Source organism: Sphingomonas floccifaciens (genome assembly GCF_042681125.1).
Classification (GTDB): domain Bacteria; phylum Pseudomonadota; class Alphaproteobacteria; order Sphingomonadales; family Sphingomonadaceae; genus Sphingomonas; species Sphingomonas floccifaciens.
Genome location: NZ_JBHUFC010000019.1, coordinates 1 through 54,134, shown reverse-complemented (window position 1 = coordinate 54,134; position 54,134 = coordinate 1). Strand labels below are relative to the sequence as shown.

Below are 54,134 nucleotides of genomic sequence, written 5' to 3'. Positions count from 1 at the left end.
CCGCGCGCGCCCGGGATCGATGACCGCCTTCATCCGCGACGAGCACCTCCTGCCGGCTGACGAGATCGACCGGATCATCCGCGATGCGCCGCTCGACCTCATCCGGTTCCAGGATGTCGCGGCCGTCATCCCGCTCGGCGAGCGCCCGACGATGGGCGACTGGCTCGACCGCTTCCATGCGGCCTTTCCCGAACGAGGCCGGGGACGAAGCGACGCGCTCGCCGCCTGAAGTCCCCGCCACCATCGCTATCGACCAAACGGAGGATCATCACATGATTTCGACCGCCACCGAAACGCGCCTCGAAGCCGTGGCCAGGCTCAACGACCGTTGCCGCCAGGGGTTCGACCGCACCGCGAAGATCGTCATGACGCGCGCGTGCCTCGGCGCGCTGTCGAACGGCACGCTCGCCTCGGAAGCCGTCGCCCAGGCGCATGTCCTGCAGGCGCTGCGCCGCTACACTTTCCCCGCCGACTGTCCCGAGCGCGATCGCGGCCAGTTCGAGCTGTCAGGCGAGACGATACACTTCCGTATCGATTATTATGACGTGGCGCTGGAATGGGGATCGGAAGACCCCGCCGACGCCAGCATCACGCGCCGTGTTCTCACGCTCATGCTGCGCGAGGATCTGTGATGCGTATTGTCGGAATGGCCGACAGCTATCAGCTAGCTGGCCGCTAGACGATGACGATCGAGATCATCCTCGGCCTGCCGCATCTCGCAAACGGGCCTATCCTTCAGCGCGCGGTCGCGCTGCAAGCACCGGTGCTGATCTCGGCCAATTGTCTGTCGCGCTGGCGCAAGGCCGATGGCTGGCGCGAGTGGTCGGGATGGCGCACCGGAACGCTCGCCAACGCGCGACCGCTCGCCAGCGTCGACCTCGATTCCGCCGGTTACACCATGATGGTCCGCTATGGCGGGCTTCCCTGGAGCATCGCCGATTACATGGCGCTCGCCGCGTCATGGCCGTTCCGACGCATCTCGTCGGTCGATTACTGCTGCGAAGAGGGCGTTGCCCACGACCGCGAGGAAGTGCTCGACCGCATCGCGCGCACCACCGCCACCAACCGAGAATGCTTTGCCCGCGCCGACGACTTGGCCATCCGCGACCGGCTGATGCCCGTGCTGCAGGGCCGCGTGCCCGACGACTACGTCCGTTCACACGACGCGATCGGCGGTCTGATCCTGCCCGGCACCGTCGTCGGCATCGGCAGCATGTGCCGGCGACCGATCCACGGTCCCGAAGGGCTGATCGCCGTCGTCGAGCGGCTGACCCGCATCCTGCCGATCGGCGTCAAGGCGCACCTCTTCGGGGTGAAAGGCGATGCCCTGCCGTACCTCACGCCGTTCGCACGCTGGATCGCCTCGATAGACAGCCAGGGATGGGGCGTAGGCGTGCGACAGCACGCGCTCAGGCATCGCATCGCCAAGACCGACGCGCTCGGCGCCGACTTCATGGAACGCTGGTATCGCACGCAATGCGCGCGAACGCTCGAAACACCGCGACACCTGCCCGAGGCCGCGGCGTCTGCTCCACCGCCACCAACCGCCGACCCCTGGGAACGCGCGATCGCGCAGGCTCGCGCCGAGATCCGCGCCCTGATCGAGAGCGGCGATCTCGATCACGATGAGATCACCACCGGATGGATCGAGACCTGGGCGGCCGAGATCTACGCCGACGCGGCCTGACGGAGGTAACCATGCTCACCGACCGCTCCCAGCGCTGGCGCGACCGGCGCAGCTTGTTCGTTGCCGGCGACAGCGTGATCGACCCGCGCCGCTACGCCGTCGATGTCGTCGCCCATGATACTGCCCGCGCATTCCTCGCCGACCATCATTACCTCCCGCGCTATCCCGCCGCCCAGCTCGCCTGCGGGCTGTTCGGTCCGGGCGACCCGGGCAGATCCACGTTGGTCGGTCTCATCGTGTTCGGCGTGCCGGCGACCGGCGCGGTCATCACCCGGCACACCGGCTATGCCGATCCCGCTCGGGGCTGCGTACTGCAACGGCTCATCTGCCTGCCCTCGGTCGCCGCGAACGGCGAAAGCTTCTTCACGTCGCGCGCCTTCCGCCTCCTGCGCCTCGCCAAGCCCCGGATCGACGCTGTCGTCAGCTTCTCCGATCCCGCCTTCGGCCATTGCGGCGTCGTCTATGCCGCGCTGTCGGGCGCCTATCGCGGCCGCACGAGGCCGCGGACGGTGCTGCGCATCGCCGGCGAGACGATCTCGGAGAGAACGCTGTCGAAGATCCGCAACCTCGAATCCGGCCATGCCGGGGCGATCGACCAGCTGGTGCGGCTCGGTGCGCCGAGGCCGGAGGCGCACGAACACCCCGCCGACTGGCTCGCGCGGCTCCGTGCCGACAATCTGCTCCGCCCGCACCGGCAAAGCCCGCTATTCACCTATTGCTTCGAGCTGACGCGCGACGCCCGGCGCACCGCGCGCGATCTGCCCCGGCTTGCCTATCCGCGCCGGAGCGACGCGATCCGCGAAATCCTCGCGGCATGATCCCCGCGCCAGCGGCGCGAGGGAAGGGGAGCGGGAGCGGGCGGCATGTCACCGACATGCCGGAAGGAGCACCGCCCGTGGATATCCATCTCGCCATCGCCAGCGTCCAGGCCGACGCTGCCCGCATCGCGCGCTACACCGATCGACGCGACCGTTTCCTCGATGCGCTGGACTGGTCCGCGCTCGACGAACAGACCGCGCGCGAGGCCGCGATGCTCGACGATCTGCTCGCCGGCGATCTCGCCGACGCCGCGCTCTACATCCTCTGGCTGGAAGAACGCCTCGCCAGCGGCGAAACCGATGTTCCAGGCGTTCTTCGCTTCTACCCGCACCCGCGCCCCTGGCACGGCGAGTGGATCTCGCTGCACTGACCCTGAAAGGATCGCCATGAGCCGCCACCAGTTTCCCGGTATCGAACCCGGCACCAGCGTCAGCATCGGGTGGGACCGCCCGCTTGGCACCTTCTTCGTCCAGGTGCTGCGCCCGCACCCGCATCTCACGGGTGAGGACGAAACCGTCGCATGGCATGGCGCGCACCCCGGCGAGCTGACCACAGCGGCCGCCGCGGTCACCATCGCCTCACGCTGGGCCGATCTTCCCGCCGATCTCGCGATCACGCTCGAGACCGACCGGCTGATGACCCTCGGCCAGTCCGATGGCGAGGCGCAGATCGCCATCAAGCGCCGCTTCTTCGGCGACTGAGTACCCGACAAGAAAGGGGAGGGGGATGGGGCGCGTCGATCAATGACGATCGACGGAGAGCCCCATGCCATATTTTATCGATCTCGGTGCCGGTCCCGCCGAGGAGGATTGCGCGCAACTCGGCCAGTCGCCCAACTTCGACAGCCTCAACCGCCTCGAAATCGCGGTCTACAAGTCCGCGCTGATCGCACGCTACGGCCCGCCGCCCCCGGGATGCCGCCTCGCCGGCCTGTCCAACCGACACGATTTCGGTCGCTATGTCGAACTCGTCCTCCATATCGAGAACGAGCTCGACGAGGCCGTCGCCGACTATGCGACACGCGTCGAGGAGGGACTCGCCACCTGGCGCGAGGCGGGCTTCACCGCGCCGGTCGAGTATAACGGCGAGACGCCCACCATCGTCCATGCCGATCCGGCCGATGCCGTCATCAGCGCGCTGCTGATTACCCGGCCCGGGCCGAACGGTCTTTTCCCGATCCCGGATTTCGCGGTCCTGCACGGCAATCTCACGCAGGCTTACCCCGCCGAGGCCGCGGCCGCCAACGCGCGTCTCGCCGAGGCCGCGGACGCCTGAGCGCGACCGCACAGAGCGATTTCCCATCATTTCGGAGCATTCCCATGGCGAACACCTACACCAAGGCCGCGTTCACGCTGACCATGAGCCACGCCGACGCGGCGTTGCTAACCATTGCCGAACAGGCAGTCGATATCCTCGACACCAACGGCGACGATGCCGACCTCGCCCACGAATATGACGCGCTCGATCCCGCGTTTCACGCCGTGTTCCCGGCGAAGGGGCCGATGAAGTTCGAAAGCTTCCTCGAGATATTCGACGATTGGCATTTCCCTTATCTCGACTGCGCGATCGACATCGACTGGAAAGGCGAAGACGGGAACGCGCGCGTATTCTTCAGCGGCGATCAATTCGGCGTCGAACAGGTCGCCCAGCTCATCTTCCGCGCTTGCAAGTCCGCGCTCCCCTGCGGGTTCGCATGGATCTCCGACTGCGACCGGCTGCGCCCCGGCGAGTTCGGAAGCGGCTGCGTCATCATTACCGACGCGGGGCTGACGTTCCACAGCACCCAGGACATCCTCGATCGCGCCGCGCGCAGCGCCGCAGCCGATCCCGACACCCATGGTCACGAGGGTCGCTTCGGTTTCGTGCTCGCCTCGCGCGACCAGGACGGCCACGCCGTCTTCTGGAACAACGACGACGGCTTCGGGGCACTCGCCAGCGCGACCGTGTTCTCGAAAGCCGAGGCCCGCGCACACGATCCGGTCATCGCCAACGACGAACCCGAGTGGCTGGCGCTGCCAGCGCCGCTCGCGGCCTGAACGGCCATGTTCATCGACATCGGACGCGGCCTGGTCGCCGGCCTTCCGGCCCTCGCCCTGCCGCCCGCCATCCTCGACGCGGTCGAACGCGGCGCATGGATCGTCTTCAACCTCTCGGGCGGCAAGGACAGCTCGGCCGCGATGTTCGCGGTCAACCTGATCCTCGATGCGCTCGGCCATCCGCGCGAGCGGCGTATCGCCATTCACGCCGACCTCGGCCGTGCCGAATGGGACGAAACGCCCGCGACGGTCGAGGATCTCGCGGCCCACGCCGGCGTCCCGCTGACGATCGTCCGGCGCAACGCCGGCGACCTGTTCGACCGCTGGGCCACGCGCTTTGCCAACGGCAAGGCGCGCTACGAGGCACTCGAAACCTATAATCTGATCGGTCCCTGGTCATCCTCGGCGCTGCGCTTCTGCACCTCAGAGATGAAGGCCCATGTCATCGGGCCGCACCTCGCCAGACTGCTGCGCGGCCAGACTATCATCAACGTGCTGGGACTGCGCCGCGACGAGAGCATCGCTCGGTCACGCACACCCGAATGGAAAGCAGACGCGCGCTACGCCGCTGCCGGCAATCCGCACGGCACCGCGATGATGCTGTGGAACCCGATCGCGCACTGGACGACACCACAGGTCTTCGCCGCGCACGATACGCTCGGCATCCCGCTGCACGTCGCCTACACCTGTTACCAGTCGTCACGACTGTCGTGCCGCTTTTGCGTCCTTCAATCGCTCGGCGACGCCCAGGCATCGGCTTCGGCACCGGCGAACCGTCCCGCGCTGCTCCACCTGGTCGGCCTCGAGGCGACCTCAACCTTCTCGTTCCAGCCCGCACGCTGGCTCGCCGACGTCGCACCGCGTCACATACCGGGTAATTTGAGGAACCGGATTTCCCTCGCCAAGGCCGATGCCGCCGAGCGGCGACGGCTCGAAGCCGCGATGCCGCCCGACCTGCGCTACGTCAAAGGCTGGCCGCCGCGCATTCCCACCATCGAGGAGGCCGGCATCATCGCCGCGTCCCGCGCACCGATCCTCTCGCGGCACGGTCTCGCCGATCTCTATCCCAATGCCGGCGCGGTGCGAGACCGCTTTTCCGACCTGATCGCGCTGAAGCGTGCCGCCTGATCCAGAGCAAGGAGCTTTCATCATGCCCGATATCACCGATCTCCCCGTCATGACGCGCGCCGACGCGATCGCCGCGGGCTTCGCCGGCTACAACGACGTGCCGCACAAACCAATCGACGTGCCCGACGGCGCGTTCACGATCACGGCGAAGACCAGCGAGGGTCGCCGCGTCACCTTCTGCTTTCTCGAATCCACTTATGGTGGCCCGCCCCGCTTCATCGACATCCAGTTCCACGACCGCGGCACCACGATCCCCAACGCCGATAACGGGGTATCACCCACCTTCAACGCGTTCGCGATCACGCGTGGCGGCAAGTTCGTCGCCGACAGTCGACCGCTCGACGAAGAGATCAAGCCCTCGATCCTCGTGCTGATGCTCGACAAGGCCGGGGAAGAACCCGCGCGATCCGCGACCAACCCGGCGCCGATGTCGGACATTGACCTCGCTGCGCTGCTGACACGCGCGGCCGAAGTCGTGGCTGCGCCCGACAGCCGGATCGCGTCGCATCGCAACACGCTTGCCGGCCAGCTCATCGCCGAGGCCGCGATCAGGCGGGCGCGCCCGTCATGACCACCCCCTCGCGCAGCGACGGGATGCACGTCGCCCATACCGCAACGGGCTGGGTCGTGTTCGACAACAGCTTGTCACACCCCTCTCGCCTCTCGGGCGCCTATCCGTCGCGCGCCGCGGCGACCGCCCGCAAGCGGGCGCTCGCGCGTGCGCTGCGCCACCAGCGTCCCGACGAAGCACCGGACGTCTGAGGAAGGGGAAGGGGGACCGGCTGTTATGAACCGGGAGGATCATCCGACCCGGTGACAACCGGAGCTGACCCCATGCGCAGCATCCTCGCCTTCTACGAAATCGACCGTGCCTGGGGCGGCCCCGAGGAAGGGGGATGGTGGTACGACACCGGCACCTTCGTCCGCGTGATCGCCCTCCATTACCACGACGAGGCCGCGGTCGCGGCGATGCGCCGCGCCAACCGGCTGCTCGAGCGCCTGCAGCGGCATCGCCCGCCGGTGGATTCGGCTGCCTACACCGGCGGACGCTTCCGCGCCTTCAGCTTCTCCGGCCTCCCGCCCACGCGGTTTCCCGCACGTCGCCCGGAATATTCCTGACCCAGCAGAAAGGGACCAGCCCATGTATCGCGTCCATTATTTCGACACCAGCGAAGCCGCGCATGACGCCTGTCTCGATGACGGTCCCTGCATCGAGGAAGGCGACGTTCTCGCCATCCTGTCGGAGGGCGTCATCGGTCTCGCCTCGACCGATCCGATCGCCGTCACCCTCGACCCCGGCGCACTGCGCATCGTCCGCCCGATGGCGATGGACGTGCTGCTAGCAGAACTCGTCCACGGCGCCTCCCAGATCCGCCGCGCGGTCGCGACCGCCCTCCTGCACCATTTGCCCGTGCAGCCCCATTTCCTCGCCTTCGTCGCGCCGGCGCTGCCCTATCCCTATCCGCAGACCGTCGTCGCGCTCTCGTTCGACGATATCATGCTGACGATCGATGCGATCCACCACCGTATCACGGCGCTCGAACGCCGGTTGGGGACACTCGAATCCGACAGCGCGCACGCCTTCTTCCTGCAACGCTCGATCGATCATCTGTCGGCCGCCCGGAAGCGCCTCATGCGACATCCGCGACCGCCTCGCTGAACGGCACGGCATCGCCTCGCGACGATGCCGGCACCGGCTGCGCCGGAAGGAGAGAGGGACCGGATCGGCATCCTGGACATGGGGTCCGGGCATTTTGCCGAAAGGTCACGATCATGTGCATCGATCCCAACGCCGAGCCCGTCGCCTTCGCGCTCGACACCAAACTCTGCCACCTCCTGCCCACGCTGACCGAGCCGCACCGCGAAGCCATCGCCCAGGATCTCGCGCGCACCGCCATCTTCATGGCGACCGCAATGGCGGCCGACATGGCGCAGGACGCGGTGAACGGCCTCGTGCCGATCCCGAAGATGCCGACGCTCGGCAAGCCGCCCGCACCCGCGCTGGTCCCACAGGCGCAAACGCCGCGCGATACCGTGCTGCTGACCCCCGCGGTCGCGCCCGTCGTCACGATCAAGGCCAAAACGACCGACGTCACCGTCGCCGGCTTCGACCAGCGTCAAGGCTACACGTTCGGGATCGACAACAAGTCCGACCGGCTGATCGACATCCGCCACGCCGGCAAATGCTGGTGCATCGATCCGAGCGACGAGGCGACCGACGTCGTCAGCCGCGCGATCGGCGCGCTCGCCGCGGCGCACGCCGATATCGGCACCGCGCTCACCGACCAGCTCGCCCACTGAGCACCGACATCGTCCGCCTGCCGCACGATCCACCGTCCGCGTGAAGACGCGGTCGGTGAGGGGCGCTCATCGCGCCCTGCCCGGCCGAAGGGCCGGGGAGGGGAGGAGGATTGAAGATCGGTGTCGAGGACATGGGGTCCAGCACGACATCACAGGAGACACGTCATGAACATCGGTCAGATCAAGCAGAACGACGCGGGCATTTTCATGGGCCGCATTTCCACCCTCGCCGTCGCGATGACGATCGCGCTCAAGCCGGTCCAGTCGTCCAACCCGCGCGCGCCGCGCTACGAGATCCACGCGCTCACCCCGGGCCGGACGTGGGTGCAGGTCGGGGCGTTCTTCGAACTCACCTCGAACAACACCGGCGAGGCGTTCCTGAACGGCCGCATCGACGATCCGTCGCTCGCCGCGCCGCTGCAGGTCTCGGCCTTCCGCCAGGACGACGGCTCGTACAACGTCGTGTGGCAGCGCGCCCAGAAGCGCCGCGATGTCGGTGCCGCGCTCGGCGTCAAGGCGGATGACGATCTGTCGCCGCCGTTCGGCGCCGATGGCGGCCCGGTCGGCAACGGCCCCGATCACGATGCGGGCACCACCGACAACGGCCTGGGCGAAACCACCGCCCCGGTCGAGGAGCCGGTCGGCAAGGGCCGCGGTCGCCGCCAGCGCGTCGCCGAGGACGCCTGATCCACCCCCGGTGCCGTGCACTCCCTCACGGCACCGCATGGCGCACGGGCGCGCCCCCTTTCGCTCCCGCACGCCGAAACTCGGGGCAACGCCGGCACACGGCGTCGCCCTTTTTTTGCTTCATGGGCTCCAGTCCCGATTCAACACCGTATCGGATCGATAATTTAGCTATTCCTTCGCTTTATCGCCGTATAAGCACAGGATATCGCAGTTCGAACCTGGGCCACGCTCAAGGGAAGGGGGTGATGAATGGATAGCCGGGCGAATGGTGATGACACCGCTCGCGGGACCGGCACGTCCACTTCATCACGAGGTCCCGACATGGCCGACCGCGTCTCCGTCTCCATTACGATCGGGGGGAAACTTCCCGCCGATCGACTGCCCGAACTGTACAAACTCGCCGATTTCTACGGCCTCTCGACCGAATGGGGGGGAGAACCGCTTGAATCCGTTACATCCGGCGAACCCCTGCGCCTCCATGCTCACGAGGTCCAGAACGGCAATATCGAGGATATCGAGGACTTCTGCTGCACCAACGACCTTCCGTTCAGGACGTGGTCGGGAGGCTCGCCCGGGTCGTTCTCGCCCGAGGTTCGGGTCTGGCCAGGTCATGGTCCGCGCGCGATATTCTCGGCCGACGACAACGAAAGCGTCGTGCTGACGCTTCAGGAATACAATGCTCTAGGTGACCTCGCCGCGATCGGTGAGCACTTCCGGTTGGGTGGCTTCAAACCGCCTGCGCTCTCCATCGTCCCGGGAAAGCCTGAGACCGATAGCTAACAGCGCCATCGGCACATCCTCCTGACCTAGCCCGATCCGCGTCCCGCACGCACCACCGTCCGCGTGAAGAACGCGGTCGGTGAGGGGCGCTCATCGCGCCCTGCCCGGCCGAAGGGCCGGGGAGGGGAGGAGGATTGAAGATCGGTGTCGAGGACATGGGGTCCAGCACGACATCAGGAGACACGTCATGAACATCGGTCAGATCAAGCAGAACGACGCGGGCATCTTCATGGGCCGCATTTCCACCCTCGCGGTCGCGATGACGATCGCGCTGAAGCCGGTCCAGTCGTCCAATCCGCGCGCCCCGCGCTACGAGATCCATGCGCTCACCCCGGGCCGGACGTGGGTGCAGGTCGGCGCGTTCTTTGAACTCACCTCCAACAACACCGGCGAGGCGTTCCTCAACGGCCGCATCGACGATCCGTCGCTCGCCGCGCCGCTCCAGGTCTCGGCCTTCCGCCAGGACGACGGCTCGTACAACGTCGTGTGGCAGCGCGCCCAGAAGCGCCGCGACGTCGGTGCCGCGCTCGGGGTCAAGGCGGACGATGGCGAACCCGCGCTGCCTTTCACCGCCGATGGCCGTGACGTGGCGACCTCGGGCGCAGGCGATGACACCGGAGACGGGCTGGGTGCCAGCACCGCGCCGGTCGACGAGAGGGTCTGACCGGCATCGGGCGGCGCTGACGCGTCGCCCGTATCGCCACCTCGACGGGGATCGCTTCATCGCCGAAGCGGTCCCTGTTGCCGTTAGTGCCTGTTGCAGCCGCGCGGTCCGTGGTGTACGGATTGTCTTCCGTTTTACGGAAGATACGGATTCCCATGTAACAGAAAGATGGCCGTTACAACATTGGCAGGACCAGATGAGGGTCCCATCCTGGAGGGACGCAGGGCTTAATCGATCCCCGGCCGCGTAACGAAAGATGAGGGAAACCATGACCCCTACAATCGAAAAGGCCAGATCGACCGACGTGTCGAAGCGGTTCGGCTTCTATTACGACGAGGCGATGACGCATCCGATCGCAATCGAGCGCAACGGCGCTGCCCGCGTGGTCATGCTACCCGCCTCCGAGTTCGAACGCTTGTCCCGCCTCGATCACCTCGCGCTCTCGCCGCAGGAGTTGAGCGATGAAGCCATCCACGCCATCAGGACCGCGACGCCCAGCGCCGGGTCCGTCCAGAACGATCAGTACGTCGATTGAACCGCAAGCCGGTGACCTGATCTGGTATTTCTACCTCTGGCGGCATGAACATAACCGGGGCGACGAGGACGGCTCGAAACTCCGCCCCTGCATGGTGGTTGGCAGCTATCGCTCAGCCGGAAGGCTCCGTGTCCTGATGGTGCCACTGACGACGCGCGATTATTCACCGGCTGCATCCATCCCTCTGCCGCCGCGATTCATTGAGGCCTTCGGCCTCGATGACCGATCACGCATCGTGTGGGACGACGTGAACGATTTCGCATGGGTCGGACCCGACGTTCGCGCCGGTAACGACGGTAGCACCATCATCGCCGAGGTGCCGAGCCGCATCGTACAACGTGTCGCGGCGCTGATCGTCGAGCATCGGATCACCCCCACCCGGCGAACCGAGTAGGCGATCGATCCTCGCCAACCCGAAGGGCGGCGCCCGCAGACACAGCCCGGTTCGCTGGCCGAGTGGAAAGATCATCACGATCGGCGATGATCCCGCAGCCGGGCGGCGCGTAAAGCCGTCGCTGTTCTGCCAGCGGGTATCGGCAGGCGTTTGCCCCCTATGGCGATGAGGACGCCCAGGTCCGATGCGGTTGCCGGCGATCGCCCTGGCGAGGGTCGGCCGTCGGGCGACCTTGCGGCATCCGGTCTCCTTGCCGGTGCGTCGTCGCCCGGGCGCGGCCGTCCTTGTCGAGCTTCGGAGCGGCACCACGTCGGTCAGCGAGCGACGCTGGCGGCACGCCTGCCTTCGCGCCGGGTCGTTCGGGGGTACGGGTCAGGCGACCGACATGAGCGGTTCACGAGGTTTGTCCATGGCAATGCCTGCGGGAACCTTGGGCTGATCGACGGCCCATCCGCCGTTTCGTGTCACCTGCGCCGCGCCCCGGGGCCTCGCAACCCCTTTGGCAGGGCCGTGTTGCCGCGCTTCGCGCGGCTGCCCGCACCACCCCTGCAAAAGGGGTTCCCCTCCGGTCGACCAGGCCCGCCGCCTGCGCGCCGGCCCAGCTCGCCCTCCGGTGCGACGCCCCGAACCGCGACGCCCTTCAGGTGACACCGGCGGACGGACCGCCGACCAACCCAAGGAGGCAATGCCATGAACAACGTGAACCTCGTCGGCCGCCTGACCCGCACCCCCGAACTGCGCGAAGTCAATCGCGCCACCAGCGTCGCGACCATCTTCGTGGCGACCGATCGCCCGAAGCTCAACAAGGACGGCCACACCTACAAAGGCGACGACGGCTTCACCGTCAAGGAGACCGAATACCACAAGGTCACCTGCTTCAACGGCCTCGCCAAGGCGATCGCCGGCAACCGCAAGAAGGGCGACCTCATCGCCATCGAGGGACGCCTGCACTACACCCGCTGGCAGGACAGCGACGGCAACGACCGCTACGGCTGCGAGATCATCGCCGATCGCGCCGAGTTCTACTGACCGGCCAGCGAACCGGGCGGCGCCTGCGGGCGTCGCCCTTCGCGCATGCTTCATCATCGCCCGCGCAGGACGCCTCGCCCACGGTGCTTCGCACCGCGGCCTTGCGCCAGCGCGCGCTCACCTGAAAGGTCCGGCACCATGACCGTCCAGCGCGACATGTTCGACGGCGACCCGTTCGCGCCCGAGCCGATACCTGCGGCACCGGACCCGGTCGCTCGGGTCGACGAGCCGGCACCCGCCGGCGGCGACCACGACGGCAATGCCGTCGCGCTCGCCCCGCTGGCGGTGCCGTGCGGCTTCCGCAACCGTCGCAATGAACCCTGCCGGCGTCTCGCCGAGCGACCCATCCTGATGAACGGCCAGCCCTTCGTCCATCGTGGTCACCAGCTGCTCCAGTGTCCGCGTTCCTGCTGGCTAGACGATGACAGCGCGGTCGAGCCGGACATTGCTGACCGGATCGGTGAAGATATCCGGTTCGCAACCGAACCGGATATCCAGACCGACCCGCACGGCGAGGACCCCGATGCCAACCGCGATCCAGACGACCCGGGAATCCAGGAGATGCCGGATTACGATGCCGGGGATGACGGTGGCGAGTATGAATGGGACTGATCCTGCTGATCCTGCTGTGCTGGCTGTGGGACGGCCGTAGAGGGGCAGGGCGGGGCGTCCCGCCTTGTGGGCGGGACCGGGCTCTATTCGGCCCTGGCGGGCCTCACGGAGCCCCCTGGCGGGGTCTCCGCCCTGCGGGTGACGATCCCTATGCCGGCGCCGGGCGTCCTGCGCGCGGGCGGCGGCAGCTGGCTCGCCCTCCCGGGCTCACTGGCGCTGCCTTTGCGGCGCTGCGCCGTGCCGGCGCATCACCGCCGCCCGTGCTCGGTCCGACCCGGCGTGCCCACCACAACATAATATTTTCTCTCTCTGTGATGAGGAAGTCTGGCATGCGGGGTTGGCGGGCCGTCAAGGACGCGCGGTCCCCCCAATTTTCACGCACCCTTCCGTCTCCGCTTCGCTCCGCCTCCAGGGCACGAGAAAATCGGCTCCCCCGCGCGCGAGCGTTAACCGGGGTCCGCGACCCTGCGGGCCGCGGCTTCCCGGTTAACGTCCCTGACCGCCCTGACCGCCGCATGCCGGATGAGATTCCTCACCGAGAGAAGGTGAGATTTTCAACTCATGGAGGCTATCATGACCAAGTACAGCAACTTCAACGACATGGGCCGCGCGATCAACGAGCGCCGCGCCGACGAGCACACCACCGAGACCTATCAGGGGGCGTTCATCGAGGCGAGCGAGATGGCGAAGCTTTCCATCGTCAGCGAAGCCGAGAAGCTGGACATGCCCGACCCGGAGCAGGCCGCACACGCCGTCGAGCAGATGCTGGCGACGATGTTCGACGTGTTCCGCGACACTCGCATGGAGGAGTTCGCCGCCGACCTCGCATGGGGCTTCGTCAACAGCTTCCACATGGTGGCCAAGCGCATCGAGGGCCGTGAGGATGACGCCGCCAAGAAACTTGGCGACCTGGTGCGCAGCTACGACCCCTCGGAGATCTACGCGGTGGAGCTCGAAGAGACCCAGCTGCTCTGCCAGACCCTCGAGAATTGCGCCGAGGCGATGCGCTGCATGCGGGACCACGCCGGGAACGTGTATCGCGTCGAGACCGGACGGCCCTTCTCGACCGTCCGCGGCAGCAGGGTGTCGTCCAAGCTGACCGCCTCGATGATCGACGGTGCCGACTATCTGGCGGCACGCGCGGCAAAGCGTCGGGACGAGCACAACCCGAGCGGCCCGATTGTCGCCTTCTCGGGCGGCATGGAATGGCACGACCACGAGCAGCTCTTCGAACGCCTCGACCAGATCAAGCGTCGCATCCCGTCGATGGTCCTGATGACCACCGCCATGAACAAGGGTGCCGACGCCATCGCAGCGTCGTGGGCGGCCTCGCGCGAGGTCAAGCTGGTGCGCATGTTCCTCGACAAGCGCCACGGCAACCGGGGCGGGTTCCTCCGCAACGACCGCATCGCCTCGCTGCGTCCCGTCGAAGCGATCGTCTGCGAAGGATCGGGCGTCCAGATCGACTTCGCTCGCAAGTTGCGTACCGCCGGCGTACCGCTCCACGTCTTCCGCAAGGACGGACAGGCACCGGTGCAGCCGAGCCAGCGCAGCCGCCGCGCCTGACGCACCCACGGAAGGGCTCCGGGCAACCGGAGTCCTTCCCCTTTTTTACGTCGCCCTGGGCGGCGCTCCGGGGCATCGAGCCCCATCGCGCCGCGTGGGACTGACCTATCGGTCGATCACGCCACGTTGCCCGCTCGGCACGGCTCGCTCGCGGCAGGGCAATGCCGTCGCATTGCCACTGCCAGCTACGCCTCGCCGGTGCCGGGGTCGATACCGACACCCGTCGCATCGCCTCGCTCGCTTTGCGGTCATCGCTGAATGCGATGACCAGCGCGCTACGCCTCGGCCGATACGACTGGCGATCGTCGTTGAACACCAATCGGCACGCCTCGCTTGCTTCACGGCGATCCCTTCGGATCGCCGGTTCGCTACGCATCGCCGTGCCGATCGCGTTGGCTTATCGACCGCGCCGTCTCGCTCGCATCGCGGCCACGCCTGCGCGTGTCACGCTCGCTACGCATCGACCGGCGCGGTTCAACCGGCGTCACGCTTGCGGCATCAGCACGGCTCGCTGGCGGGCGCGGCGATGCCGTCGCATCGCCTGCACTGCCGCTGCGCATCGCGCCGTGCCGATCGCACCCATTGATCGGCCACGCCGTCTCGCTCGCATCGCGGCCACGCCTGCGCATGTCGCGCTCGCTACGCATCGACCGGCGCGTCTCACCCGGCATGTCGCTTGCCGCATCGGCACGGCTCGCTGGCGGGCGCGGCGATGCCGTCGCATCGCCTGCGCTGCCGCTGCGCATCGCACCGTGCCGATGCCATCGCGCAGGAGCTGACCGGCACGGCTCGCTCGCTTCACGGCGATCCCTTCGGATCGCCGGTTCGCTACGCCTCGCTCGTGCCGATCGCACCCGCTTATCGACCGCGCCCGTCTCGCTCGCATCGCGGCCACGCCTGCGCGTGTCGCGCTCGCTACGCATCGACCGGCGCAGTCCGACCGAAGCCCGGCTCGCTCGCGGTGCCGCAATGCCTGCGCATTGCGAGCACCAGCTACGCATCGCTCGGGCACCCGGTCCTGCGGACCGACCCATGACCCCGTGATCGGCCATGCCGATCCTGACGGATCGGAAGGGGAGGGGAACCGGAGATGATGGTTCCAATGGGAGACAGACCATGTCGATCACCTTCTTCCTCAGCGTCGATCGCAAAGCCGACGCCGCGCCCGCCGTCATCACCGCCCGCCAGCTTGCCGCGTTCCGCGCCTTCGCCCGCGAACGTGGCCAGCTGCTCGAAGACGAGGATGATGACCCGCTCGTGTCGTGCTCGTTCGAAGCTCGCGTCTGCCCCTGGTCGCTCGCGTCGATCTGCGCGATCTTCGATCACGATGTGGGTGTCATCGCCGTGGTCGAGGAAGCCCAGTTCCGTGGCCTCAACGTGCGCTTCTGGCACGATGACGCGACCCGCACGATCACGATGCGCGTCGCCAGCACCCCGGACGGCGCAGCGGAGATCAATCTCGCGAACGGCAACGCCTTCCACGTCCTCGACGCGCTACGACTTTCGGACGATAATTGCGGCAGCATGCCCATCGGGCAACTACGCGAAACACTCGGCCAGCCCTATGTTCGCCGCGACCTTGGTCGCCTCGATGGTCGTTACCTCGAACGCTTCGACACCCTCGCTGCTCAGGCCGACACCAGTGAAGGGATACGCATGGTCTGGGGATAGCCTCCCTCCAGTCGCCATCGCGTCGGGGAGCATCGGGCTTCGCCTCGATGCTCCCCATTCTTATGCCTGAATGGACCGAAGCTTCGCCAACTCGGCCCAAGCATTGAAAAGGGGAGCGCCTAACGGCAGCTCCCCTTCTATTTGCATGATGGGCTTGAGCCCGCTTTCGCGCTGACCCGCTTACGCGGTCAGGCGCTTCACGGTCTCGGCGATCCCGAGTTTCTTGATCGCTCCAATGATCGCGCTGAACTGGGCAGGATCGGCCTTCATCAACCCCGACCGTTCCACCTCCTTCAGCAGCTCCGAACGCTCACGATCGGCCAGTTGCTTGCGGCGTTCGTTGAGCCGCTGTTCGTCCGCCTCAAGCTGTGCCCGTTCCTGCTCGATACTCCGTGCCATATGACCTGCCTTTTCTGATCGTGGATCGGCCTCCATTTCCCACGATGCCAGCACCGCTCCACCGGCACAATAGCGACACTCATAATCGCTCGCTGGTCCGGCTTTACCGGACCAGCATGAGGCGACGGACACTGACCTTCGGCCAGGTCCGTCGTCGGGCGGGATTGCTCCGCCCAATACCCTTCGGTCCAGTCCGGTGGTCGCCTGCCTGCGGCGCTTACTCTCCCGGAACCCAGTCCAATGATCGGACATCCAGCCATGATGCCACCACCACCGCGACAGTCCCTAAGGATTTGCACACCGTACGCGGCACGCCGCAGGTTAAGTGTCTGTAATTGCCGGTGTTTGCAGGGGCAAACATGTTTGCCCCTGCAAACGCCTTGGTGGTTCTCCCCTAAGCGCTTGAGAACGCGCGAAAATCCCTGTTTGCAGGGTGAATGCGTTTTCACTCTATACCTCGGGACCAGGCTGTAGTATTTTCCACTCTCCGAAAACCCCACCAGCCACTTTCAAGTGGGTGGTGAATGTCTAACTCGACGATAGCTTTCAGACTTTCGTCTGAAGAGATTGCGGCACTTGATCGTGTAGCCGCGAAACGGTCGTGCTCCCGGTCTGAGGCCGCGCGCACTGCGCTTATGTTCGGTATCCGTTTCGCTGAGGCCGAGCATACTTTCAACATCACCCGTGCGGTCCTCGTTCTCGAGTACATGCAGGCGGCGATCGACGTGATTATCACACGCGATCACGGCGACGTCGTACCCCAGCTTCGCGAAGCCGCGAAGGAGCGCCTGGCGACGTTCCATGCGTAGCGGCGACATCCGGTTCAACGGTCAGGCGGCGACCGTAAAGCACCATTCCGCGCGGGGGCGGATCACCCGCAACTCGGGCAATTTCACCCGCGGTTCGCAGCTTCTCGCCAGTCAGTACAAGATGACCTGGGCGGGCCTCCAGGTGCCCATCTGGATATGGCTGGGGACGTTCATCGTCCTGTTCAATATCTTCGTCTGGCTGGGCCTCGCCGAGCATGAATTCCAGCTCGACCTGATGAAGCTCTATTCCGCCATCTGGACGTGGGTCGGCGGGGACAAATTCCACCTCATCAACCTGACCTTGCCAAACGGCATCGTGACCAAGGTTCCGATCGGCTACGTCCCCTACGAACCCCATGTCGTTCATGCCTGGGCGAAGACGGTCAAGATCTTCCTGACGACACTCGTCATGTCGGCCTTCATCGCAGCACCGATCATCATGTGGTTCATCATGTGGGCAAACAAGCGCGGCAGCGACATGCTCCAGGAACGCCACAACCGCGGCGCCCTGTTGGTCGAGCGTGACGTGCTCGTCAAAACTGTCAGCGGCCACAACCGACGCAAGTTCCGCACCGAGTGCGCCGAACACGATCCGCCGTACGTCCCCGAACTCGTCGCCAAGGCTCCGATCCTCGATCGGATCGACCGGGGCATCCACGTTCCATACACGATCGCCGGCATCCCCTATCCGTGGCGGCTCGAACAGAGCCATACCATGCTCATCGGCACCACCGGCACCGGCAAGACGACCCAGCTGCGCAGCCACGTCTCGCAGCTTCGCGCGCGCGGTCATCGCGCGGTCATCTTTGACCTGACCGGCGTGTTCGTGGAGACGTTCTACAACCCAGAAACCGACGTCATTCTCAACCCTATGGACGAGCGTTGCGCGCCGTGGACGCTGTTCGACGAATGCCGCAACTATGCCGACTTCGTTTCGGCCGCATCGGCCCTCATTCCCTCGCATCCCGACGACAAGGAACCGTTCTGGCAGAACGCCGCGCGGATGCTCTTCATCGAGATGTGCCTGAAGCTTCAAGAGATGGGTGAGGCGAACAACGCCGCGATCGCGCACCACCTGATGCAGGCCGATCTGAAGTCGATCAACGCCAAGCTCGATGACACCATCGCCGCCCCGCTGACGACCGAGAAAGCCGCCCGCATGGCGGAATCGATCCGCTCGGTTCTGAACGTCAACGGACAGGCGCTACGCTTCATGCCGGACCCTGTCCCGGGCGGCCCGCCCGCCTTCTCGATCCGCGACTGGATCGCGACCGACAATCGCGACGGCTCGATCATGTTCATCACCGGCTCGTACAACGACCTCGAGATGACCCGCGGTCTGTTCACGCTGTGGATCGATCTGGCCGTCAACAACCTCATGCGCCTGCCCAAGACCCGTGACCTGCGGACCTGGTATCTGTTTGACGAAGTCCATGCGCTTCACGCGCTTCCTGGTATCGAGCATGGCCTCCAGTCGGCCCGCAACTTCGGCGGTGCGTTCGTCCTTGGGATCCACTCGTTCGACAAGCTGGTCGCGACCTATGGCTTGCAGAACGCGACCGCGCTCACCGGACTTGCGCGCACCAAGCTGATCCTCGCCACCGCCGATCGAACCACAGCCGAAAAGTGCTCCGAGTTCATCGGCAGCCGCGAGGTCCGCCAGATGGATGAGGCCTACAGCTACGGCTACAACAACACCCGCGACGCCTCGACCCTCACGCCTCGCACGGCGATCGAGCCGCTGGTCATCCCCGACGACATCAACAACCTGCCGTCGCTCCACGGCTTCGTGAAGTTTCCCGATGGATTTCCCGCTGCGCGGATCGAACTCAAATACCGCTCCTATGCCGAGGTCGCGCCGGGGGCGGTGCCCCGCAAGAACTTCAAGCCTACCGAATACGTCTCGCCGGAAGACCGGCGTCGTCAGAACACCCGGAACAATGGCGCGGATGAGGGGGGTGAGGGTGGCCGCGAGCATACCCCCACACGGCCTGTGGGGGGCGTGGAGGCGAAGGAAAGGCAAGAGCCGGACCTGACCGCCTCGCAGCCCGAGAAGCCGCGTAGCGAGGCTGAAAAGGCGGCTGCGGCGATGGAGGTCACCGGGTCGCTGCCGGTGGTGATCGATCAGATAACCGGCAAGGGCGTCGCCAGCAGCCCGACCGGCGTCGATGCCGTCCGCGCGTCGGATGCCGCAACGAGGGTCGGGGGCGAACCTTCCAAGCCTGTGACGGGAGGTTCATCCAGTCTGGATGCCCAACTCGGCGGCATGGGCATGTCCCTGATCGAGAACCGTGCGGGTCCGCAGAGCGGGGTGGATCCGACGCGCGGCGAGGCGTCACGCCATGCCCCGGAAAGCCGGTCCGATCGCGGTGATGCCGATCGCCACGAGGACCAGGCGACCCGCGAATTGCGCGATGGGTTTGCGACGCAGCGCGACCCCGATCACCACCATCGTCATCACGGCCCGGATCATTCGCCGGAGATCGATGACGACATGGACATGGGGATGTAGCCGATGCTGTCGGTCGCTTCCGTCAAGTCCGCCTCCGGCGCGGCGCAGTATTTCGCCAAGGACGATTACTACACCGCCGAGCATTCGTCCGAGGCGACCGCCTGGGGCGGGGTGGGCGCGGCCGACCTTGGCCTCAAGGGCGAGGTGACCAAGGAAGACTTCGAGAAGATCCTCAACGGCGAGATGCCCGATGGCGAAAAGGTCGGGCAGGTCGAGGGTCGCAGGCTCGGTGTCGACCTGACCTTCTCGATGCCGAAGTCCGCCAGCGTAATGGCCTATGTCGCTTGCGACACCCGTGTCCTCACCGCGCATATGAACGCCGTAAAGGCGACGATGGGATGGGTCGAGAAGACCTTCGCCGAAGGCCGCACCTACGATCAGTCCAGGTCAGGGGATGCGGTGCGAACCGGCAACCTCGTCTATGCGCTGTTCCAGCACGACACGAGCCGCGCTCTCGATCCGCAGGGCCACATCCACGTCCTTATCGCCAACATGACCAAGATGGCGAACGGGGCATGGCAGGCGCTCCACAACCAGCAGCTCTGGAAGAACAACACCACGATCGGCGCGGCCTATCACGCCCAGTTTCGCGCCGAGCTGGCAAAGATCGGCTACGAAACAAGCGTCACCGGCAAGCACGGCCAGTTCGAGATCGCCGGCGTGCCTAAGGAGGTGATCGACACCTTCAGCCAGCGGCGCGCCGATATCCTGGCGAAAGCCGGCGAGCTCGGTGTCACCTCCGCCGAGGCGTTGCGCAAGGTGACCAACAATACCCGCGACGCCAAGCTGAACGTCGAGGATCGCGATGCCCTGCGCCAGGAATGGCGTGACCGGGCGGCCGCGCTCGGATTCGACGGCAAGGCACTGGTCGATGCCGCGCGCGAGCGTGCTGGCGCCAGCGGCCTCGATGCCCAGCCACGACCGATGGAGCGCCTCGGTGACGTCCTGGCCAATCTCCGCGAAAGCCTGGGCGAGTTATTCCGACCCGCCGATCCGCTCGTCGCCAGCGGCCTCGACCGGCTGCGCATCGCGCCGGTGGATCTGCGCGCCCAGCACGCCGTCGCCTCCGCGATCCGCATCCATGCCCAACGCGAAGCCGCGTTCGCGGTGCCGGACATCACCAGGACCGCGCTCGACCTCGGGCTGAAGGGTGTCACCGCCGCGCATGTCGACGCGCGCGTCTCCGAGCTCATCCGCAACGAGAAGCTGATTCCGGGCAAGGATGACCGGATCGACAGCGTCGTCACCCATGTCACGACGCCCGAGGCGCTCGCGACGGAGCGCGGCATCCTTGCAGAGATCGAGCGCGGCAAGGGGGAGGGGCGGGTGATCGTCTCCGCCGACACCGTTATCGAGCGGATCAACGCCGCATCGGGCGACAAGGAACTCAATGCAGGGCAGATGGCGGCCGCGACGATGGCGCTCACTTCCGCCGATCGCATCGTCGCGGTCCAGGGCGTCTCGGGCGCCGGCAAGTCGACCATGCTGGCGAGCGTCGCGCGCAATGTCGAGCAGGAAGGCGGCAAGGTGGTCGGTCTCGCGCTCATGAAGGCGACCGCCGATCGTCTCGGCGCCGAAGCCGGCATCGAGAGCCGCACCGTGTCCTCGTTCGTCCACAGCTATGCCCGCCACGCGCTCGCTGGGAAGGGCGCGGGCTATGACGGCGCGCGAGACGCGCTCGCCGGCACCACGCTCATCCTCGACGAAGCCTCGATGGTCGGCTCGGAGCAGATGAAGCACCTGGTCGGCATCGCCAATGCGCTCGGCGTCGATCGCTTCCTGATGATCGGCGATCGCCAGCAGATCACCGCGGTCGACGCCGGCAAGGCGTTCGCGCTCGCGCAGGCCGGCGGGATCACGCTGGCGCGGATGGACGAGAATCTGCGCCAGCGCACCGAGCAGCTGCGCACCGTCGCCGCGCTGACCAACCGCGGCGAGGTGCGCGAGGCGATGGCGATGCTCGGCGACAAGGTCACCGCCAACCCCGAGCATGTGAAGGCCGCGGCCGAACACTGGCTGGGCCTAACCCCCGAACAGCGCGAGACCACCGCGATGTTCTCGTCGGGCCGCGTCGCGCGCGCAGAGCTCAACGTGCGCATCCAGGACGGCCTCGCCGCGGAGGGCACGTTGAAAGGGGACGGCGTCGTCACCCCGGTCCTCGACAAGGTCAACGTCACGCGCGAGGAACTCCGCTACGCGCATACCTATAAGCCCGGCCAGGTGATCGACCTGCGCCATGCCATGCGCGAGCTCGGCCTCAGCCCCGGCACCTATGACGTGCTCGGCGTCGACGCGAAGGGGCGCGTTCAGGTCCAGATCGGCAACCGGGTACGGACCTTCGATCCGCAGAAGATATCGCCGGTCGACAAGACCGACGCGATGCAGCTCGCCCAGCGCGAGCAGATCAAGCTGCATGAGGGCGACAAGATCCGCTGGACCCAGAACGACAAGGACCGCGGCCTCAACAACAACGATATCGCCCGCGTCGTCTCGGCCGACCCGTCGGGGATCAAGGTGGAGGCGAGCGACGGCACCCTCCACGAGCTGAAGGCGGGCGATCCGATGATGGAGCGGATCAGCCTCGCCTACGCGCTCAACATGCACGCGGCGCAGGGCATCACCACCGACACCGCGATCGCGGTGATGAGCCACAGGGAATCGAACCTCTCCAACCAGCGGCTGTTCAACGTCACCGTCACGCGCGTCCGCGACGACATCCAGCTGTTCACCGACGACCGCGAGAAGCTGACCGCCGCGATCGAGCGCAACGAGGGCAACAAGACCTCGGCGCTCGAGACCACCGGCGCGCTGTCGATCGACCCCGATCGCGGCGCTGCCGGCGCAGCCACGAAAGCCGGCGCGGGCGAGACGTTCAACCCTTCGCTGCCGCCCGACCTCGATCGCGGACCGGAGAAAGTCGGAGGCGAGCCGAGCGCAGATACAGCCCGCCCCTCGACCGGCGGCAAGATCGACATCCGTACCGATCCCTCGCTCGACCTCTCCCGGTTCAGCGTCCCGGTCGAGCCCAAAGGGCCTGAACTTCCCTACCCCGAAAAGGACATCGGACTGGAGCTATGAGCATGACCACATCACCACCGACCTGGGACCAGGTGATCGCCACCAAGCACTGGCACGCCTGCGACCTCGACACTCATACGCTCACGCAATGCAGCCAGCTCGCGCGGCGCGACGATGCGCTCGACTGGGGCGGCGAAACGCTTGCGATGGCCGCGATTTTCGGCCTGACCTACGTCTTACTCCTGCCGCTCACCCGCGCGCTGCGTGCCCTCCGGGTCCGGTCCGAGCCAGCACGATGAGCCTCGCCGACCGCGACTATATGCACGGGCCTCCCCGCATCGGTCGGACCTCGCGGCTCGACACGCCGCCCTGCGACGCGATCGAGGGAACGGCCGAGTATGGCCATCAGGCCCGCAGGAAGCCCGTGGAGCCACGGTCAACCGCACCACGCATGATCGTCCCGCTGACGCGCCGGTTGCGTCAGGCGGGACTCCTGGCGGCCGCGGTGGCGGCTTTCACCTTCGCCTGGGCGGTCGGATGCGGAATCGTCAGCGCGTCGCTTCACACCGATGGTGGAATTTTCGTTCCGCCCGCAACCCAAGGTACGCCCGGTGGACGGTAGTTTCCCTTTTCGCTTCCGGCGCCAACCCGAGCCGACGCACGCGACCCTCACGATCGCCGAAACCGCGGATCTGACGGAAGCGGCGCTTGAAGCGGTCCGCGCCGGTGACGGGGGCCGGCTCGCGGTATTCGGCGATGGCGACGCGATCGCCGAACTCGCCGACCAGGTCCGCGACCAGCTGATCGACCCCGCGCGCGGCAACTGGGACTTCTTCGCAGACCATCCGAGCGACTATGCACGCTCGTCCGCGATCGAAGCGTTCCTTCCCGACGATCCTGACGTTTGCTCGGGCTACACCTGCGCTTCGCGCTATGTGCTGCTCCGCGCGATCCAGCATGCCGGCGATGAACCTGGTGCGACCCTTTCGGCCGTCCGCGATCTGATACGGGATCTCCCGCCGGAAGCCGTCGCAGAGGCGGCGGGACACGATTCTGGAAACGGTCACGCCCTGCGTTGGGGAATGACCGTGCTGGCCGGCGTGCGACGAGCGACCCACGCTTTCGCCGACCACGACCGGCTGATGCCCAGGATCTCCATCGCGCGCTGGCTGGCAGGATCGGCGTCGACCATCCTGTTCGTACGACGCGAACCTGGACTGACTTCGAGCGAGGTTGTCGCCGTCGAGGCCTCGCTGCGCGATCACGCGATGCTGTCCAGAATGGACGTGTTTCCCCTGGCTCTCCCCTCGCAGTCGATGGAGGTGGTCGATGGGCATCGATGATCGCGACTATATGCGCGATCGCTACCGCAAGCGGCAGGGGCTCGATCCCGGTGCGACGCAATGGAACGATCGCAAGGCACGGGTCGAGCTGAACCGCTTCGGGTTCAGGAAATCGGTGCCGCTGGGGAGCGCGAGCTGGATATCTGGCGGATCGAAAGGGTCGTGGTTCGAAGCCAGGAACAGGGGCCACGATTATCAGCGCGGTCGATGGCGGCCCCGCCCGCGCTTCACGCCGGCCCCTTACTGGCAGGCGCTGGGCGTCGGTGTTGCCATCGCACTGGTCCTTGCGGCCTGGGCCGGGCAGGGCCAGATCAAGCGCGCAACCTCCAGCCTGTTCGCGTCAATCGTGGGGACGAACACCGGTTTTCCGGAATCGGGAACGGTCGCCGTCTCCTCCAGCGTCGACCTGCGAACCGTCAGAAGCCACCTGACCATTCAGGGTGCGGCAGACAATAGCATCGTCCAGCTGCTCGATCCGGCGACGGCGAAGAACCGGCTGTCGGTCTATGTCCGCGCCTTCGAGCGTGTCACCGTGCCAGCCCCGCTCGGCCAATATCGCGTCCGCTTCATCCACGGCCGCGAATGGGCAGATTCTCGGACCTTCTTCGGCAAGGGCACGCTGCACGACGAGGTTGCCGGCGTGATGCTGTTCACGCGACGGGTCGGGCACACGCTCGATCTTCGTCTGGGGGCCGACAGCAATCTCGTGGTCCGGCGCATCGCCGCCAAACCGGCCTCGATCCAGTGACACTGTCCTTCATCCACGCGCGGGGATTTCGCATCGCACCGCCAGGACCGGCCCCCGCGCGCCGGCACGGCGATCAACCGGGACAGGAGACATGAGCAACTGGGATTTCGAGGAAATGGGCGAGTTCGGCTCGGATGCCGACGCAGACCGCTGGGCGAAGCGCAACAACATCGCCCCGCAGGATGTCCGCATTCGCCGCAAGGGGGACGGGGTTGAGCTGGAGGTCCGGCGCTCGGCGCTGGGCGACAGCAGCGCCCGCCACGATGACCGTCGCGACGGCCGACGCAACGGTTTCTTCTGAAAACGGCCAGGGAAGGAGTACACACGATGAAACTGAAGATGATCGCCGCGCTGGGGCTTGCCGCCCTCTCCGTGGCCTTGCCGTCGGCCGCCAGCGCGCAGTCGTCGGCGCCGGTCCTGCTCGCGATGGCGAGCTTCGCCGGAAGTCATGCCGGCACCGATGCCGCGCGCGAGGTCGAGGCGAAGAAGGCGCGCTATCGCGCGCACGCGCTTCACAACGGCAAATGCAAGGACTGCGCGGACTGTCCCGACTGCAAGGACTGTGACGAAGCCGCGAAGAAAGTTGCGGCGGACGAGGAGCGTGCCGGGATCTGCGATCCCGCAGCGCATGCGAAGAAGGCGGGCGCCGGTGCTTGATCGCACCCGCATGCTCGTCGTGACGGCCGCGCTCGCGGCCGTCACACCTTCAATGGCCCACGCCCAGAAGCTGGGGCAGGGCGGCACCGGCGTCGACGAGACGACCGCCGTGCCGCAATGCCAGGTGCCGCTCGGCGTTGCCGCGCTGGTTGAGGAGAAGGCCGCCAACCCGGCCGATGGCCTGTCGCCGCAACTGCAGGCGCTCATGCGCATGGCGGAGATGCAGAACGGCGGTTCGACCGCGCGCGTCGACGCGCTGCCACTGGTCAAGCTGATGATCGCGCGATCCAATTGCTTCCGCGTCGCCGATCGCGGCGAGGCGTTCAGCGCGCTCGAACGCGAACGCGCGATCAATGGCGGGACTGCCACAACCCGGCCTGTCACCAAGGCGGATTATCTGATCGAGGTGAAGGTGGTCTATTCCGACGCCAAGTCGCGTGAGAGCGGGGGCGGGGTCGGCGGTGTGTTCGGCGGGGCGGTCGGGCTCAAGTCGAAGACACTCGAAAGCCAGGTGCTGATGACGCTGGTCGACGTGAACACCGGCATCCAGGAAGCGGTCGCCAGCGGGTCGGCGCGCAAGAAGGATATCGGCGTCGTGGGCGGTGGGCTGTTGCTCGGCCTTGGCGTGGGTGCGCTCGGTGGAAGCTACGCCTCGACCGACATCGGCAAGATCACCACGCTGGCGACGCTCGATGCGTTCCGCAAGCTGATCGAGGATGCACGGCCACGGCTCGAGGCGAGGCTGGTGCCGGCCAAGCCGCCCGCAATGGTGCCTCCCGCCTCCGCGCCGCTACCGGCGCAGGCGGTTCAACCGCTGCCGCAGCCAAATCCGGGAACGCCGAAACGATGATCCGCAAGAAATCGACCCGCGCGGCCGAGATCGCATTTGCCGACGAAGTGATGGCGTCCGACGAGTTCGCGGCTCTCCCCGAGCGCGTGCGATCGACGGTGCGGAACCATCGCCAGGGGATGCGGGGCGAGCGCGAGACCGCCTATATGCTCGATCACCAATTCGGGCCTGACAACGACCGCAACCTGCTTATCCACGATCTGCGCCTGCCGGACGGGCAGGGCGGGTTCGCGCAGTTCGATCATATCCTGCTGTCGCGGGCGTCGCGCACCGCCTCGATCTTCGAATCCAAGAACTACTCTGGCCGGATCTCGAAGAACGAGCATGGCGAATGGATGGTCTGGTATCGCTCGCAACGTCAGCCGCAGAACATCCCCAATCCGGTCGAACAGGCCAAACGACAACGCAAGGTGCTGCAGGCGTGGCTGAAGCGAAAAGGGCATGACAGGGCGTTCGCGGAGGTCGGCGTATTCGTGTCCGTTCCGCCCACCGCGATGATCGACCGTTCCAAAATCGGCAGCGACGAGCCGATCTACAAATGCGACAACCTTTACAAAGCCTGGGTGCCGTTCGGCGGGTCATCGCCCCTGGGACGAATGTTTTCGACCGGCGTCACCGCCGCGCAGATGGTCGAGATCGCCGACCAGCTCATCGCCGACCATGTCCAGGAGGGCGATATCTATACCCGCCTCGGCATCGTTCCTGACAGCACGGACGCCGCCGATACGTCTCATACCGGCGACCCGTCTGGGCCGATCAACATGCCCATCGTCCAGGCCGCGTCTGTGCCGGAATTGCCGCCGTACGTCGAGGCAGAGCCTGTCACTGTTCATCCGGCGCAAAGTCCCTCCACATCGGTAGCGGTTGAATGCACCGTTTTGGAGGTATCGCCCCCTGCCAAGGCGGTTCCCGTCAAGGCGGGCGCACCTATCGAGGTATGCGCCGGGATCGTCGAGCGGACACTGCCAGATGGCCGCATCGCATTCAGGGCCGCGCGCGACGATGAGATCGGCAGGGAGGTTCTTTCCGCGTTGTGCAAGGGCAAGGCGATCTGGAACCCGAGATTCTCCAACTGGATCTGCGTGCCCGACGTCGCCGACGTGATCCGGGCTGCACTTCCCGATGCGATCAGGGTCGGCCACGTCGCATGAATATGATCAGCCTGCCCCGGCCCGAATGCCCGTATTGCCATGAGGCGATGCGCCGCTGGCCGCTGGGGCAGCACATGCTGGTCTGCGACACCTGCCGCCGTCCGATCGTGCGCTACCTCGCTGCGCCCTCGCGTCGGATCTTTCGGCTGCGCCCGCTCTACAGCGTCATCAACGCCATCGCGCTGTTCATTCTGGTCGCGACCTTTCTCGCCATCGTGATCGCCCGCGCCGACATCCGGCATATCATGCTGGCCGTCGCGATCCCCATCGCGATGTTCGGCGCGAGCGATATCGGCGATGGCTGGCTGTCCTGGCGTACCTCGCTCGATCGAGGGTGGAACCACCTTCGCAAGGGTCGCAAGGCGCGGCTGATCGGGCTGGCACGCGCAGCGTTCGGCATCGCCGGCTGTGCTGTCGCCATCTTCGGGCTACTTGCCTACGGCGACATGACCACTCCACGAAAACCGCTTGCCCATCAGGCTGGTCGGCCATGATTCCCTTCTGCCTGATCCTGGGCGACAGCACCGCGGTCGGCACGGCGCAGGCATTGGCAGCACAGGGCATACGCTGCGAGGTTCATGCGCGCGTGGGTGCCGGTTCGGCCGAGATCGAGCGGCGGGTGAGGGGCGCTTCGGCCGCCACCGTCGCCCTCATCGCACTCGGGTCGAACGATGCCGCCAGTCCGGCGCTCCCAACCAACCTTCTTGCGCTCAGGCGGCGAACCACCGCCGTCAAGGTGGCCTGGCTTGCCCCCTACGACCTGCGCGCGTCATCCATTGTCACGTCGATCGCGGCACGTTTCGGCGACACCGTCATCCCGCTGCGGGCGCAACCGAGCCGGGATGGCATCCATCCGGTCAGCTATCGCCCCGTCGCCAAGTCGCTGCGGTGGGGGGCGGTCGCCCCCTTCAGAGCCGGCGTAGCGCCGGCGCCGATCGCGCGCGCGACCGTGCTGGTGATGAGCAGCCCACTCGGGTCGTGATCGCCATCTTCATGCCGCGAGCATCGGTCGCCGGAACCGAACGGCTCGACTCAATCCCGCTGGAACAAATCCGGCCCATATGACAGGCTGAACGTCATGGACCATCGCATCACCCACACCTGCGGCCATGAGCAAACCCATTTCATTGCCGGGTTCGCGTCGCAGCAGGAGCGCAAGGCCACCTGGCTGCGCACGACGGTCTGCGGCGCGTGCTACCGCAAGCAGCGCCAGGAAGAGAACGAGCGCGACGCCGCGGCCTCGCAACAAGCCGTTGCCCATCTGTCGCTGGCGCCGCTCAACGGCTCGGAACGACAGGTCAGCTGGGCAACGACCATTCGCGCGAAACGGATCGCCTTGCTGCGCAAGGATCAACCTCTCGATAGCGTCGAAACCGGCGCGGCGCTGCTCGGCATCGCGGACGCCAAATGGTGGATCGACAACCGCGACGCGACCGACGCGCAGTTGCTCGCCTCGGCAGGGGTGGCTCAGGCTCCCGGCTGAACCGGCGTCGTCACCGCATTCTTCAGCGGCGCGGGCTTCTTGCCGTCAGGCAGCGTCCTGCGGAGGTGCTCGTGGACGATCGCAGCCGAGAAGGGCTTCGGGATGAACGTCGCCTTCTCGGGCATGTCACCCGGATTGGGACGGATATTGCCGCTGGCGATCACGATCTCGATCCAGGGCCAGTGCTGTGCGACATGACGCGCCAGCGCAAAGCCGTTGATCGATCCCGGCATCTCGACATCGGAGAACAGCAGGATGGTGTTGTCGGCCTGCTCCTCCAGCAGCACGATCGCGGTATCGCCGTCCATCGCCTCATGACAGCGAAAGCCGGCGTCCTCCAGGATCAGCGTCATGTCCATCAGGATGATCGGGACGTCATCGACCGCGAGCGCGAAAGGTACGGTCGAAGTGTTCATCACCTCTACAACCGCCTGTATCTGTAGGCGCTTGCAATCGTAACTGGCGCAGTAGATGTCGATCATCGCGGACATCATCCTGGCCAACTCGCGTGTGGTCGGCGCATTTTCCCACCGGCTCATCGTTGGTTGGCTGGCCAGCCCCGCGCCCGATCCCGGCAGCTTGCCCAGCGCCAGGCGGAAGCCCGGATCGTCACGCAGAGCGTCGAGATCATCGGCGTCCTCGTAGCCGCACGCGATCGCGAACACGCGGGCACGCAGTATGTCATCAAGGCGATGGATCACCCGCGCAGGATCGCGCGGATCGGCAATGCAAGCCGCAAGCCGCCGGCAAAGCCCCATCGCGCGCTCGGCCTGTGCCAGCAGCAGAACACCGCCATCCGAGGTGAGCCGACCTCCGTCGAACGCGGCTGTGATCTTCTTGCGCCCGATCGCTGGAAACGAAAATCCCGGCGCGCTATCATCGCTCCCGGCGGGTGTGGTCCGTGGCATAAATTGCCTCGCTGCAGGAATGGCCTAGACACCCATTTTCCTACATCAAAGCAATCGCTTAAACCACTCCCGCCAACCCTTCTGACCGAACCCGATGAATAAGCCGGGCTAGAGGCGGCCGAGTGATGAAACGGCATCGCTCCACCTTTCGCCGTCAATGGTCGTGGCCGATCGCCCTCGCGGCGCTGACCCTGTTCGGCTTGCTCTCGGCGCTGTTCGGCGAAGGCGGCATCTGGTGGTGCCTGTCGTGGGCGGCGCTGGCGATCCCGCTGCTGGTGATCGCGCGCCACGTCCTGCGACCGACAGGGAGGCCGCAACATGCTCGCCACCATGCGCCCTGACGGCGACGACGCGCGCCAGGCGCGCGACGATGCCGAAACGCTGCCGATCGTGCTGCCGCTCCCGGTCGAGCGGCATCCCTATGCCCCGCCGCCCGAACACAAGATATTCGGCTTTCTCGGCACATGCCTGGTCTTTGCCGTGGCCTTCGCCGGCCTGCTCCTGACGTTCGAGCATCATTTCAACCCGCCGCCGCCCTCGGCGCCGCTGGTGGTGAGCCTGCTTCCGCTCGCCTCGCCGCCCGAGACGCCGCCCAAACCGAAAGAGGCGCCCAAGCCGGTCGAGAAGCACCAGCGCCAGCCCACGCCGCAAAAGGTCGTGCCGGTCGAGCGTCCGATCATCCCGGTCCCGACGATCGCGCCGCCCCCACCCGCGCCAGCGGTGAAGCCCGTCGATCCGACGCCCCCGCAACCGGAAACCGCCGCGCCCAAGACGGCGCCGGCGCCCCCCGCGCCGCAGGTATCGAGCAACGCGCCCGATACGTGGGAGGGCCGCGTTCTCGCCCGCTTGCAGAAATACCAGCGCTATCCCGGCGCGGCGAAGAGCGCCCGCCAGCAAGGCGTCGCCTATATCCGGTTCCGGATGAACCGCGACGGCCATGTGCTATCCTCGTCGCTGGTGCGGAGTTCCGGCTTCCCGGCGCTCGATCAGGCCGCGCTCGACACGCTGCGCCGCGCTGATCCGCTCCCCAAGATTCCGCCCGAACGGCCCGACGAAATCGAGCTGGTAGTGCCTGTGGAGTTCCTATTACGTTGAGCGCGCCCTTCTCCCCGATCGCGCTGCGTCGCCGCCCCGCGCTCGAACGCCGCGCCCTCGCCATGCTGCGCGGCGACGAACAGCATTTCCATGCCGATGAAGATGCCCGCGCCTCGGAGCCGTCGCGCCAGGCCGCGAAGTCGCAAGCGCTGTTCTTCGCCGAGCTGCGCCGCGTGGCGGCCCGCCACGGCATCACCGTGCTGCCGCCCGGTTCCCGCCTCGTCGGCGAGGGCGAAATGCTGCTGCTGACGTGGCTCGCGCAGGAACAGCGTATCACCAGCCACGGCCGCGCCATCCCGGCCGATCCGCTGCTGATCGCGGCCGTCGCCCGCTGCGCAGGCCTGCTCGATGCGCTCGGCATCCATCTCGGCCCGAATACCCTCTATGGGGCGCGGCTGCGCGGAAATCACGCGAGCGGGGCCGGGTCCGCCCTATAGCGGCCGATAGGCGACGCCGATCCGGTTCTCGGCCGAGTTGCGCCGGCGCAAGGTCGCGGCGATATGGCGCTCGGCCGCCTCGCGATCGGCGAAGGCGTGGGAACGGGCCTGACCGCGCGCGCCGATCCGGCCCCAGCGGGTTTCCACCAAGATCATGCCGAACAGGTCGAGGCTCGCGGTGATGCTGTAGCCGCGCCGGACGTTGCGGGCCGGGTCAAGCGCCACCAGCTCGATCGGATCACAAAGCGGGAGAGCTGCGCCATTCATGGCGCAAAGCCTACAAAATCAGGCCCGCGAAGTCCGGCGACATTCCTGAATCAGTGCGGGGGCGGTGATTCACAAAAGCGATCAGCGCGCCCGTGGTGCAGATTTCGATACACCGTGTTCAGCCGTTGAACACCGCCCGATCGGCTTGCCCATGACCGAGATGGCGAAGCCTGCTAGAAGATCGATGAAGCTGCGCGAACGGAGGGCGGCACATGGTTCAGGGCATCGTCATCGTCGCCATCCTGGCCGGCGCCGTTTGGTTCCTGATCCGGCATTTCAAGCGCGGCTGCTGCGACTGAGGTTCGGCCTCGCTATTGGGCGGCCTTCAGCTCCGTCGTACAATACACCGGATTCTTGGCCTTGGCCGCCCTCCATTCGTCATCAGCGCAACTGGCTGTCCTTGCTGCCCCGGCGATTGATGCCGGTGAAGGTGGGGCGCTTATCGCGTTCGCTTTGACAGGCGACACAGGTTCTTACGCCGGGTATGGCCGTGCGGCGTTTCGCGGGGATTTCGTCGCCGCACACCTCGCAGTCGGTGCTACCCTCGCCGGAAGGCAGACGCGATCGGGCGGCGAAAACCGCGTCCATGATCGTTGCATCAATCTGGTCCTGCACCGCACTATCGGGTGCCCATCCATTTGCCATCGCCGCAAGCTCCTCGATTTTGACCTTGGGGGTCAGATAGTCGGGGGCGCATGGGCCAAGCACGCGACTATCCAGCACAGCACCCGAATATAGGGTACTCCCTGCCAGTATCAAGGAGTGCGCAAATTTAGCTCAGGACGGATTTATGGGGTTCCAGTGGAGCGGGTAGATCTTCTTCGCCAAGCAGCGACAACATATCCCGCTCGATTGTCCGCTTCATCGCATAAAGCGGCAGACAGTTGGGCTCGACGCCGAACGGGTCTTCCAGCTCGTGTCCCAGCGCGTCGAGGCCGAAAAAGGTATAGGCGGTAAGGAGCACCGGCAGGAGCGTCCACCAGTCGAGTGATCCTGCGAGCGCGAAGGGAAGCATCACGCAAAAGATAATTGCGGTGCGATGAAGCAGCAGAGAATATGCGAACGGCACGGGCGTCGTGGATATCCGCTCGCAAGCGCCCTGAACCTTGCCGAAGGATCGCATGTCTTCTGCCACGACGGCATAGTGAATCGGCGTAATGACGCCAGTCTGCTTCAGGTGGAGCAGCCTACGCCCCATACGATCGAGCACGAGGTTGGTGACGTTCGGGCTCTTTGTCGCCGGGCCGATTTCGACCCACGGCGCAATAGCGGCGATTTCGTCCTCGCCGCGAAGGCGTGCGGTGAGGCCGCAGGCAAAGCCACATATGCTGTGGAGCAACGCTCGCCGATCCTCGTCAGGGAGAAGCGATGTCTCGCGCGCGAACGAACGGGCCGAGATAATCAGCTCGCCCCATAGCTGCCGCCCCTCCCACCATCGCGCATAGCAGGCATTGTTGCGAAAGCTCATGAAGATCGAGAGCGCGATGCCGATCAGGGTGAAAGGGATCGTCGAGATACGCGCGAAAATGCCGGGATGGGCTTGGGCGGCCAGGATGGCGATCACACTGACGATCGCTATCGCCGCCAGCCTCCGCGCGATGCGCGGCAAGATCGAGCCATGCACGGTGAAAATGATATCTTGGAAGCTCGGTTGCGATCGAACGATCATGGTCCGTGGAATGTCCTTCGCCTGTTTGCCGGCATTTCCCTCGGCAGCTCGTCGAAACGAGCTGCCGTCAGGGTTTGAGGATGAGGCGAATGACCTGCGCGACAGCCCCCAGCGCCAAAACGCTGGCCGCCCAGATTAAGACCATCCAGGCGAGCCGTCGACCGAGCGGTTTTTGCTCATCCATCAGTGATAGCCGTGGGCGCCGACCTTACCGCGGAACACCCAATAGGCCCACGCGGTATAGCCGAGAATGATCGGAATGATGATGGCCGCACCCGCCAGCATGAAGAGCTGGCTTTGCGGGGGAGCGGCTGCATCCCAGATCGTGACGGCGCGGGGAACGACATAGGGATAGATGCTGATCCCCAGCCCAACGAAACCGAGAAAGAACAGGCCAAGCGCCATAATGAAGGGCAGACGCTCCGCGCCGCGCTTCAGACTCCAGAAGAAGGTTGCAGCGCAGATTGCCACCAGCAGAGGAACCTGCGCGGTGAGAAGCACGCCGGGCATCGCAAACCAGCGTCGCCAATAGTCATAGGTCAGGAACGGCGTCGCCGCACTGACGGCGAAAAGCGCGAGTAGCGTCGCACCGCCGAGCCAAAATGCCAGTCGACGGGCGCGTTCCTGGCCCGGCCCTTCGGTTTTCCAGACCAGCCAGGCCGCGCCGAGAAGCGCATATCCGATTACGACTGCCGCGCCGGTCAAGAGGCTGAACGCGCTCAGCCAATCCAGCCATCCCCCGGCATAGGCATCGGCCTCGACCCGCACGCCTTGCAGGATCGCGCCCAGCGTGATCCCCTGCGAGAACGCCGCGAGAACGGACCCAAAGCTGAAGGCGACATCCCAGAAGGGACGATGGCGTGGATCTCGCCAACGAAACTCGAATGCCACCCCGCGGAACACGAGACCGAGCAACATCGCGATGATGAGCGGGTAGGTCGCGGGAAGGATGATGGCGTAGGCAAGGGGAAAGGCCGCGAAGAGACCGCCTCCGCCCAGCACCAGCCATGTTTCGTTGCCATCCCAGACCGGCGCGATCGAGTTCATCGCCTGATCGCGCTCCCCTCCGACCGAAAGGCTCGGGAAGAGGATGCCGATCCCCAGATCGAACCCGTCCATCACGACATAGGCGAAGACAGCAAAACCGATGATACCGGCCCAGATTATGGTGAGATCGAGGTGCTCCATGTTCATGCCTCCCGTCCGGTCGATGCCACGACGCCGCTCGCCGGCGTAATGCCCGCCGCGCGTTGCGGCACCTTGGACGGTTCCGGCTCACCGGCTGCGGGCGGCTTTGCCATCATCCGGAGCAGATAATAGGTGCCGGCCCCGAAGGCGCCGAAATAGACGAGGATGAAAGCGACGAGGGACGCCGCGACGGCGGGTGCGGCCAAGGGGGAATGGGACTCTGCGGTTCGCAGCAGGCCGTAAACGGTGAAGGGCTGTCGCCCAACCTCCGTCGTGACCCATCCTGCTATGACCGCGACGAAACCTGACGGACCAAGCGCGACAGCGGCGCGGTGAAGCCAGTGCCAGTCATAGAGCTTGCCGCGCCAGCGGGCGAGCAGGCTCCAAAGTCCCAGCCCCAGCATGGCGAGGCCCATCGCCACCATGATCCGAAACGACCAGAAGACGATCGGCGTGGGCGGCCAGCGATCGCGCGGGAAGTCGTTGAGGCCGGGGAGGGGCGCTTTGGGATCGTGCTTGAGGATAAGCGATCCCAGATAGGGGATTTCGACCTTGCCGTGGACCACCGCATCCTTGTTGCTCGGGAGGCCGAAAAGGATGAGCGAAGCGCCGTCGGGGCTGGCCTCATAATGACCTTCCATCGCGAGAACCTTCGCCGGCTGATGCTCCAGCGTGTTGAGGCCGTGCTGATCGCCCGCGAGAATCTGGATCGGAGCGACGAGCGCCGCCATCCACATCGCCATCGAGAACATCTTGCGCGCGCCGGGATTCGCGCGGTCGCGCAGAAGGTGCCATCCCCCGACCGCACCGACGACCATCGCCGTCGTCAGATAGGCCCCGATGACCGTGTGAACGAGGCGGTATGGAAAGCTCGCGTTGAAGATGATCGGAAGCCACGAACCTGCGGGCACGAACTGGCCCTTGGCATTGATCGCATAGCCTGCCGGCGTCTGCATCCAGCTATTCACGGAAATGATCCAGGTCGCCGAGATGAGCGTCCCGACGGCGACCATGCAGGTCGCGAAAAAGTGCGGCCCTTTGCCCACCTTGTTGATTCCGAACAGCATGACACCGAGGAAGCCCGCCTCAAGGAAGAACGCGGTGAGAACCTCATAGGCCATCAACGGGCCGATGACGGGGCCGGCTTTGGCCGAGAAGACCGACCAGTTCGTCCCAAACTGATAGGACATGACCACGCCCGAGACCACGCCCATGCCGAAGGCTACGGCGAAGATCTTGAGCCAATAGCGGTAGAGGTTGGCGTAAACGCCGCTCCCCGTTTTCAGCCACAACCCTTCAAGCACCATCAGGTAGCTTGCCGTGCCGATGGAGAAGGCCGGAAAAATGAAGTGGAAGGAGACCGTGAACGCGAATTGCGCGCGCGCCAGGATTACCGGATCGAGATTCGCAAGCACCAGATTTTCTCCCTGACTTTCGGCCTCCTCAACTGCGACCAGCGTTGTGGTGCTGCGGCGCGTGCTCGGCGAAAGGTGGAACAGCCTTGCGCACTTTAATACCATACTCCCCACCAGTATCAAGGGGGCAGGGAACCATAGATCAGCTCCTGATGTTTGGAGGGGGAAAGCGGGCCGTTGCAGCTATGAATCGGCAGAGGCCGTCGACGAGCCGCGACCCTTAATTCACAAGCGGCTTGAAACTCCCCCCCTGTATAGTATGTAGTGGTGATCTTTCAGGAAAGCGCGATGCCACATTCACCAGAGGACAAGAAGCGGGCCATCACACGCCTTCGCCGTATCAAAGGGCAGGCGGAAGCGCTGGAAAGGGCGATCGAGGCAGGTACGGACTGCGCACCCCTGCTCCAACAGATCGTGGCAATGCGGGGAGCGACCAACGGATTGATGGCGGAGGTGATGGAGAGCCATCTTAAAGAGACGTTCGGACCCTCAAGCAAGGCGATTGGGGGGCAGGACGGTGACTCTTACGATAATGACATGGAGGGGGTCATGAAGATATTGAGAACATATCTCAAATGAGCGCGGCCAAGATCATCCCGTATAGGTAATTATCTGGATATCTGATGCGTATGTATCGGTAATGTGGTGGTAATAATGAAGATACGACCAATCTTCGCTTGGTACGATTTGTGGGTTGGCGTTTTCATAGATCGTCCGAAGAGGCGGATATATATTTTTCCGGTTCCGTGTCTTGGATTGATGATTCAGCTTCAACACGCCGCCGCATCCTGACCGATCTATCTTCCAAGGGTCTCAGTGCAGGATTGCCGCCGCCATGCCCGAGCGAGTCGAGCGCAATTGCGAATTGTCGCTGCGCCGGATGCCGCAGGCAGATGGGATAGCATATGATCGTCAAGAATTTCGAATATCTCATAGCGCTCGATCGCGAGGGTCACTTCGGGCGGGCCGCCAAGAGCTGCAACGTGTCGCAGCCGACGCTTTCGGCGGGGATCAAGCAGCTAGAGGAAGATCTGGGCGTCGAGATCGTGCGGCATGGCCGGCGATATGACGGTCTCACATTGGAAGGCGGGACAGTGCTCGCCTGGGCCAAGAAGATCGAACGGGACTGTGACGGGCTGGAGAGTGACCTGTCGGCCCTCAAGCGAGGGCTGGAGGGCCTGTTCCGCTTGGGCATGGTATCAGGCACTTCGGCTGTCGGCGCGATCGTCAGCGCCGCTCTTGCGGATCAAATCCCCTTGCTGGGGCAAACCGTGACGGCGAGTGGCACTGCTTCGCTGTTGAGATCCTTGCTGGATCACGAAATGGACATGGCGCTGACCTATCTCGGCGAGGTTCCGAAGGACGAGTTCGAGACCCATCATCTCTACCGGGAACATACGACCCTGTTCCAGATGAGCAAAGAGCCGCAGCCCAAGCGAGTCGCGTGGGATCATGTCGTGAGCCTGCCGCTTTGCATTCTGGCAGGCGCGCTCCCCAGCGAGGCACAGTTGCAGCTCGCGCACTGCTCGGCCGCGACGATCAACACGGACACGATCGACATTCTGGCGGCGCATCTGGCCACAGGGCGTTACGCGGCAGTCTTGCCCCAATCGCTTGCGACCCGCCTCGCCCACATTCCAAACCTTCAGGCTTCAGCACTGACGGGTGCGGGCGCGCACGCAGATGTTGGATTCGTCAGCGTCAAGGGGGAGGCAAAGTCGCCGCCCTCGGCAGCCCTTCTTGAGCTGGTCCACACTCCCAAAGTCGTGTCTCCTTTGCAGGAAATCCTTGCATTGCATCGCCAATTTCAGCCTCGAAAGGGCTGAACCGGCAATGTTGCGGTGCGAAAAACGCTCATAGGAATTTCCTATCTCAAGATAGAAACTTCGAGTTTGCTGTCACATGCAGCCAAAGCCATTCTGCATGGACGATAATGAAGAGGTCTGGATCGCCAAAGGCGTATTGTGTTGATTTAATTCAGCGCAGCTCCTTTGGCGCGTCCGGTAGAAACTTCAACATTATTGAGGGGTGGCGGACGAGAGCTAGGAGATAATTCGATGGCTACCGGAAACAGGATCGTCACATTCGAGAAGCCGATGGAGATGAAGGTCAACACCTTCAAATTCCCGGAGCTGATTACGCCGCAGGGCAAGAAAGCCCCCCACGGCGCCATTCTCAAGATCGTCACCACCAACATCTGCGGCAGCGACCTTCACATCTACCGCGGTTCGTTCGAAGTCCCCAAGGGGATGACGATGGGCCACGAGATGACCGGCGAGGTGATCGAGGTCGGCTCCGACGTCGAATATATCAAGGTCGGCGATATCGTGTCCGTTCCCTTCAACGTCGGCTGCGGACGCTGCTACAACTGCAAGCACATGCGCTCGGACGTGTGCGAGCACACCAACCCCGAAGTCGATTGCGGCGCCTACGGCTTCAACCTGGGCGGATGGACCGGCGGTCAGGGGGATTACCTGTTCGTGCCCTATGCAGACTTCAATCTGCTGGCCTTCCCCGACAAGGACGCGGCCATGGCGAAGATCCGTGATCTGACGCTGCTTTCGGACGTGCTGCCGACCGCGTTCCACGGGTTCGCCGCGCCCGACTGGCCGGCGCAGCCTGCGTATATCGTCGGCGAGAACGTGCTGATCTTCGGCGCGGGGCCTGTCGGTCGCGCGGGCGCAGCCTGCGCGAAGCTCCTCGGTGCCGGCGCCATCATCGTCGCCGACTTCATTCAGGAGCGGCTCGATCTGCTCAAGCCGCACGGCGTCGAGACCATCAACCTGTCGGACGGCATTCCGATCGAGGATCATCTGGAACGGATCACCGGCAAGCGCGAGGCCGATCGCGTCATCGACTATGTGGGCCTCGACTGTCGCGGGTTCGGGGCGGAGTCCGACCAGATCGTCGAGAACGCCGTCACCAACGCGCTGCTGAAATATGTCCGCTTCGGTGGGATGACCAGCACGGTCGGCGTTTACTGCCCCAATCCGATCTCCAAGAATAGGGACAACAAGAAGGGCAGCATGGAAGTCGATTGGGCCAGTGGCTGGATCAAGTCGCCGCGGATGTCGGCAGGCCAGTCGCCGACGGCGAATTACAACCACGCCCTCATGCGGGCGATCCTGAACGATCGGATGCCCTATCTGACCCCGATGATGAACACGAAGATCATCAAGCTGGAGGATGCGCCGGCGGCCTACAAGGAGTTCGATGACGGATCGGCGTTCAAGTACGTCATCGATCCGCACGGCTCCGTAGCGGCCTGATCTTCTTCTAACCCGGAATATCCCCCGGTCATGACCGGGGGATATTCTGAGTCGTAGGGGGCGGACTGCTTTCCGCACGAACACCCCCTTCCGGCTTGTCGATCTAACTCCCCCCCGGATCGGCAAGCCGCCCCTTTCCGGAAACGCAGCATCAACGATCGCGCTGCGCTTTCCCAAGCCATGACGTCCTGTCAGGCGCCTCCATCCCTCAGTCGATATCCCTCTTGCATACTGGCTAGGAGTATATTAGACATACTCCCGCCAGTATGTGTTTGTCCGAGAGTCGCGCTTCGCCGGGCTTCACAACCGGCGGTCCGATTCAACCAACGAGGGAAATCAAAATGAAATCTCGCGCCGCCGTAGCCTTCGAGGCAGGCAAGCCGCTCGAAATCGTCGAGATCGATGTCGCACCGCCCCAGAAAGGCGAAGTGCTCATCAAGGTCACGCATACCGGGGTATGCCACACCGACGCTTTCACGCTGTCCGGCAACGATCCGGAGGGCATTTTCCCGGTCGTTCTCGGTCACGAGGGCGCGGGCATCGTCGTCGAGGTCGGCGAGGGCGTCACCAGCGTCAAGCCGGGCGATCACGTCATTCCGCTCTACACCGCCGAGTGCGGCAAGTGCGAGTTCTGTCTGTCCGGCAAGACCAACCTGTGCGTCGCGGTCCGCGAAACGCAGGGCAAGGGCCTGATGCCTGATGGCACCACGCGCTTCTCCTACAACGGCCAGCCCCTCTATCACTACATGGGCTGCTCGACGTTCAGCGAATACACCGTCGTCGCCGAAGTCTCGCTCGCCAAGATCAACCCGGAAGCGAACCCCGAGCATGTCTGCCTTCTGGGCTGCGGCGTCACCACCGGCATCGGCGCGGTCCACAACACCGCCAAGGTGCAGCCGGGTGACTCGGTTGCCGTGTTCGGTCTGGGCGGCATCGGTCTCGCCGCGATCCAGGGCGCGCGTCAGGCCAAGGCAGGCCGCATCATCGCGATCGACACCAACCCGACGAAGTTCGAGCTGGCACGTCAGTTCGGCGCGACCGACTGCATCAACCCCAAGGACTATGACAAGCCGATCCAGCAAGTGCTGATCGAGATGACCGGATGGGGCATCGACCACACGTTCGAGTGCATCGGCAACGTCCATGTCATGCGGGCCGCGCTGGAATCCGCGCATCGTGGCTGGGGCCAGTCGATCGTCATCGGCGTTGCCGGCGCGGGCCAGGAAATCTCCACCCGTCCGTTCCAGCTCGTCACGGGCCGCGTCTGGAAGGGGTCGGCCTTTGGCGGCGTCAAGGGGCGCACCCAGCTTCCCGGCATGGTCGAGGACGCCATGAAGGGCGAGATCGATCTGGCGCCCTTCGTCACCCACACCATGGGTCTCGATGAGATCAACGAGGCGTTCGACCTGATGCACGAAGGCAAGTCGATCCGCACCGTGATCCACTACTGATCCGACAGATTACGCCGTTTAGTTTCAAACACTAACCTCAAGGAAGAATATCATGGCTGACCCCGTTATCTCCGGCAACGGCGTGTTCTCGCACGTCTTCATCGGCGCTGCCGACGTCGAGCAGTCGTCGGCGTTCTATGACGCCGCTCTGGGCGCCCTGGGCGTCAAGAACCTCGGCCCCTTCGGCAATGGCTGGGTGCTGTACGGTCGCGACAAGCCCGCCTTCATCATTGCCCGTCCCGGCAATGGCGAAGCGCCCTCCAGCAACGGCGTGACGGTTGGCTTTGCCGCCGCGACGCCCGCCGAAGTGGACGCTTTCCACGCGGCCGGCCTCGCGGCCGGTGGCACCGACGAGGGCCAGCCCGGCCCGCGTGGCCATCTGCCGGGTGCCTATGCGGCCTATCTGCGTGATCCGGCGGGCAACAAGGTCTGCTCGTACACCTTCATCTGAAGCCGGAAGGTGAGGGCGATACCCGCAACCCTATGACTGGCTGTCGCCGGCGCTGAAACAGGCGCCGGCGCTTCCCCCCGCACAACAGCCAGCAAAAGGGCTCCTATCGCCACACCGTCCACCAACCGTCGAAGCAAGGAAACAAAAATGGAACGTGTCGAACATCACGCCAGCTTCGGCGGTTGGCAGGACGTCTATCAGCATGACTCGATCAGCCTCGGTTGTCCGATGAAGGTCGGCGTCTATCTGCCTCCCCAGGTGAAGGACGGTCGCGTGCCGGTGCTGTATTGGCTGTCCGGCCTGACCTGCACCGAGCAGAATTTCATCACCAAGGCTGTCGCGCAGCGTTTCGCGGCCGAGCACGGGATCATCCTCGTCGTGCCGGACACCAGCCCGCGAGGCGAAGGCGTGGCCGACGATCCCGGCTATGATCTGGGGCAGGGCGCCGGCTTCTACGTCAACGCGACGCAGGAACCTTGGGCCGCACACTACCGCATGTACGATTATGTCGTCGAGGAATTGCCGGCGCTGATCGAAGCCACATTCCCGGCCGATGATCGCCGGGCTATCGCGGGCCATTCCATGGGCGGGCATGGCGCCCTTGTTGCCGCCCTGCGCAACCCCGGACGCTATCGCAGCGTATCGGCCTTCTCGCCGATCGTAGCGCCGAGCCAGGTGCCTTGGGGCGAGCGTGCCTTCACGGCCTATCTGGGTGACGATCGCGAGGCGTGGAAGCAATATGACGCCATCGAACTTATCAAGGCCGCCCGCGAGCGTCTGCCGTTGCTCGTCCATCAGGGTCTGGATGACGAGTTTGTCGAGCGCGAGCTGCGCCCCGACTTGCTGGAGGCGGCGTGCAAGGCTGCCGAGCACCCGCTGACGCTCCATCGGCTGCCTGGATACGACCACAGCTATTATTTCATCGCGAGTTTCATCGGCGAACATATCGCCCACCATGCCGCGGCGTTGTCCCAATGACCGGGCCGTCACCTTCAACCATGCGCGAAATCGCGCCCAGCCATGAGCCGGCTCACGGCCGCCATCGCGTGGTGGTCGTGGGGGCGGGCTTCGGCGGCCTTGAAACCGTGCAGCGGCTCGCCGGGAGCGGCGTGGACATCACGCTCGTCGATCGCCGCAACCACCATCTCTTTCAGCCGCTGCTCTATCAGGTGGCGGGCGCCTCGCTGTCGCCATCGGAGATCGCATGGCCGATCCGTTCGCTCTTCGCCAAGCGGAAGGACGTGCGGACCCTGCTCGGCGAGGTTGAAGGTGTCGATACAGGCGGTCGGCGCGTCATTCTGGAGGACGGCTCGACGGTTGCCTATGACACGCTCGTCATCGCGACGGGCGCGCGGCACTCCTATTTCGGCCACGATCAATGGGAACCGTTTGCTCCCGGCCTGAAATCGCTGGAGGATGCAACCACCATTCGCCGGCGCCTTCTGGTCGCCTTCGAGGAAGCCGAGCGTGAGACGGACCCCGCGCGCCGTGCCGCTTTGCAGACCTTCGTCATCATCGGTGGTGGCCCGACCGGCGTGGAGCTGGCCGGCACGATCGCGGAGCTTGCCCGCCTGACGCTGGTGCGGGATTTCCGGTCGATCGACCCGCGTGCGACCCGCGTCGTGCTGATCGAAGCCGGGCAACGGCTCTTGCAGGCTTTCCCGGAAGACCTCTCCGCCTATACCCGGCAGGCGCTCGAAAAGCTCGGCGTCGAAATCAAGCTCGGCACGCCGGTCACGGAATGCTCCGCCGATGGCGTCGTCGTGGATGGGAAGCAGATTCCCGCCGAAACGATCCTGTGGGCAGCAGGCGTCCAGGCATCGCCCGCCGCGCATTGGCTGAACGCTGAAGCCGATCGCGCTGGCCGCGTGATTGTCGGACCGGACCTGACGGTGCCGGGTCATCGCGACATTTTCGTGATCGGCGACACCGCGGCCTCGAACGGGTTCGATGGCAAGCCTGTCCCCGGTCTTGCGCCGGCTGCGAAGCAGGCGGGTCAATATGTCGCCCGGCTTATCCGCCAGCGCCTGAAGGGGCAGAACGAGGTCGCGCCCTTCCATTACCGGCATCAGGGCAATTTGGCGACTATAGGCCGCAGCCTTGCCGTCGTCGACATGGGTCGGTTTAAGTTGCGCGGGGCCCTGGCGTGGTGGATGTGGAAGCTCATCCACATTTATTTCCTGATCGGGGCGCAGAACCGGCTTAGTGTGGCACTAAGCTGGCTGTGGACCCATGGCATAGGATATCGTGGCTCTCGGCTGATTACTTATGGCGATCTAGATCATCGCGACGTGGGGGAGAAGGATGACAAGGGGGGAAAGCCGATTGAGTGAAGCGGGCAGCGCTCCGAATGGCGGTTCGACTGTCTATGGTATGCCGACCTATGAAAATAGGCGGGTTGCCATCGACGAGGTACATGCGCGCCCATATCTCCTGATCGAGTCACCGCGCGCCCTGGTGCAGCTCGCCTTCATGAATGAAGGCAATCTGGCCAAGGATAAGGCGACGCTCGCGGAAATATCGAGCCGAATGGGCGCGTCGCTGCCCGATCAGAACTCCCCCCTTCATGGCCTGACCTGGGATCAGGGCAAATTGCATTGTGAGAAGCATACGGAGTTTTCGACCTACCTGTGGAGCGCGCCTGTTGATCCCGACACCGGGGATCTGGCGGGCGAAGACCCGTTCAAGCACGGCTTCACCCCGCCTGGGCCGGTCATTTGCGGCATCCGGTTGGACGTGGTGGCGTGGACGGAAGAGACCGCGACCTACATTGACCGCTTCGATCCGATCAGCCGCTGCCATTCGCTCGTCGAGGACGGCATGGCGGATATCGTTACCGATTTCCGTCAGGATGCAGATGGGCTGACCCGCATCCTCATCCTCGATCGCGGCCTGACGCCGATCCGGCTTGGCGCGCTGGCGCAGCGGCTCCTTGAAATCGAGACCTATCGGACGTTGGCCCTGCTCGGTATTCCCCTGACCCAATCGCTGGGTCCGCATCTACGCAATATAGAAAAGCGCCTCGCCGCGATCACGGATGAGATGCGCAAGTCGGCTCGGCGCAACAGCGAGGCGCTGCTTTCCAGATTGACGGATCTCTCGGCCGAGCTGGAGGCGGACACGGCGTCCAGCCTCTACCGCTTCGGCGCGAGCCGCGCTTATTACGAGATCGTCGAGGAACGGCTTGCCGCACTCGGCGAAACCTTCGTCCCCGGCTGCTATCGCTGGCGCAGCTTCCTGCATCGCAGGATCGCCCCCGCCATGCGGACCTGTCGCGTGATCGAGGAGCGGCAGGCCAATCTCTCGGACAAGCTGGCGCGCGCGACCACCTTGCTGCGATCCTGGATCGATGTGCAGCTCGAACGCCAGAATAGCGACCTGCTCGCCTCGATGAACAACCGGGCGAAGCTGCAATTGCAGCTTCAGCAGACGGTGGAGGGCCTGTCTGTCGCCGCAATCTCCTATTATGTGATCGGCCTGCTCTCCTATTTCATCAAGGGCATACCGGGCATTCACGACGCAGTGGCGCCTGAGCTGGTGATCGCAGCTTTGGTTCCCCTTGTCCTCCTTGGTGTCTGGTGGACCGTTCGGCGGATCAGGCACGCACACAAGGACCATGGACAGCCGCCCGCGAAGGGGCAGATGTGACCCGACAATCGTTTTTGGGCACGCTTGAGGCGTTCATGGCCTGGCCCTGGCAGGAGGATATCTGATGTCGACTGGCATATTCATTTTGCACTCCGACTATACCCCGGCGGGCGATCAGCCCGAAGCGATCGCGCGGCTCATATCCGGCATCGAGGAGGGGGCGCACCATCAGACCCTCAAGGGCATCACGGGGTCGGGCAAGACGTTCACGATGGCCAACGTGATCCATCGCCTGAAGCGTCCCACGCTGATCCTGGCCCCCAACAAGACGCTAACGTCGCAGCTCTATGACGAAATGCGGCGATTTTTCCCTGAAAACGCCGTGGAGTATTTCGTCTCCTACTACGACTATTTCCAGCCAGAGGTGTATTTGCCGGGCCGCGATGAGTTCATTCCGAAAGATTCCTCGATCAACGAGCATCTGGAACGGTTGCGCCTTTCGACGACAAAATCCCTGATTGAGCGCCGCGATACGATCGTCGTTGCCTCGGTATCGTCGATCTATGGCATGGGCGATCCCGACAATTATCGCGCGCTCCAGGTTCCGCTGACCGAGGGCGCGCGGTTGGGACAGGAAGAGCTTCTTCGCGGCCTGGCGCGTCTGCAATATGATCGGGCCGAGCACAAGCTGAAGCGCGGCACCTATCGCGCTGATGGCGACGCTGTTGAGGTTTACCCGGCGGATTCGGAATATAAGGCCCTGCGGGTCGGATTGGCGAACGGCCTGATCGCGTCCCTCCAGTGGTTCGATGCGGCGACCGGAAGGCAGCTAGAGAGCACCGATCACTATCTCGTATCGCCCAAGACCGTTCTGGCGGCGACCGCCGATCAGGCCCGCAAGGCCGCAACGGCGATCCTCGCAGAGATGGAGACGCAGGTCGAGCGGCTGACCAGCGAAAATCGCCTGACGGAAGCGGCGCGCCTCTATGATCGCATCACCAACGATGCCGAGATGTTGCGCGAGGTCGGATATTGCTCGGGCATGGAAAATTACGCCTGCTATCTGAGCGGCCGTGACCCAGCGCTCCCGCCCATAACCCTGCTCGACTATCTGCCCAAGGATGGGCTGCTGTTCGTCGACGAATCGCATGTGATGATCCCGCAGATCTCGGCGATGTTCCGGGGCGACCAGGCCCGCAAGGATACGCTGATCGATTATGGCTTCCGCCTGCCATCCTCGAAGGACAGCCACCCCTTGAGCTTCCACGAGTTCGAACAGGTCAAGCCGCAGACGATCTTCGTGTCCGCCACCCCCGGCGCCTATGAGGTAAGGGCCTCGCAAGGCAGGGTGGTCGAACAGATCGTTCGGCCGACCGGCCTGCTCGATCCGAAAGTGGAAATCCGCCCGTCCCAAGGCGCGCGGGATGATTTGCTACGCGAGATCGCGCAGCGCACGAAGCGCGATGAGCGCGTGCTGGTCACGACGCTGACCAAGGTCGCGACCGAGGAGCTGCACGCATTCCTCGAAAGCCAGGGCGTGCGCGCGCGCTACATGCACTCTGACGTCAAGGTCGAGGATCGGGTCGCGATCATCGAGGGCCTGCGCGCGGGCGAGTTCGACGTGCTGATCGGTATCAGCCTGCTACGCGAAGGGCTCGATATCCCCGAAGCGTCGCTGATCGCGATCTTCGATGCGGACCGCGCGGGCTTCCTGCGCTCGGCCCAGGCGCTGATCCAGATGATCGGCCGCGTCGCGCGCAACGTGAACGGCACCGCAGTTCTCTACGCCGATACCGTGACGCCGGCGATGAGGGCCGCGATCGACGAGACCGAGAGTCGGCGACAGCGCCAGATCGCCTTCAACGAAGAGAACGATGTCACCCCGCTCTCGTCGGTTCGCGGCCTGGCGTCGGCGCAGCCCGACCGGGAAGAGCCGTCGGTCCATTCGGAGGCTTTCTGCGAAAATCTGTACGAGCTGTGCGACCGGATCACCGCGAAGGAACAGGCGCTGCTGACGGCAGTAGATAACGATGACGAGGATCGGGCGGAGACGATCCGGGGCGAGTTGGACGGCCTGTACCGTCAGTTCATCTATCTGTGATGCGCCGAGTGAAAGTGACCGTATGAGCAAGGATCAGGAGCCTCAAACCACCCCCGGCAAGGAACGCGCGCCGCGCTCCGGCTTCGTTCAGGTACGCGGCGCGCGGCAGAACAATCTCAAGAATGTCGACGTGGACGTGCCGCGCGACGCCTTCGTGGTGTTCACCGGCATATCCGGATCGGGCAAATCGAGCCTCGCTTTCGGCACCCTCTATGCCGAGGCACAGCGCCGCTATCTGGAATCGGTCGCGCCCTACGCCCGCCGCCTGATCGATCAGGCCGGTGTGCCGGAGGTTGACGCTATCGACGGGTTGCCTCCCGCAGTCGCGTTGCAGCAGCAGCGCGGCTCGGCCAATGCGCGGTCCTCGGTTGGGAGCGTGACGACGCTCTCCAGCCTGGTACGGATGCTCTACTCGCGCGTCGGCGAATATCCGCGCAATCAGCCCATGCTCTATGCGGAGGACTTCTCGCCAAACACAGTCGCGGGCGCCTGCCCGACCTGCCACGGCATCGGGCGCGTCTATGACGCGACCGAAGAGACGATGGTGCCCGACGACACGCTGACGATCCGGGAACGCGCCATCGCCGCATGGCCGCCCGCGTGGCACGGCCAGAACCTGCGCGATATCCTCGTCTCGCTCGGCTATGATGTCGACACCCCATGGCGGGATCTTCCGAAGAAGGATCGCGACTGGATACTCTTCACCGACGAGACGCCGACGGTGCCGGTCTATGCGGGTCTGACGCCCGAGCAGACGCGCGTCGCCCTCAAGCGCCGCATGGAGCCGAGCTATCAGGGCACCTTCACCGGCGCCCGTCGCTATGTGCTGGAGACGTTCGCCAACACCAAAAGCGCGCTGATGAAGAAGCGCGTCTCGCAATATATCATAGGCCGCGATTGCCCGACCTGCGACGGCAAGCGGCTGAAGCGCGAGGCTCTGTCGGTGAAGTTCGCGGGCCTCGACATCGCCGAGTTTGGCGACCTGACGGTGCTGAAGCTCCGGGACTTGCTCACGCCTGTCGCGCATGGCGAGTATGGGGGCGCCGCGGCGGCCCCGAAGGGCCATGTTCTTGGCAAGGCGGCCCGCGATGCGGCAGTTGAACGCAGGGTCGCGGCGGGAGGCTCGGCGCACAAGGCAGCGCCCGACGTGCGCCGCACGCCCAACCTCTCCGATGAGAAGCGGGTCGCCGCGCAGCGTCTCGCATCCGAGCTGCTCGAACGGCTCGGCCCGCTGATCGATCTTGGCCTTGGCTACATCTCGCTCGACCGAAGCACGCCGACGCTTTCCTCCGGCGAGCTGCAACGCCTGCGCCTTGCCACTCAATTGTCCTCGCAGCTTTTCGGCGTGGTCTATGTGCTGGACGAGCCCTCGGCGGGGCTGCACCCGGCAGACGGCGAAGCTTTGCTCACCATCCTTGAGCGGCTGAAAGCGGCGGGCAACTCGCTGTTCGTCGTCGAGCATGATCTTGACGTGATCCGCCATGCCGAATGGCTGGTCGATGTAGGGCCAGGAGCAGGCGAAAAGGGCGGTGAAGTGCTCTACAGCGGGCCGATCGCGGGACTGGCCGACGTCGAGGCGTCGATCACGCGCCGCTATCTGTTCGCAGAGCCCGTCGCCCATGACCGGACCCCGCGCGAAGCAAAGGCTTGGCTCCGTCTAGAGGGGGTGACGCGCAACAACCTGCGCGGCCTCGACGTCGAGCTTCCGATCGGTTGCTTCACCGCTGTCACCGGGGTTTCGGGATCGGGCAAGTCCAGTCTGGTCAGCCAGGCGCTGCCGGAGCTTGTCGCGGAACAGCTCGGCGGCTCGCCGGCTGCCGAGGAAGAGGATGCCGATCCGCTGCTTGATGTTGCGCAGGAAGAGACCGAAGGCCGCATCGTTGCGGGCATGGAGCATGTGCGCAGACTGGTGCGGGTCGATCAGAAGCCGATCGGCCGCACCCCACGCTCGAACCTCTCCACCTACAGCGGCCTGTTCGATCATGTGCGCAAGATCTTTGCCGGCACTCCGTTGGCCAAGAAGCGCCGTTACAGCCCCGGCCGCTTCTCGTTCAACGTCGCCGAAGGCCGCTGCCCGGTATGTGAGGGCGAGGGGTTCGTGATGGTGGAGCTGCTGTTCCTGCCAAGCGTCTATGCGCCGTGCTCGACCTGCCACGGCAGCCGCTACAACCCGCAAACGCTCGAAGTCGAATGGAACGGCCGCAACATCGCCCAGGTGCTGGAGCTGACGGTGGACGAGGCGTGCGACTTCTTCGCGGGTGAGGCGTCCGTCATGCGCTCGCTGGATGTGCTGCGGGAGATCGGCCTTGGATATCTGAGGCTCGGGCAGCCGGCGACGGAACTGTCGGGCGGCGAGGCGCAGCGCATCAAGCTTGCGACCGAGCTGCAACGCGCCCAGCGCGGCAACACCATCTACATCCTCGACGAGCCTACTTCGGGGCTTCACCCGTCCGACGCGGACCGGCTGATGCGGCACCTGCAGGGCCTTGTCGACGTGGGCAATACGGTTGTTGTCGTCGAGCATGACATGCGCGCCATCGCACAGGTGGATTGGGTCATCGATCTCGGACCGGGAGCCGGGGAGGAAGGTGGCCTAATCATCGCCAGCGGCGTCCCTAGCGACGTTGCAGAGGCGGAAGGCAGTCTGACCGCGCCCTATCTCAAGGCGGCGCTTTAGCCGCCTCTTGGGTGTGTGCCATAACGATGGGCCGGGTCCGGCCATAGGAGACGAGCTTGCCTTCCACTGTCGCTCAGGATGTTACCGCACGTTCCCAGGCCGTCGATGCCCGGCTCACTCGTGCAGCCATCTTCCTCGTGGTGTCGATGGGCGCGGGTGCAAAGCCCGAGATGGCGGTGCGAAATCTCTGCGCAATCCTTTCCTCGCTGGTGCGTGGCGTCGGCTTTAGGGCAGCGGATGGAGGGCTTTCCTGCATCATGGGGATCGGCTCCGATGCCTGGGACCGACTGTTCGGGGCACCGCGGCCGAAGGAGCTGCATCCGTTCCGGGAAATTCATGGCGTCCATCATGCGCCTTCGACACCCGGCGACCTGCTGTTCCACATTCGCGCCGCACGGCAGGACCTGTGCTTCGAGATGGCCGCGCAGATCGTGAAGCGCCTCGCCGGCGTCGCCTCGGTCACGGACGAGGTGCATGGCTTCCGCTACTTCGATGATCGCGACTTACTGGGCTTCGTCGATGGGACGGAAAACCCCGTCGAGCAGGGGGCGAGAGATGCCACGGTGATCGGGGCGGCGGACGATCCGGTCTTCGCTGGCGGCAGCTATGTGATCGTCCAGAAATACCTCCATGACCTCGACAAGTGGAACGCGATTCCCGTCGAGCAACAGGAGAAGATCGTCGGGCGCGAGAAACTGTCGGACATCGAGCTGGACGAGGCAGCGAAGCCGAGCTTCGCGCACAACGTCCTCACCAACATCGAGGAGGACGGCGAGCAACTCCAGATCCTGCGCGACAACATGCCGTTCGGCGATGTCGGCAAGGGGGAGTTCGGCACCTATTTCATCGGTTACGCCCGCTCACCCACGCGGATCGAGCGGATGCTCGACAATATGTTCATCGGCCTGCCGCCCGGCAACTACGATCGCCTGCTCGATGTCAGCCGGGCCGTGACCGGCTCGCTCTATTTCGTGCCGTCGGCCGACTTTCTGGACGCCGTGACGCCGGGGCCGCCTGCGGCCGATGGCGACGATAGCAATGGCGATGAAGCGGTGGCTGCGCCGGCACCCACGGCTCCGACCCCGGAGGCTCCAACGGCATTGGACGGATCGCTCCGCATTGGATCACTCAAAGACGAGGCCGGACATGAATAACCTCCATCGCGAACTCGCCCCGATCTCAGACGCCGCCTGGGCACAGATCGAACAAGAGGCGACCCGAACCCTCAAGCGCTATCTGGCCGCGCGCCGCGTCGTGGACGTGCCGGACCCGAAGGGGGCTACGCTCGCGGCCGTGGGCACGGGCCACACCAAGCCGATCGATGCGCCGAGCGATGGCGTCCAGGCCGTGCGGCGTGCGGCCAATGCCGTAGTCGAACTGCGCGTGCCCTTCACGCTGACCCGCGCTGCGATCGACGATGTGGAGCGTGGCTCCGAAGATTCCGACTGGCAGCCGCTCAAGGAAGCTGCCCGCACGATCGCCTTTGCCGAAAATCGTGCGATCTTTGATGGCTATGCCGCTGCCGATATCGGCGGCATCCGTCCCGGCGCGAGCAACGAGCCGGTGCCGCTGCCCACGGCCGTCGCCGGATATCCCGCCATCGTCGCCCAAGCCGTCGACCGGTTGCGCCTTGCCGGGGTCGAGGGGCCTTATCGACTGGTGCTGGGCGATGATCCGTTCACCGCGATCAGCGGCGGCAGCGAGGAGGGCTATCCGGTGCTCCAGCACATCAATCGTCTGGTGGATGGCGATATCATCTGGGCGCCGGGCATCACGGGCGGCGTCGTCCTGACAACACGGGGCGGCGATTTCGAACTCGATCTCGGACAGGACTTGTCGATTGGCTATCTCAGCCACACCGCCGAGGTGGTTGAGCTGTACCTGCAAGAGAGCTTCACCTTCCGGCTGCTGACGAGCGAGGCGGCTGTTTCGCTCCCGACAGCGGAAGCGTCGGCGCAGCCGGCGTGAAGGCGTTGCCGGTTGCGCCGCCCCCACGCGGGCCGCAGCGAGGGGTGGGACGATGATAAGTCTCGTCGGTTGGCTCGCCACGATCGCGACGATGATCGCGGCGATGATGACGGCTTCCAACCTGGGCGCGCGCGTGACGGGCTGGGGCTTCGTGGTGTTCAGCATCAGCTCGGTTTGCTGGACCACATTGGGCTACGCCACAGGACAGACAGCCTTGGTTGCCACCAATGGATTCCTGATGCTGACGAACCTCGTCGGTATCTGGCGATGGTTGGGGCAGCAGACCAAATATGAGGATGGCGGCCGATCGGCCGAAACAGCCAGCCAAAGATCCGATACGCCGAACCTGTTCACCGCGACCGGCCTGATCGGCATGGCGGTTGATGACAAGAGCGGGATGAATCTGGGCCGGGTTGTCGAGGCCCTGATCGAATGTTCGACCGGCAGGATAAACTATGTGGTGATCTCGGACGAGCGATATGCCGGTCTTGAAGAGACATTGCGAGCGGTGCCGCTCGAATCCCTCAGGATCGGCTACACGCGCATGACGCTGTTGCTGGACGGCCCGAGCTTCCTGTCACAGCCCGGCCTCAAAAGTCGTGACTGGCCCGCCTTCGCTCCGATCAATCCCTAGCAAGCGATCGCTCAAACCAATTGGAGCGCGCGATCATGATCTTGACCGGGGCCAAGAAAGCGCAGGATCAGGATACGGTGGGCTTCTGGCCGGTAGAGGATGCCATAGCGGCGATAGGAACGGCGACGGATACCGTAGCGCTCATAGCGAGGCACCAGAGGATAGCCCTGGGGCAGATCGGCAAGGCGACGGGCCGCCTCACGCAATTCCTCGACAAAGCTGATGGCTCTCGCGGGATTGTCCTTTTCGATATGTTCGGCGATGTGATCGAGGTCGGCCAGCGCATCCGGCGTCAGGATGACTTTCATTGCGGCTGAGCGCTTGCCCGTGTCCGAATCCTGTCGATGATAGCATCGCAGGCGTCGTCGAGGTCGTGGGTGCGCCCCGCCTCCGCATCGGCAAGGCCGCGTTCGATCGAGGCGTCAAGATCATGCAGCCACCGTTCGACATCCTGCGTCTCACCCTGATCGCGCCGAATGAGATCGCGAACATAATCACTCACGCTGGCATAATGCCCGCTGTCGATGCGGCGCTGGACGTAATCCCGCATGGGGTCTGGAAGGGAGACGTTCATCGAAGCCATAAATCACCTCACTACCATTATGGCAAAAACTGCCATTGGTTTCAAGGCGCCTGCCTCTCTTGTGCAGCCGTTCCCCCTTCGGGTCATCCCACCGGCGAGGGCAAGATCACATAACGCTAAGCGACCTTTGCCTCGCCCACCATAACAATATGTTGGAAAAGCTTGCTGGTGCGTTCCCCGGCAGGGGCGGCCATGGCGGCGGCGATCGCGGCTTGGTTCAAGCGGTGGTGGGTCGGGGCCGTGCCGCCGCCTCCGGATTGCGGCCCAGGACCATGAGCAGGCGGGGCCGAGCCAGGGGCGCCATTATCATCCGCCTCGGCCGCGGCGATCACCCGCAGGCTGTTTATCGGTGCGGTGGGGTCGGGTCGAATGTTCGGCATTTGCGGTGCGGGGATCTTGGTCAGTGCGACCATGGCCTTCTCCGTATAATAGCGGATTTTCTTGCCATAGACGGGCGGGATGCCGAGGCGCAGGACGATCATGTCCTTTTCGGGGAGCTGCATCAGCTCTTGAGGAAGCATCAGGGGCCGGCGCTGATCGGATTCCGATACCGAGCCGCCCCCACGGCCCCACATGCCGAAGGAGCGCGATTTGGCGCGAAACGTATAAGTGCCAAGCCGCTCGGAAATATCCTTCGCATCATCGTTGGTCGCGGGGCGCATGACCATCTGGACGCCGCAGTTGGATTCAATCTCCGTGGCGACTTTCGGCCCATAGACGTTCTCGAGCTGCGCTCCGCTCTGGATGACGGGGAGGAGGCGAATGCCATAGCCGGCGACGTAGCTGAAGCCATTGGCGATCACCGATGCGCGGCCGAGGCGCGAGAACTCGTCCAGCAAGAGCAGCAAGCGGACCTGGTGCTTGTTACCCGAGGGCAACTCGCGGACATTGAGGTCAATGAGCTGCTGGAAAAGCAGGCCATAGATCGGTGCCACGCGATCCAGATCATCCGGCGAGACGCCGAGATAGAGCGAGATCCGCTTGTCGCGGAACTCGCGCAGATCGAAATCGCTGACAGCCGTTGCCGCATCGACATAGGGGTTCAGCCACAGATTGATCTTGGCGGTGACGGACTGGCGGGTTGACGTGAAGGTATTGGCCGAGGCCATGATCCAATCCCGCAGCGCCGACACGCACGCACCTGATAGCGGTTTGCCCTCCCGCTCGCGCTGCGAGATGATTTTGGGAAATCGCTTCTGTGCATCGCCGGCGGCGAATTGGCGGTAGATTTCGCCGATGGTGAAGGGGAGCGCATCGTCGCCATCATCCGCCGTGGCGGCGACATAGGCCGCGACACCGAGAAACGCCGTCCTTGCGCTTTCCGCCCAAAACGTCTCGCCCTGCAGGGGCAGGGGAAAAAGCATGACGCTGATTTTTTGCAGCTCGTTGACGACTTCGACCTGATCGCGTCGATTGATGTAGGCGAGCGGGTTGTAGCGGCATGTGCGACCGTGGGCATCGAGCGGGTTGAACAAGAGGGTTTGCTTGTCCGCCGTCAGCACCAATGGCACAGATTTGAGGTTGTGATTTAAGGAGGATCTGGGCTTCGTCGTA

Annotated in this window: 65 protein-coding genes and 1 pseudogene (1 of these 66 running past the window's edge); 53 read left to right on the top strand and 13 right to left on the bottom strand. The window is 64.8% G+C overall.

Translation table 11 applies throughout. The features are described 5' to 3' along the window. From ACFSC3_RS17655 to ACFSC3_RS17550, 22 genes are all read left to right on the top strand, one after another. Window positions 1-229, top strand: partial view of a hypothetical protein gene (locus tag ACFSC3_RS17655; RefSeq protein WP_062126500.1) — the end only. The gene continues 737 nt to the left of window position 1, outside the view; 229 of the gene's 966 nt are visible here — the last part of the coding sequence; its start codon lies off the left edge, out of view; its stop codon occupies window positions 227-229. Window positions 230-272: 43 nt separating this feature from the next. Further along, complete coding sequence (locus ACFSC3_RS17650; protein ID WP_062126565.1) at window positions 273-632, top strand: DUF3768 domain-containing protein; 360 nt, start codon at window positions 273-275, stop codon at window positions 630-632. Between the two features lie 50 nt (window positions 633-682). Beyond that, window positions 683-1,687 carry a deazapurine DNA modification protein DpdA family protein gene (locus ACFSC3_RS17645; protein WP_062126503.1) on the top strand — a complete coding sequence of 335 codons (1,005 nt, stop codon included), beginning with the start codon at window positions 683-685 and terminating at the stop codon, window positions 1,685-1,687. 11 nt (window positions 1,688-1,698) lie between these two features. Beyond that, window positions 1,699-2,505 carry a Mom family adenine methylcarbamoylation protein gene (locus ACFSC3_RS17640; RefSeq protein ID WP_062126506.1) on the top strand — a complete coding sequence of 269 codons (807 nt, stop codon included), beginning with the start codon at window positions 1,699-1,701 and terminating at the stop codon, window positions 2,503-2,505. Window positions 2,506-2,582: 77 nt separating this feature from the next. Beyond that, complete coding sequence (locus tag ACFSC3_RS17635) at window positions 2,583-2,876, top strand: hypothetical protein (RefSeq protein WP_010409087.1); 294 nt, start codon at window positions 2,583-2,585, stop codon at window positions 2,874-2,876. Window positions 2,877-2,892: 16 nt separating this feature from the next. Further along, on the top strand, window positions 2,893-3,207 hold the full coding sequence (locus tag ACFSC3_RS17630) for a hypothetical protein (RefSeq protein WP_010409090.1): 315 nt from the start codon (window positions 2,893-2,895) through the stop codon (window positions 3,205-3,207). 64 nt (window positions 3,208-3,271) lie between these two features. Further along, window positions 3,272-3,781 carry a hypothetical protein gene (locus ACFSC3_RS17625; protein WP_010409093.1) on the top strand — a complete coding sequence of 170 codons (510 nt, stop codon included), beginning with the start codon at window positions 3,272-3,274 and terminating at the stop codon, window positions 3,779-3,781. Between the two features lie 44 nt (window positions 3,782-3,825). Continuing rightward, window positions 3,826-4,542 carry a hypothetical protein gene (locus tag ACFSC3_RS17620; protein ID WP_062126508.1) on the top strand — a complete coding sequence of 239 codons (717 nt, stop codon included), beginning with the start codon at window positions 3,826-3,828 and terminating at the stop codon, window positions 4,540-4,542. A gap of 6 nt (window positions 4,543-4,548) precedes the next feature. Continuing rightward, window positions 4,549-5,670, top strand: coding sequence for a phosphoadenosine phosphosulfate reductase domain-containing protein (locus tag ACFSC3_RS17615; RefSeq protein ID WP_010409098.1), 1,122 nt, complete (start codon window positions 4,549-4,551; stop codon window positions 5,668-5,670). Window positions 5,671-5,692: 22 nt separating this feature from the next. After that, on the top strand, window positions 5,693-6,241 hold the full coding sequence (locus ACFSC3_RS17610) for a hypothetical protein (protein ID WP_035386550.1): 549 nt from the start codon (window positions 5,693-5,695) through the stop codon (window positions 6,239-6,241). Beyond that, window positions 6,238-6,432: a hypothetical protein gene (locus ACFSC3_RS17605; protein ID WP_010409103.1), complete on the top strand. Its 195-nt coding sequence runs from the start codon at window positions 6,238-6,240 to the stop codon at window positions 6,430-6,432. The genes ACFSC3_RS17610 and ACFSC3_RS17605 overlap by 4 nt, the downstream gene beginning before the upstream one ends. Before the next feature lie 72 nt (window positions 6,433-6,504). Further along, on the top strand, window positions 6,505-6,789 hold the full coding sequence (locus ACFSC3_RS17600) for a hypothetical protein (RefSeq protein ID WP_066675310.1): 285 nt from the start codon (window positions 6,505-6,507) through the stop codon (window positions 6,787-6,789). A 22-nt stretch (window positions 6,790-6,811) separates the two neighbouring features. Continuing rightward, complete coding sequence (locus tag ACFSC3_RS17595; RefSeq protein ID WP_010409110.1) at window positions 6,812-7,330, top strand: hypothetical protein; 519 nt, start codon at window positions 6,812-6,814, stop codon at window positions 7,328-7,330. Window positions 7,331-7,443: 113 nt separating this feature from the next. Next, window positions 7,444-7,971 (top strand): hypothetical protein, encoded by a 528-nt coding sequence (locus ACFSC3_RS17590; RefSeq protein WP_033967159.1) that lies wholly within the window; start codon window positions 7,444-7,446, stop codon window positions 7,969-7,971. A gap of 165 nt (window positions 7,972-8,136) precedes the next feature. Next, window positions 8,137-8,658, top strand: a complete 522-nt coding sequence (locus ACFSC3_RS17585) for a DUF736 domain-containing protein (RefSeq protein ID WP_033967161.1) — start codon at window positions 8,137-8,139, stop codon at window positions 8,656-8,658. A 321-nt stretch (window positions 8,659-8,979) separates the two neighbouring features. Further along, the gene (locus ACFSC3_RS17580; RefSeq protein WP_052192542.1) at window positions 8,980-9,438 is read left to right on the top strand and encodes a hypothetical protein; all 459 of its coding nucleotides are present in this window, start codon (window positions 8,980-8,982) and stop codon (window positions 9,436-9,438) included. A gap of 187 nt (window positions 9,439-9,625) precedes the next feature. Then, complete coding sequence (locus ACFSC3_RS17575; protein WP_024310589.1) at window positions 9,626-10,102, top strand: DUF736 domain-containing protein; 477 nt, start codon at window positions 9,626-9,628, stop codon at window positions 10,100-10,102. A gap of 268 nt (window positions 10,103-10,370) precedes the next feature. Further along, window positions 10,371-10,637, top strand: coding sequence for a type II toxin-antitoxin system Phd/YefM family antitoxin (locus ACFSC3_RS17570; RefSeq protein WP_010409116.1), 267 nt, complete (start codon window positions 10,371-10,373; stop codon window positions 10,635-10,637). A gap of 91 nt (window positions 10,638-10,728) precedes the next feature. Next, on the top strand, window positions 10,729-11,031 hold the full coding sequence (locus tag ACFSC3_RS17565) for a hypothetical protein (protein WP_208856242.1): 303 nt from the start codon (window positions 10,729-10,731) through the stop codon (window positions 11,029-11,031). A 690-nt stretch (window positions 11,032-11,721) separates the two neighbouring features. Further along, a complete protein-coding gene (locus tag ACFSC3_RS17560) occupies window positions 11,722-12,060 on the top strand; it encodes a single-stranded DNA-binding protein (RefSeq protein WP_010409121.1) in 339 nt (112 codons plus the stop codon). Window positions 12,061-12,198: 138 nt separating this feature from the next. Continuing rightward, window positions 12,199-12,672 (top strand): hypothetical protein, encoded by a 474-nt coding sequence (locus ACFSC3_RS17555; RefSeq protein WP_062126517.1) that lies wholly within the window; start codon window positions 12,199-12,201, stop codon window positions 12,670-12,672. A gap of 573 nt (window positions 12,673-13,245) precedes the next feature. After that, window positions 13,246-14,238, top strand: coding sequence for an SLOG family protein (locus tag ACFSC3_RS17550; protein WP_037494485.1), 993 nt, complete (start codon window positions 13,246-13,248; stop codon window positions 14,236-14,238). A 368-nt stretch (window positions 14,239-14,606) separates the two neighbouring features. Here the strand turns inward: ACFSC3_RS17550 and ACFSC3_RS17545 are convergent, their stop codons facing one another. Beyond that, complete coding sequence (locus tag ACFSC3_RS17545) at window positions 14,607-14,984, bottom strand: hypothetical protein (protein ID WP_010409127.1); 378 nt, start codon at window positions 14,982-14,984, stop codon at window positions 14,607-14,609. 370 nt (window positions 14,985-15,354) lie between these two features. On the opposite strand from ACFSC3_RS17545, the gene ACFSC3_RS17540 reads away from it, so the two are divergent. After that, a complete protein-coding gene (locus tag ACFSC3_RS17540) occupies window positions 15,355-15,909 on the top strand; it encodes a hypothetical protein (protein WP_010409130.1) in 555 nt (184 codons plus the stop codon). 180 nt (window positions 15,910-16,089) lie between these two features. On the opposite strand, the gene ACFSC3_RS17535 is transcribed toward ACFSC3_RS17540, so the two are convergent. Next, complete coding sequence (locus ACFSC3_RS17535) at window positions 16,090-16,308, bottom strand: hypothetical protein (protein ID WP_010409132.1); 219 nt, start codon at window positions 16,306-16,308, stop codon at window positions 16,090-16,092. 635 nt (window positions 16,309-16,943) lie between these two features. Between ACFSC3_RS17535 and ACFSC3_RS17530 the strand changes: the two genes are divergently transcribed. The 14 genes from ACFSC3_RS17530 (at window position 16,944) to ACFSC3_RS17465 (ending at window position 28,879) form a co-directional block, all read left to right on the top strand. Beyond that, entirely contained in the window at window positions 16,944-17,117 is a 174-nt protein-coding gene (locus tag ACFSC3_RS17530) for a hypothetical protein (protein ID WP_154651477.1), read from the top strand. After that, window positions 17,110-19,629 carry a type IV secretion system DNA-binding domain-containing protein gene (locus tag ACFSC3_RS17525; protein ID WP_033967470.1) on the top strand — a complete coding sequence of 840 codons (2,520 nt, stop codon included), beginning with the start codon at window positions 17,110-17,112 and terminating at the stop codon, window positions 19,627-19,629. Before ACFSC3_RS17530 ends, ACFSC3_RS17525 begins: the two co-directional genes overlap by 8 nt. Before the next feature lie 3 nt (window positions 19,630-19,632). Next, window positions 19,633-22,707, top strand: coding sequence for a MobF family relaxase (mobF, locus tag ACFSC3_RS17520; protein ID WP_010409137.1), 3,075 nt, complete (start codon window positions 19,633-19,635; stop codon window positions 22,705-22,707). Continuing rightward, window positions 22,704-22,946 (top strand): hypothetical protein, encoded by a 243-nt coding sequence (locus ACFSC3_RS17515; RefSeq protein ID WP_010409139.1) that lies wholly within the window; start codon window positions 22,704-22,706, stop codon window positions 22,944-22,946. Before mobF ends, ACFSC3_RS17515 begins: the two co-directional genes overlap by 4 nt. Then, window positions 22,943-23,269 (top strand): hypothetical protein, encoded by a 327-nt coding sequence (locus tag ACFSC3_RS17510; protein ID WP_010409142.1) that lies wholly within the window; start codon window positions 22,943-22,945, stop codon window positions 23,267-23,269. The genes ACFSC3_RS17515 and ACFSC3_RS17510 overlap by 4 nt, the downstream gene beginning before the upstream one ends. Beyond that, entirely contained in the window at window positions 23,259-23,990 is a 732-nt protein-coding gene (locus ACFSC3_RS17505; RefSeq protein WP_010409143.1) for a hypothetical protein, read from the top strand. Before ACFSC3_RS17510 ends, ACFSC3_RS17505 begins: the two co-directional genes overlap by 11 nt. Then, window positions 23,977-24,738, top strand: a complete 762-nt coding sequence (locus tag ACFSC3_RS17500; protein WP_010409145.1) for a hypothetical protein — start codon at window positions 23,977-23,979, stop codon at window positions 24,736-24,738. The genes ACFSC3_RS17505 and ACFSC3_RS17500 overlap by 14 nt, the downstream gene beginning before the upstream one ends. Window positions 24,739-24,829: 91 nt before the next feature. Further along, the gene (locus ACFSC3_RS17495) at window positions 24,830-25,039 is read left to right on the top strand and encodes a hypothetical protein (protein ID WP_010409146.1); all 210 of its coding nucleotides are present in this window, start codon (window positions 24,830-24,832) and stop codon (window positions 25,037-25,039) included. A 26-nt stretch (window positions 25,040-25,065) separates the two neighbouring features. Next, complete coding sequence (locus ACFSC3_RS17490; RefSeq protein ID WP_010409148.1) at window positions 25,066-25,395, top strand: hypothetical protein; 330 nt, start codon at window positions 25,066-25,068, stop codon at window positions 25,393-25,395. Then, window positions 25,388-26,245: a CsgG/HfaB family protein gene (locus ACFSC3_RS17485; protein ID WP_010409149.1), complete on the top strand. Its 858-nt coding sequence runs from the start codon at window positions 25,388-25,390 to the stop codon at window positions 26,243-26,245. Before ACFSC3_RS17490 ends, ACFSC3_RS17485 begins: the two co-directional genes overlap by 8 nt. Continuing rightward, a complete protein-coding gene (locus tag ACFSC3_RS17480; protein WP_010409151.1) occupies window positions 26,242-27,396 on the top strand; it encodes a nuclease-related domain-containing protein in 1,155 nt (384 codons plus the stop codon). The genes ACFSC3_RS17485 and ACFSC3_RS17480 overlap by 4 nt, the downstream gene beginning before the upstream one ends. After that, window positions 27,393-27,890, top strand: coding sequence for a hypothetical protein (locus tag ACFSC3_RS17475; protein ID WP_010409153.1), 498 nt, complete (start codon window positions 27,393-27,395; stop codon window positions 27,888-27,890). The genes ACFSC3_RS17480 and ACFSC3_RS17475 overlap by 4 nt, the downstream gene beginning before the upstream one ends. Beyond that, window positions 27,887-28,378: a hypothetical protein gene (locus ACFSC3_RS17470; protein ID WP_010409155.1), complete on the top strand. Its 492-nt coding sequence runs from the start codon at window positions 27,887-27,889 to the stop codon at window positions 28,376-28,378. Before ACFSC3_RS17475 ends, ACFSC3_RS17470 begins: the two co-directional genes overlap by 4 nt. Before the next feature lie 96 nt (window positions 28,379-28,474). Further along, window positions 28,475-28,879, top strand: a complete 405-nt coding sequence (locus ACFSC3_RS17465; RefSeq protein ID WP_010409157.1) for a hypothetical protein — start codon at window positions 28,475-28,477, stop codon at window positions 28,877-28,879. Here ACFSC3_RS17465 and ACFSC3_RS17460 read toward each other — a convergent pair. Together ACFSC3_RS17460 and ACFSC3_RS17455 are read right to left on the bottom strand one after the other, a co-directional pair. Beyond that, window positions 28,864-29,295, bottom strand: a complete 432-nt coding sequence (locus ACFSC3_RS17460; RefSeq protein ID WP_010409159.1) for a response regulator — start codon at window positions 29,293-29,295, stop codon at window positions 28,864-28,866. The genes ACFSC3_RS17465 and ACFSC3_RS17460 overlap by 16 nt on opposite strands. 39 nt (window positions 29,296-29,334) lie before the next feature. Continuing rightward, window positions 29,335-29,787, bottom strand: a pseudogene (locus ACFSC3_RS17455) (transposase); the annotation flags it as partial. Between the two features lie 125 nt (window positions 29,788-29,912). Between ACFSC3_RS17455 and ACFSC3_RS17450 the strand changes: the two are divergent. From ACFSC3_RS17450 to ACFSC3_RS17440, 3 genes are read left to right on the top strand one after another with little or no spacing between them, the layout of a single operon-like run. Continuing rightward, window positions 29,913-30,128 carry a hypothetical protein gene (locus ACFSC3_RS17450; protein WP_062126525.1) on the top strand — a complete coding sequence of 72 codons (216 nt, stop codon included), beginning with the start codon at window positions 29,913-29,915 and terminating at the stop codon, window positions 30,126-30,128. Further along, window positions 30,106-30,882, top strand: a complete 777-nt coding sequence (locus tag ACFSC3_RS17445) for an energy transducer TonB family protein (protein ID WP_063113157.1) — start codon at window positions 30,106-30,108, stop codon at window positions 30,880-30,882. The genes ACFSC3_RS17450 and ACFSC3_RS17445 overlap by 23 nt, the downstream gene beginning before the upstream one ends. Beyond that, on the top strand, window positions 30,879-31,319 hold the full coding sequence (locus ACFSC3_RS17440; RefSeq protein WP_062126531.1) for a hypothetical protein: 441 nt from the start codon (window positions 30,879-30,881) through the stop codon (window positions 31,317-31,319). Before ACFSC3_RS17445 ends, ACFSC3_RS17440 begins: the two co-directional genes overlap by 4 nt. On the opposite strand, the gene ACFSC3_RS17435 is transcribed toward ACFSC3_RS17440, so the two are convergent. The 6 genes from ACFSC3_RS17435 to ACFSC3_RS17410 all read right to left on the bottom strand — a co-directional run bounded on the left by ACFSC3_RS17435 (window position 31,314) and on the right by ACFSC3_RS17410 (window position 35,858). Next, window positions 31,314-31,544: a WGR domain-containing protein gene (locus tag ACFSC3_RS17435; protein ID WP_205499247.1), complete on the bottom strand. Its 231-nt coding sequence runs from the start codon at window positions 31,542-31,544 to the stop codon at window positions 31,314-31,316. The two genes, ACFSC3_RS17440 and ACFSC3_RS17435, sit on opposite strands and share 6 nt — an antisense overlap. Window positions 31,545-31,967: 423 nt before the next feature. Further along, entirely contained in the window at window positions 31,968-32,231 is a 264-nt protein-coding gene (locus tag ACFSC3_RS17430) for a DksA/TraR family C4-type zinc finger protein (RefSeq protein WP_024310576.1), read from the bottom strand. A 127-nt stretch (window positions 32,232-32,358) separates the two neighbouring features. Next, a complete protein-coding gene (locus tag ACFSC3_RS17425; RefSeq protein WP_062126538.1) occupies window positions 32,359-33,255 on the bottom strand; it encodes a bestrophin family protein in 897 nt (298 codons plus the stop codon). 67 nt (window positions 33,256-33,322) lie between these two features. Then, window positions 33,323-33,439, bottom strand: a complete 117-nt coding sequence (locus tag ACFSC3_RS17420; RefSeq protein WP_082824896.1) for a DUF2474 domain-containing protein — start codon at window positions 33,437-33,439, stop codon at window positions 33,323-33,325. Further along, on the bottom strand, window positions 33,439-34,443 hold the full coding sequence (gene cydB, locus ACFSC3_RS17415; RefSeq protein WP_062126541.1) for a cytochrome d ubiquinol oxidase subunit II: 1,005 nt from the start codon (window positions 34,441-34,443) through the stop codon (window positions 33,439-33,441). The genes ACFSC3_RS17420 and cydB overlap by 1 nt, the downstream gene beginning before the upstream one ends. A gap of 2 nt (window positions 34,444-34,445) precedes the next feature. After that, window positions 34,446-35,858 (bottom strand): cytochrome ubiquinol oxidase subunit I, encoded by a 1,413-nt coding sequence (locus ACFSC3_RS17410; RefSeq protein ID WP_062126544.1) that lies wholly within the window; start codon window positions 35,856-35,858, stop codon window positions 34,446-34,448. Between the two features lie 264 nt (window positions 35,859-36,122). Here ACFSC3_RS17410 and ACFSC3_RS17405 point away from each other — a divergent pair, with 264 nt between their 5' ends. The 13 genes from ACFSC3_RS17405 to ACFSC3_RS17345 all read left to right on the top strand — a co-directional run bounded on the left by ACFSC3_RS17405 (window position 36,123) and on the right by ACFSC3_RS17345 (window position 51,997). Beyond that, a complete protein-coding gene (locus ACFSC3_RS17405) occupies window positions 36,123-36,437 on the top strand; it encodes a metal/formaldehyde-sensitive transcriptional repressor (protein WP_426257167.1) in 315 nt (104 codons plus the stop codon). A 326-nt stretch (window positions 36,438-36,763) separates the two neighbouring features. Beyond that, complete coding sequence (locus tag ACFSC3_RS17400; RefSeq protein ID WP_062126550.1) at window positions 36,764-37,684, top strand: LysR family transcriptional regulator; 921 nt, start codon at window positions 36,764-36,766, stop codon at window positions 37,682-37,684. A gap of 231 nt (window positions 37,685-37,915) precedes the next feature. Continuing rightward, a complete protein-coding gene (locus ACFSC3_RS17395) occupies window positions 37,916-39,127 on the top strand; it encodes a glutathione-independent formaldehyde dehydrogenase (RefSeq protein ID WP_020486678.1) in 1,212 nt (403 codons plus the stop codon). Window positions 39,128-39,468: 341 nt separating this feature from the next. Then, window positions 39,469-40,578, top strand: coding sequence for an S-(hydroxymethyl)glutathione dehydrogenase/class III alcohol dehydrogenase (locus ACFSC3_RS17390; protein ID WP_017980840.1), 1,110 nt, complete (start codon window positions 39,469-39,471; stop codon window positions 40,576-40,578). A 52-nt stretch (window positions 40,579-40,630) separates the two neighbouring features. After that, window positions 40,631-41,029: a VOC family protein gene (locus ACFSC3_RS17385; protein ID WP_062126553.1), complete on the top strand. Its 399-nt coding sequence runs from the start codon at window positions 40,631-40,633 to the stop codon at window positions 41,027-41,029. Window positions 41,030-41,176: 147 nt separating this feature from the next. Further along, on the top strand, window positions 41,177-42,007 hold the full coding sequence (gene fghA, locus ACFSC3_RS17380) for an S-formylglutathione hydrolase (protein ID WP_062126555.1): 831 nt from the start codon (window positions 41,177-41,179) through the stop codon (window positions 42,005-42,007). A 20-nt stretch (window positions 42,008-42,027) separates the two neighbouring features. Continuing rightward, on the top strand, window positions 42,028-43,362 hold the full coding sequence (locus ACFSC3_RS17375) for an NAD(P)/FAD-dependent oxidoreductase (RefSeq protein WP_062126557.1): 1,335 nt from the start codon (window positions 42,028-42,030) through the stop codon (window positions 43,360-43,362). 40 nt (window positions 43,363-43,402) lie between these two features. Further along, window positions 43,403-44,677: a DUF3422 domain-containing protein gene (locus ACFSC3_RS17370; RefSeq protein ID WP_082824897.1), complete on the top strand. Its 1,275-nt coding sequence runs from the start codon at window positions 43,403-43,405 to the stop codon at window positions 44,675-44,677. Between the two features lie 64 nt (window positions 44,678-44,741). Beyond that, a complete protein-coding gene (gene uvrB, locus ACFSC3_RS17365) occupies window positions 44,742-46,718 on the top strand; it encodes an excinuclease ABC subunit UvrB (protein WP_062126562.1) in 1,977 nt (658 codons plus the stop codon). A 22-nt stretch (window positions 46,719-46,740) separates the two neighbouring features. Then, the gene (locus ACFSC3_RS17360; protein ID WP_126014096.1) at window positions 46,741-49,395 is read left to right on the top strand and encodes an excinuclease ABC subunit UvrA; all 2,655 of its coding nucleotides are present in this window, start codon (window positions 46,741-46,743) and stop codon (window positions 49,393-49,395) included. A gap of 56 nt (window positions 49,396-49,451) precedes the next feature. Next, on the top strand, window positions 49,452-50,549 hold the full coding sequence (locus tag ACFSC3_RS17355; RefSeq protein ID WP_082824898.1) for a Dyp-type peroxidase: 1,098 nt from the start codon (window positions 49,452-49,454) through the stop codon (window positions 50,547-50,549). Beyond that, entirely contained in the window at window positions 50,542-51,363 is an 822-nt protein-coding gene (locus ACFSC3_RS17350) for a family 1 encapsulin nanocompartment shell protein (RefSeq protein WP_062127258.1), read from the top strand. The genes ACFSC3_RS17355 and ACFSC3_RS17350 overlap by 8 nt, the downstream gene beginning before the upstream one ends. Before the next feature lie 52 nt (window positions 51,364-51,415). Beyond that, window positions 51,416-51,997, top strand: coding sequence for a PRC-barrel domain-containing protein (locus tag ACFSC3_RS17345; RefSeq protein WP_062127261.1), 582 nt, complete (start codon window positions 51,416-51,418; stop codon window positions 51,995-51,997). 11 nt (window positions 51,998-52,008) lie between these two features. Here the strand turns inward: ACFSC3_RS17345 and ACFSC3_RS17340 are convergent, their stop codons facing one another. From ACFSC3_RS17340 to ACFSC3_RS17330, 3 genes are all read right to left on the bottom strand, one after another. Next, entirely contained in the window at window positions 52,009-52,305 is a 297-nt protein-coding gene (locus ACFSC3_RS17340; RefSeq protein ID WP_021233331.1) for a type II toxin-antitoxin system RelE/ParE family toxin, read from the bottom strand. Continuing rightward, window positions 52,302-52,580 (bottom strand): type II toxin-antitoxin system ParD family antitoxin, encoded by a 279-nt coding sequence (locus ACFSC3_RS17335; RefSeq protein WP_021233332.1) that lies wholly within the window; start codon window positions 52,578-52,580, stop codon window positions 52,302-52,304. The genes ACFSC3_RS17340 and ACFSC3_RS17335 overlap by 4 nt, the downstream gene beginning before the upstream one ends. A gap of 116 nt (window positions 52,581-52,696) precedes the next feature. Further along, window positions 52,697-54,134 (bottom strand): type IV secretory system conjugative DNA transfer family protein (locus ACFSC3_RS17330; RefSeq protein WP_380941562.1); only part of this gene is annotated, 1,438 nt, incomplete at its 5' end.

What these genes read in the sequence shown, in the direction of transcription:
- fghA (WP_062126555.1), top strand. Translation starts at nt 41,177, where the DNA reads ATGGAACGTGTCGAACATCACGCCAGCTTCGGCGGTTGGCAGGACGTC.
- ACFSC3_RS17640 (WP_062126506.1), top strand. Translation starts at nt 1,699, where the DNA reads ATGCTCACCGACCGCTCCCAGCGCTGGCGCGACCGGCGCAGCTTGTTC.
- ACFSC3_RS17470 (WP_010409155.1), top strand. Translation starts at nt 27,887, where the DNA reads ATGATTCCCTTCTGCCTGATCCTGGGCGACAGCACCGCGGTCGGCACG.
- ACFSC3_RS17420 (WP_082824896.1), bottom strand. Translation starts at nt 33,439, where the DNA reads ATGGATGAGCAAAAACCGCTCGGTCGACGGCTCGCCTGGATGGTCTTA.
- ACFSC3_RS17340 (WP_021233331.1), bottom strand. Translation starts at nt 52,305, where the DNA reads ATGAAAGTCATCCTGACGCCGGATGCGCTGGCCGACCTCGATCACATC.
- ACFSC3_RS17595 (WP_010409110.1), top strand. Translation starts at nt 6,812, where the DNA reads ATGTATCGCGTCCATTATTTCGACACCAGCGAAGCCGCGCATGACGCC.
- ACFSC3_RS17475 (WP_010409153.1), top strand. Translation starts at nt 27,393, where the DNA reads ATGAATATGATCAGCCTGCCCCGGCCCGAATGCCCGTATTGCCATGAG.
- ACFSC3_RS17590 (WP_033967159.1), top strand. Translation starts at nt 7,444, where the DNA reads ATGTGCATCGATCCCAACGCCGAGCCCGTCGCCTTCGCGCTCGACACC.
- ACFSC3_RS17545 (WP_010409127.1), bottom strand. Translation starts at nt 14,984, where the DNA reads ATGCGCAGCGGCAGCGCAGGCGATGCGACGGCATCGCCGCGCCCGCCA.
- ACFSC3_RS17600 (WP_066675310.1), top strand. Translation starts at nt 6,505, where the DNA reads ATGCGCAGCATCCTCGCCTTCTACGAAATCGACCGTGCCTGGGGCGGC.
- ACFSC3_RS17575 (WP_024310589.1), top strand. Translation starts at nt 9,626, where the DNA reads ATGAACATCGGTCAGATCAAGCAGAACGACGCGGGCATCTTCATGGGC.
- ACFSC3_RS17370 (WP_082824897.1), top strand. Translation starts at nt 43,403, where the DNA reads ATGCCGACCTATGAAAATAGGCGGGTTGCCATCGACGAGGTACATGCG.
- ACFSC3_RS17510 (WP_010409142.1), top strand. Translation starts at nt 22,943, where the DNA reads ATGAGCCTCGCCGACCGCGACTATATGCACGGGCCTCCCCGCATCGGT.
- ACFSC3_RS17585 (WP_033967161.1), top strand. Translation starts at nt 8,137, where the DNA reads ATGAACATCGGTCAGATCAAGCAGAACGACGCGGGCATTTTCATGGGC.
- ACFSC3_RS17570 (WP_010409116.1), top strand. Translation starts at nt 10,371, where the DNA reads ATGACCCCTACAATCGAAAAGGCCAGATCGACCGACGTGTCGAAGCGG.
- ACFSC3_RS17430 (WP_024310576.1), bottom strand. Translation starts at nt 32,231, where the DNA reads ATGGCAAATGGATGGGCACCCGATAGTGCGGTGCAGGACCAGATTGAT.
- ACFSC3_RS17385 (WP_062126553.1), top strand. Translation starts at nt 40,631, where the DNA reads ATGGCTGACCCCGTTATCTCCGGCAACGGCGTGTTCTCGCACGTCTTC.
- ACFSC3_RS17650 (WP_062126565.1), top strand. Translation starts at nt 273, where the DNA reads ATGATTTCGACCGCCACCGAAACGCGCCTCGAAGCCGTGGCCAGGCTC.
- ACFSC3_RS17605 (WP_010409103.1), top strand. Translation starts at nt 6,238, where the DNA reads ATGACCACCCCCTCGCGCAGCGACGGGATGCACGTCGCCCATACCGCA.
- ACFSC3_RS17580 (WP_052192542.1), top strand. Translation starts at nt 8,980, where the DNA reads ATGGCCGACCGCGTCTCCGTCTCCATTACGATCGGGGGGAAACTTCCC.
- ACFSC3_RS17625 (WP_010409093.1), top strand. Translation starts at nt 3,272, where the DNA reads ATGCCATATTTTATCGATCTCGGTGCCGGTCCCGCCGAGGAGGATTGC.
- ACFSC3_RS17460 (WP_010409159.1), bottom strand. Translation starts at nt 29,295, where the DNA reads ATGAACACTTCGACCGTACCTTTCGCGCTCGCGGTCGATGACGTCCCG.
- cydB (WP_062126541.1), bottom strand. Translation starts at nt 34,443, where the DNA reads ATGGAGCACCTCGATCTCACCATAATCTGGGCCGGTATCATCGGTTTT.
- ACFSC3_RS17620 (WP_062126508.1), top strand. Translation starts at nt 3,826, where the DNA reads ATGGCGAACACCTACACCAAGGCCGCGTTCACGCTGACCATGAGCCAC.
- ACFSC3_RS17400 (WP_062126550.1), top strand. Translation starts at nt 36,764, where the DNA reads ATGATCGTCAAGAATTTCGAATATCTCATAGCGCTCGATCGCGAGGGT.
- ACFSC3_RS17350 (WP_062127258.1), top strand. Translation starts at nt 50,542, where the DNA reads ATGAATAACCTCCATCGCGAACTCGCCCCGATCTCAGACGCCGCCTGG.
- ACFSC3_RS17360 (WP_126014096.1), top strand. Translation starts at nt 46,741, where the DNA reads ATGAGCAAGGATCAGGAGCCTCAAACCACCCCCGGCAAGGAACGCGCG.
- ACFSC3_RS17335 (WP_021233332.1), bottom strand. Translation starts at nt 52,580, where the DNA reads ATGGCTTCGATGAACGTCTCCCTTCCAGACCCCATGCGGGATTACGTC.
- uvrB (WP_062126562.1), top strand. Translation starts at nt 44,742, where the DNA reads ATGTCGACTGGCATATTCATTTTGCACTCCGACTATACCCCGGCGGGC.
- ACFSC3_RS17375 (WP_062126557.1), top strand. Translation starts at nt 42,028, where the DNA reads ATGCGCGAAATCGCGCCCAGCCATGAGCCGGCTCACGGCCGCCATCGC.
- ACFSC3_RS17390 (WP_017980840.1), top strand. Translation starts at nt 39,469, where the DNA reads ATGAAATCTCGCGCCGCCGTAGCCTTCGAGGCAGGCAAGCCGCTCGAA.
- ACFSC3_RS17450 (WP_062126525.1), top strand. Translation starts at nt 29,913, where the DNA reads ATGAAACGGCATCGCTCCACCTTTCGCCGTCAATGGTCGTGGCCGATC.
- ACFSC3_RS17630 (WP_010409090.1), top strand. Translation starts at nt 2,893, where the DNA reads ATGAGCCGCCACCAGTTTCCCGGTATCGAACCCGGCACCAGCGTCAGC.
- ACFSC3_RS17560 (WP_010409121.1), top strand. Translation starts at nt 11,722, where the DNA reads ATGAACAACGTGAACCTCGTCGGCCGCCTGACCCGCACCCCCGAACTG.
- ACFSC3_RS17425 (WP_062126538.1), bottom strand. Translation starts at nt 33,255, where the DNA reads ATGATCGTTCGATCGCAACCGAGCTTCCAAGATATCATTTTCACCGTG.
- ACFSC3_RS17490 (WP_010409148.1), top strand. Translation starts at nt 25,066, where the DNA reads ATGAAACTGAAGATGATCGCCGCGCTGGGGCTTGCCGCCCTCTCCGTG.
- ACFSC3_RS17535 (WP_010409132.1), bottom strand. Translation starts at nt 16,308, where the DNA reads ATGGCACGGAGTATCGAGCAGGAACGGGCACAGCTTGAGGCGGACGAA.
- ACFSC3_RS17500 (WP_010409145.1), top strand. Translation starts at nt 23,977, where the DNA reads ATGGGCATCGATGATCGCGACTATATGCGCGATCGCTACCGCAAGCGG.
- ACFSC3_RS17345 (WP_062127261.1), top strand. Translation starts at nt 51,416, where the DNA reads ATGATAAGTCTCGTCGGTTGGCTCGCCACGATCGCGACGATGATCGCG.
- mobF (WP_010409137.1), top strand. Translation starts at nt 19,633, where the DNA reads ATGCTGTCGGTCGCTTCCGTCAAGTCCGCCTCCGGCGCGGCGCAGTAT.
- ACFSC3_RS17395 (WP_020486678.1), top strand. Translation starts at nt 37,916, where the DNA reads ATGGCTACCGGAAACAGGATCGTCACATTCGAGAAGCCGATGGAGATG.
- ACFSC3_RS17615 (WP_010409098.1), top strand. Translation starts at nt 4,549, where the DNA reads ATGTTCATCGACATCGGACGCGGCCTGGTCGCCGGCCTTCCGGCCCTC.
- ACFSC3_RS17610 (WP_035386550.1), top strand. Translation starts at nt 5,693, where the DNA reads ATGCCCGATATCACCGATCTCCCCGTCATGACGCGCGCCGACGCGATC.
- ACFSC3_RS17645 (WP_062126503.1), top strand. Translation starts at nt 683, where the DNA reads ATGACGATCGAGATCATCCTCGGCCTGCCGCATCTCGCAAACGGGCCT.
- ACFSC3_RS17515 (WP_010409139.1), top strand. Translation starts at nt 22,704, where the DNA reads ATGAGCATGACCACATCACCACCGACCTGGGACCAGGTGATCGCCACC.
- ACFSC3_RS17525 (WP_033967470.1), top strand. Translation starts at nt 17,110, where the DNA reads ATGCGTAGCGGCGACATCCGGTTCAACGGTCAGGCGGCGACCGTAAAG.
- ACFSC3_RS17480 (WP_010409151.1), top strand. Translation starts at nt 26,242, where the DNA reads ATGATCCGCAAGAAATCGACCCGCGCGGCCGAGATCGCATTTGCCGAC.
- ACFSC3_RS17495 (WP_010409146.1), top strand. Translation starts at nt 24,830, where the DNA reads ATGAGCAACTGGGATTTCGAGGAAATGGGCGAGTTCGGCTCGGATGCC.
- ACFSC3_RS17550 (WP_037494485.1), top strand. Translation starts at nt 13,246, where the DNA reads ATGACCAAGTACAGCAACTTCAACGACATGGGCCGCGCGATCAACGAG.
- ACFSC3_RS17555 (WP_062126517.1), top strand. Translation starts at nt 12,199, where the DNA reads ATGACCGTCCAGCGCGACATGTTCGACGGCGACCCGTTCGCGCCCGAG.
- ACFSC3_RS17530 (WP_154651477.1), top strand. Translation starts at nt 16,944, where the DNA reads ATGTTCGGTATCCGTTTCGCTGAGGCCGAGCATACTTTCAACATCACC.
- ACFSC3_RS17565 (WP_208856242.1), top strand. Translation starts at nt 10,729, where the DNA reads ATGGTGGTTGGCAGCTATCGCTCAGCCGGAAGGCTCCGTGTCCTGATG.
- ACFSC3_RS17445 (WP_063113157.1), top strand. Translation starts at nt 30,106, where the DNA reads ATGCTCGCCACCATGCGCCCTGACGGCGACGACGCGCGCCAGGCGCGC.
- ACFSC3_RS17540 (WP_010409130.1), top strand. Translation starts at nt 15,355, where the DNA reads ATGTCGATCACCTTCTTCCTCAGCGTCGATCGCAAAGCCGACGCCGCG.
- ACFSC3_RS17465 (WP_010409157.1), top strand. Translation starts at nt 28,475, where the DNA reads ATGGACCATCGCATCACCCACACCTGCGGCCATGAGCAAACCCATTTC.